We start from the raw sequence: 57671 nt of genomic DNA, 5'->3' as shown, positions 1-57671 counted from the left end.
TGCCGTCGAAGGCGCCATATTCGTTTTTCAGCACATGGAAACTGTGTGGATCGCAGGTGACGATGCGGTTGAAGCTGTATTTGGCCAGGGTCTGGATATTGCGTTTGGCGAGCAACTGGAAGGTCGCTTCATCGCCCAGACGACGGGCCACGTCGCCGCTGTCACGTTCTTCCAGGCCCAACACGGCGAAGTCGATTTTCGCCGCTTTCAGCACTTTGACGAACGCGCGCAAAGTGCGCTGGTTACGCATGTCGAAGGCACCGTCGCCGACCCAGAACAGCACGTCGGTGGATTTCTTTTCACTGAGCAGATTGAGGTTCAGATCCGCTGCCCAGTTCATCCGTCCGCCCGGGGCAAAACCGCCGGGGTTGTCGGTGGCAATGAGGTTCTCGAGGACTTCGGCCCCCTTGTTCGGCGTCGCACCTTTTTCCAGGGTCAGGTGACGGCGCATGTCGACGATGGCATCGACGTGCTCGATCATCATCGGGCACTCCTCGACGCAGGCACGGCAGGTTGTGCACGACCACAGGGTTTCGGCGTCGACCAGACCGTTGACGATCGGTTGATGTGGATTACCGCTGTGTTCGCCCACTGGTTTGCCGGGATACGGACTGCCGGCGAACTTCGCATCGGTGCCGCCAGCGAGGCCGACGACCATGTCCTGAATCAGTTTTTTCGGGTTCAGTGGCTGGCCGGCGGCGAAAGCCGGGCACGCCGCTTCGCATTTGCCGCACTGCACGCAGGCATCGAAACCGAGCAACTGGTTCCAGGTGAAATCCTTGGGTTTCTCAACACCCAACGGCGCTGACGGATCATTGAGATCCAACGGCTTCAAACCCGTGGAACGGCCGCCGCCAAAACGTTCGGCGCGACGGTGCCAGGCCAGGTGCAAGGCACCGGCAAAGGCGTGTTTCATCGGCCCGCCCCAGGTCATGCCGAAGAACAGTTCCGACACGCCCCACAACACGCCGATCCCGAGGATGACCGCGAGTATCCAGCCGCCAAAGTTCTCCGGAAGAATTCCGGCCACTGGCAAGGTCAGCAGAAAGAACGACGCCGAGAACGCCAGCAGGCTTTTCGGCAGGCGCATCCACGGGCCTTTCGACAGCCGCGCGGGCGGGTTGCGCCGACGCAGATAAACGAAGATCGCGCCGACGAACATCACTGCCGTCATCAGCAGCAAGGCGTAACCGAGTATGCGGTTATGCAGGCCGAAACCGTGCACCAGCAGCGCCAGCACAATCGACGCCACCGCACCGCCGGCCGTGGCCACGTGGGTGTTGGCGATGTATTTGTCCCGCGCCACGACATGGTGCAAATCGACCATGTAGCGCTTGGGCATGGCGAACAGGCCGCCGATCAGATCGACCTTCGAGGCCCGGCCCCGACGCCACATCGCTACCCGCCGCAACGCGCCGAGGACACCAAGGCCCAGGGCGGCGAACAACAGGATTGGAAGAAGGGTGTTCAACATAGGTGAAGCTCCCAAAGACCGCAGGGTCTTGCAGGTCGAGTTGCCTTACTCGGTCACTGTGGGAGCGAGCTTGCTCGCGAAGGCGGACTGACATTCAACATCGATGTCGACTGATCCACCGCTTTCGCGAGCAAGCTCGCTCCCACAGGGTTGTGTGCAAGCCTTTAGAAGTCTTTACACAGTCTGAGCGCGTCGTAGATGGCGGCGTGGGTGTTGCGCTGCGCCACACAGTCGCCGATGCGGAACAGCAAGTAGCCGTCGCCCGTCTCGCTCAGCGAAGGTTGCGGCTGGATCGCGAACAACGCTTCGACGTCGATCTGGCCCTTGTTGCGCGAACCCTCTTTGAGCGCGTAGTAGATTTCCTCATCCGGACGCACGCCGTTCTCCACCACCACCTGATCGACCACCCGCTCCTCTTTGGCGCCGGTGTATTCGTTTTCCAGCACCGCGACCAGTTTGTCGCCTTCGCGGTAGACCTTCTCCAGCATCATGTCGCCGGTCATGATCACTTCTTTCGGGTACATGCTGCGGTAGTAGGTCGGGAACGACGTACCGCCGATGGCCACGCCCGGTTTGATGTCGTCGGTGACGATCTCGACCTGGCTGCCCTTGTCGGCGAGGAAGTCGGCAACCGACATCCCGGTGAACTCGCAAATGGTGTCGTAGACCAGCACGTTCTTGCCCGGTGCAACCTTGCCGTCGAGCACGTCCCAACTGCTGACTACCAGACCTTCGGCGGCGCCCCAGTGTTCGTTCTGTTCCAGATACGGATGCCCGCCGACCGCCAGCACCACCACGTCCGGACGCAAGTCCATGATGGTCTCGGCATCAGCCGCCGTGCCCAGACGCAGATCGACTTTCAGCCGTGCCAGTTCCAGCTGGAACCAGCGGGTAATACCGGCGATCTGGTCACGTTGCGGCGCTTTCGATGCGGTAGTGATCTGCCCGCCGATGAATTCCTTCTTCTCGAACAGGGTCACGTCGTGGCCACGTTCGGCAGCAACGCGTGCCGCTTCCATCCCGGCCGGGCCGGCACCGACGATCACAACCTTGCGTTTCGGCCCGGTGGATTTCTCGATGATGTGCGGCACGCCCATGTATTCGCGGGAGGTCGCGGCATTCTGGATGCACAACACGTCGAGGCCTTGATACTGGCGGTCGATGCAGTAGTTGGCGCCGACGCACTGTTTGATCTGATCGATCTGGCCCATCTTGATCTTGGCGATCAGGTGCGGGTCAGCGATGTGCGCACGGGTCATGCCGACCATGTCGACGTAACCGCCCTCAAGAATCCGAGTGGCCTGGTTCGGGTCCTTGATGTTCTGTGCGTGCAGCACCGGCACCTTGACCACTTCCTTGATACCGGCGGCCAGATGCAGGAACGGCTCCGGTGGATAACTCATGTTCGGAATCACGTTGGCCAGGGTGTTGTGGGTGTCACAACCCGAGCCGACGACGCCGATGAAGTCGAGCATGCCGGTGTCGTCGTAATACTTGGCGATCTGCTTCATGTCCTCGTGGGACAAGCCGTCCGGGTGGAACTCGTCACCGCACAGACGCATGCCCACGCAAAAGTCGTCACCGACCTCGGCGCGCACGGCTTTCAGTACTTCCAGACCGAACTTCATCCGGCCTTCGAAGGTGCCGCCCCATTCGTCGGTACGCTTGTTGACGCGCGGGCTCCAGAACTGGTCGATCATGTGCTGGTGCACCGCTGACAGCTCAACGCCGTCGAGACCACCGGCCTTGGCCCGACGCGCCGCCTGGGCATAGTTGCCAATCACCCGCCAGATTTCTTCCGGCTCGATGGTTTTGCAGGTGGCGCGGTGTACCGGTTCACGGATGCCCGAAGGCGACATCAGCGTCGGCCAGTTGAAGCCGTCCCAGCGCGAGCGCCGGCCCATGTGGGTAATCTGAATCATGATCTTGGCGCCATGCTTGTGCATGGCGTCGGCCAGGTTCTGGAAATGCGGAATGATGCGGTCGGTGGACAAATTCACCGAGCTCCACCATTCCTGCGGGCTGTCGATGGCGACCACAGAGGAGCCGCCGCAAATCGCCAGGCCGATGCCGCCCTTGGCTTTCTCTTCGTAGTATTTGACGTAGCGGTCGGTGGTCATGCCGCCGTCCGTTGCGTAGACCTCAGCGTGCGCGGTGCTGAGCACGCGGTTGCGGATGGTCAATTTGCCGATCTGGATCGGCTGGAACATTGCTTCGAAAGCCATGGCGGGTTCCTCGACTTACAACGGCTTGACGGTGAACAGGCCGTCGTCGTGGCCTTCTTCGGAGCCACCGTAGACTTGCTCGGCGACGGTGCGAATCTTGCTGCCGCGAGCCTCAAGAATCTGATCCATGGCCCCGGCAAACCAACCGGTGAACATGTAATCGACTTTGCGCCCGACCTTGCCGTACACGTAGACGAACGCCGAGTGCTCGAGCTTGACGCTGGCAGTGCCTTTGTCGAGGTCGATGTCCTGGATCTTGAACAGGCCCCAGCCGCGCTGCGACAGGCGCTTCATGTAATGCTCGAATACCGCGACGCCTTCCAGGCCGTGGCATTCAGCTTCTTTCTCGCACCAGTGCCAGGCGGACTTGTAGCCGGCCTTGTAGAGGATCTCGGCGTAGGCGTCAGCACCCAGAACTTCTTCGATGCCCATGTGGTTGTTGACGAAGAAGTGGCGCGGTACGTAGAGCATTGGCAGGGCATCGGAGGTCCAGACACCGGTCTCGCTGTCGACTTCGATTGGCAATTGCGGGGCGATCTTGGCCATGGAAACTTAACTCCAGAAAAATAGTGGATTCAGTGGTGACCGCTGCCCTCACCCCAGCCCTCTCCCACAGGAGAGGGGGCAGATCGGCGGCGGTCTTGAGTCAGCGTTACTCGCCCCAGACGTCTTTGAGGACGTTGACCCAGTTCTCGCCCATGATCTTGCGTACCACGCGTTCGGAATGGCCGCGCTTGAGCAGGGTTTCGGTCAGGTTCGGGAACTCGCCGACGGTGCGGATGCCCAGCGGGTTGATGATCTTGCCGAAGCTGGTCAGGCGGCGGGCGTAGCCCTTGTCGTGGGTCAGGTATTCGAAGAAGTCCTGACCGTGACCCTGGGTGAAGTCGGTGCCGATGCCGATTGAATCTTCGCCAACGATGTTCATCACGTATTCGATGGCTTCGGCGTAGTCGTCGATGGTCGAATCGATGCCCTTGGCGAGGAACGGCGCGAACATGGTCACGCCGACGAAACCGCCATGATCCGCGATGAACTTGAGTTCCTCATCGGACTTGTTGCGCGGGTGCTCTTTCAGACCCGACGGCAGGCAGTGGGAATAGCAGACCGGTTTTTTCGATTCAAGGATGACCTCTTCCGAAGTCTTGGAACCGACGTGGGACAGGTCGCACATGACGCCGACGCGGTTCATCTCGGCGACGATCTCGCGACCGAAGCCCGACAGGCCGCCGTCACGCTCATAGCAACCGGTGCCGACCAGGTTCTGGGTGTTGTAGCACATCTGCACGATGCCGACGCCGAGCTGCTTGAACACCTCGACATAGCCGATCTGGTCTTCAAACGCGTGAGCATTCTGGAAGCCAAAGAGGATGCCGGTCTTGCCTTGCTCTTTGGCGCGGCGGATGTCGGCGGTGGTGCGCACCGGCATCACCAGGTCGCTGTTTTCGCGGATCAGCTTCTGGCTGGCAGCAATATTGTTCACGGTCGCCTGAAAGCCTTCCCACACCGACACAGTGCAGTTGGCCGCCGTCAGACCGCCCTTGCGCATGTCTTCAAACAGCTCGCGGTTCCATTTGGCAATGATCAGACCGTCGATAACGATGCTGTCGGCGTGTAATTCGGCTGGGCTCATCAGGCGTCCCCTTATTGGCGATTCATGCGCCGAATCGTCTGCCGGCGCTTTGGGGCCAGCATATGCCTCGGTGCCGGGGCGACCGGGTGCAAAAACGACAGGGGAATTGCCGAAAGCGTCAATCCGCGACAAAGGGTCGCCAGACGCTCCGATCAGCTACCTGTTCAAGCCCGCAAGCTTGAGCCAGAATCTCCGGCATCTTGGAAACACCACTGGATTAGAGCGGCGACAACAATGAAATCGATCTTCCTGGCTTTGGCACTGATGGCGACCGGCGTACACGCCGCCGAAGAGTCCGACAACAACCCGTGCGACGCCGTCGAAAACGACGTCCAGACCCTGGAATGCTCGACCTACAGCCGCACTACCGCTGAAGACCTGCTCAAGGACAACTACGCCAGCCTGACCGAACGCATGCAGACCGCGTACGGCAAGAACGCCACGCAATTGGCGGATATCACCGCCAAACTCAAAACCGCCCAGCAGCAGTGGCTGAAGACACGGGATGCGGATTGCGCGGTGGAGGCGTTTCCGGCGACGGCGGGGAGCAAGGCCTTCACGATTGCGCAGAATGACTGCATCGCGAGGATGAGTGATGAACGGTCGGAGTTTTTGGAGTCGATTGGGCAGGAGTGATCCTGACTACTCGCAACAAGCCGTCAAACCTTGTTGATTGGTTTCGCGAAAAATATAAGCAAAGATTCTGAAATCTTATAAAAGACTTATATTTCTCCGAAAATGAAGTTATCCACAGATATCCAAATCATCAACGACGCCGAGAGCAAACCGGCCTTCGTGGTCATTCCGTACGCGCAGTACGTTGCGCAAAAAATGAAGCCCGACCTGATTCCCCATGAGGTCGTCAGTCGGATGGTCGATGGGGCAACACCGATCCGTGCCTGGCGCGAACACCTCAACCTGACTCAGGAAGAAGTCGCCAAACGCATGGGCATTTCGCAACCGGCGTTTGCCCAGCAGGAAACGGTGTCCAAGCCACGTAAAGCGACACGCGAAAAAATTGCAGCGGCGTTCGGCATTACGGCCAATCAGCTAGAGCTGTAAGCTGCCCTCCTCACTTCAAGGAATTCCCCATGAACATCTGCGGCATCGAAATCAAAGGCAGCGAAGCGATCATCGCCGTGGCCGCGCTCGACGGTTCGACCTTGAGCCACATTCCCCTCGCCACCAAGAAGATCGCCCTCGAAGACGATGACGACGCGGCCAACGTGAAAGTGTTCGCGGCGCAGGTGGCGTCGTTTGTGCGGGAGAATTCGGTTGACCGGATTGCGATCAAGAAGCGCAGCAAGAAGGGTGAGTTTGCCGGTGGGCCGACCACTTTCAAGATTGAGGGGATTTTGCAGCTGCTGGATGGCTGTGAAGTGACGTTGTTGTCGCCGCAGACGATCAATGCGCAGGCGAAGAAGCACAATTTTGAACTGCCGGGGACGTTGAACAAGTATCAGCATGAGGCTTATAAGGCGGCGTGTTCGGCGTTGGTGAAGAAGTAACCAACAGCAAGATCAAATGATCGCAGCCTTCGGCAGCTCCTACATTGGAATGCATTTCCCTGTAGGAGCTGCCGAAGGCTGCGATCTTTTGATTTCAGGCCTGCGCGGTACGGCGGTCTTCGCGGGGACAGCGGGCGAACTTCGCCCGGTAGCTGCGGGTGAAATACGACGGAGATTCAAACCCGCAGGCGATGCTGACTTCGAGCACGCTCATGTCGGTCTGGCGCAGCAACTGCCGGGCCTTTTCCAGGCGCAGACGCAGATAGAAATTGCTCGGCGTGTCGTTCAGGTGCAGCCGAAACAAACGCTCAAGCTGCCGCCGCGTCACTTTGATCGAATCCGCCAATTGCAGCGTGGTCAGCGGCGGCTCGCTGTGTTGTTCCATCTCGCCAATCACCTGCACCAGTTTCTTGTTGTTGATGCCGTAACGCGTGGCGACTTCCATGCGCTGGTGATCTTTGCGCGGACGGATGCGCCCCAGCACAAACTGTTCGCTGACCTGAATCGCCAGTTGCGGGCCATGGGCCTGGGCGATCAGATCGAGCATTAAATCGATGGACGCGGTGCCGCCCGCCGAGGTGATGCGTCGACGATCGATCTCGAACAGTTCCTGGGTGACGCTGAGCTGTGGATAAGATTCCTTGAACGCATCGATTGCTTCCCAGTGAAGGGTCAGCCGATGACCATTGAGCAGCCCCGCTTCAGCAAGGACAAAGCTGCCGGTGTCGATGGCGCCGAGGGTTACGCCTTCGTTATCCAGCCGCCGCAACCAGTGTTCAAGGGTTGGCGTGGCGAACTTCAGCGGTTCAAACCCGGCCACCACCAACAACGTCGCACCTTTCTTCAGCGGCTCCAGCGCCGCATCGGCGTTGACCGACATGCCATTGCTCGCCAGCACCGCCCCGCCGTCGGCGCTGAGCACATGCCAGCGGTACAACTCGCCGCGAAAGCGGTTGGCCACACGCAGCGGTTCGATCGCGGAGATAAAGCCGATGGCGGAGAAGCCCGGCATCAGCAAAAAATAGAAATCCTGGGACATAGGCGCACTCGGTCGGCGGGTAGCGTGGCTCGTTGATACGCCGATTGTCGTCGGCGTTCAAGCGCACAGGTCGCTACAGTGCAAATGCCGGTCGCCGCAGTGCGTTTTCACGGGGGCATAGCTGCGTAACTTGGCATCACCGGCGCATCAGACGCCGGAAACCACAATAAACGACCTGCCGAGGAACCCGACATGAAACGACTGATCAGCAGCTGTGTTCTTGCACTCAGCGGTACCGCTTTCTTGAGCGCCAGCGTCATGGCGGCCGAACCGGCAGCGTGCCAGAACGTGCGCATGGGCGTGGTCAACTGGACCGACGTGATTGCCACCAGTGCCATGACCCAGGTCCTGCTCGACGGCCTCGGCTACAACACCAAACAAACCAGCGCGTCCCAGCAAATCATCTTCGCCGGGATCCGCGATCAGCGCCTGGACCTGTTCCTCGGTTACTGGAACCCGCTGATGACCCAGACCATCACCCCGTTCGTCGACGCCAATCAGGTCAAAGTCCTCGAAGCGCCAAGCCTGAAAGACGCCCGTGCGACCCTCGCCGTGCCGACTTACCTGGCGGACAAGGGCCTGAAAACCTTCGCCGACATTGCCAAATTCGAGAAGGAACTGGGCGGCAAGATCTATGGCATCGAACCGGGTTCGGGCGCCAACACGCAGATCAAGGCAATGATCGCCAAGAACCAGTTCGGCCTCGGCAAATTCCAGTTGGTCGAGTCCAGCGAAGCCGGGATGCTGGCCGCCGTCGACCGCGCGGTGCGCCGCAAAGAGGCCGTGGTCTTCTTTGGCTGGGCTCCGCACCCGATGAACGTCAACGTGCAGATGACGTATCTGACCGGCAGCGACGACGCCCTCGGCCCGAACGAAGGCATGGCCACCGTGTGGACCGTCACTGCGCCGAAATACGCCGAGCAGTGCCCGAACATTGGTCGCCTGCTGACCAACCTGACGTTCACCGCCGAGGACGAGAGCCGGATGATGCAGCCGCTGCTCGACCACAAGGACGCCTTCGAATCGGCCAAGCAATGGCTCAAGGATCACCCCGAAGACAAGCAGCGCTGGCTTGAGGGTGTGACCACGTTCGATGGCAAACCGGCCGCTGAAAATCTCCAGCTGACCAGCAAATAACCCTCTATTGAAAAGCCCCTCTCCCGGATGGGAGAGGCGACTGACCGAAGCTTCGCAGCCCCGAACAGGGCTGCGGACAGACCCATCACGCCTGAAGGAAACCGCACCATGAACCACGACGTCATCATCACCTGCGCACTCACCGGTGCTGGCGACACGACCGCCAAGAGCCCGCACGTGCCGGTCACCCCGAAACAAATCGCTGCCGCCGCCGTTGAAGCAGCCAAGGCCGGCGCCACCGTTGTGCATTGCCATGTGCGCGACCCGCAGACCGGCAAGTTCAGCCGTGACGTGGCGCTGTATCGCGAAGTGATGGAGCGCATCCGCGAGGCCGACGTCGACATCATCGTCAACCTCACCGCCGGCATGGGCGGCGACCTGGAGATCGGCGCCGGCGAGAAGCCGATGGAGTTCGGCCCGAACACCGATCTGGTCGGCCCGCTGACCCGTCTGGCTCACGTTGAAGAATTGCTGCCGGAAATCTGCACCCTCGATTGCGGCACGCTGAACTTCGGCGATGGCGACACCATTTACGTCTCCACCCCGGCGCAACTGCGTGCCGGCGCCAAGCGCATTACCGAGCTGGGCGTGAAGGCCGAGCTGGAGATTTTCGACACCGGTCACCTGTGGTTCGCCAAGCAAATGATCAAGGAGGGTCTGCTCGATAACCCGCTGTTCCAGCTGTGCCTGGGCATCCCGTGGGGCGCACCGGCGGATACCACCACCATGAAAGCCATGGTCGACAACCTGCCCGCCGATGCGGTGTGGGCCGGGTTCGGCATTGGCCGGATGCAGATGCCAATGGCCGCGCAAGCGGTGCTGCTCGGCGGCAACGTGCGGGTCGGGCTGGAGGACAACCTGTGGCTGGACAAAGGCGTGCTGGCGACCAATGGCCAACTGGTCGAACGCGCCACCGAGATCCTCAGCCGCCTCGGCGCCCGCGTACTGACCCCAGCTGAGGGTCGCAAGAAAATGGGCCTGACCCAGCGCGGTTAACCCTCAGCTCAAAAAATGGGGCTCTAACTGCCCCCCAAATTTCACCTGTAGGAGCTGCCGAAGGCTGCGATCTTTTGATTTTGTTTCTCAAGATCAAGATCAAAAGATCGCAGCCTTCGGCAGCTCCTACAGGGACTACCTTACTCGGGAAAAATCCAATGAGCTTTATCACCGAAATCAAAACCTTCGCCGCGCTGGGCAGCGGTGTCATCGGCAGTGGCTGGGTCGCGCGCGCCCTCGCCCACGGCCTCGACGTGGTCGCCTGGGACCCGGCGCCCGGCGCTGAAGCGGCGCTGCGCAAACGCGTGGCCAATGCCTGGGGCGCGCTGGAGAAAAACGGTCTGGCACCGGGTGCTTCGCAGGATCGTCTGCGCTTTGTCGCGACCATCGAAGAATGCGTACGCGATGCCGACTTCATTCAGGAAAGCGCCCCGGAACGCCTGGAACTGAAACTCGATCTGCACAGCAAAATCAGCGCCGCGGCCAAGCCCAATGCGTTGATCGGTTCGAGTACCTCGGGCCTGCTGCCAAGTGAGTTCTACGAGAGTTCAACGCACCCTGAACGCTGCGTGGTCGGCCATCCGTTCAACCCGGTTTATCTGCTGCCATTGGTCGAAGTCGTGGGTGGCAAGAACACCGCGCCCGAGGCCGTTCAGGCCGCAATGAAAGTCTACGAATCGCTCGGCATGCGTCCGCTGCACGTGCGCAAGGAAGTGCCGGGGTTTATCGCCGACCGCTTGCTTGAAGCGCTGTGGCGTGAGGCGCTGCACCTGGTCAACGATGGTGTCGCGACCACTGGCGAGATCGACGATGCGATCCGCTTTGGCGCTGGTCTGCGCTGGTCGTTCATGGGGACTTTCCTGACTTACACGCTGGCCGGTGGTGATGCGGGGATGCGCCACTTCATGTCGCAATTCGGCCCGGCGCTGCAGTTGCCGTGGACCTATCTACCGGCGCCGGAACTGACTGACAAGTTGATTGATGATGTGGTTGATGGCACCAGTGATCAGCTCGGCCGGCACAGCATTTCGGCGCTGGAACGCTATCGTGATGATTGCTTGCTGGCGGTGCTTGAGGCGGTGAAGACCACCAAGGAGAAGCATGGGATGGCGTTCAGCGAGTGATGTTTCTGGCATGACATCGTGGCCCTCACCCTAGCCCTCTCCCAGAGGTAGAGGGGACCGACCGCGGTGTTTATGCGAGCCGCACCGACCTGATCTATCGAGCCGAACTCAAGTTTTGAAAGGCCCCCGATCGGCTCCCTTCCCCCTCGCCCCCTTGGGGGAGAGGGCTGGGGTGAGGGGGTAGCTCTTGATCTTAACGACCCGCCCACTGCCGGAACCCAAATCATGCCTCACCTCACCACCTACCAAACCCGAATCATCCCCGACTGGGTCGACTACAACGGCCACCTGCGCGATGCCTTCTACCTGCTGATTTTCAGCTACGCCACCGACGCCCTGATGGATCGCCTCGGCATGGACAGCAACAACCGCGAAGCCAGCGGCCACTCGCTGTTCACCCTTGAACTGCACCTCAACTATCTGCACGAAGTGAAGCTCGACAGCGAAGTCGAAGTACGCACGCAAATCATCGGCCACGACAGCAAACGCCTGCACCTCTATCACAGCCTGCACAAGGTCGCTGATGCGCAGGAAATGGCCGGCAACGAACAGATGCTGTTGCACGTCGATCTCTCCGGCCCGCGCTCGGCGCTGTTCAGCCCGGACACCTTGAACCGCCTGCAAGACATCGTCGCCGATCAGAAAGACTTGCCTGCTCCCGCTTACATCGGCCGCGTTATCGCGCTGCCACCTGCAAGGTAAATCCATCCATCGCAAGGAGCCGCCATGAACACCGCTGCCGCTGTTGCCGATTTCCGTACTTATCCGTTGATCAGCGCGCTCGGTGGCGTGCAGACCCTGGCGGATCGCGTTGCCATTGAATGGGCTGACGGTCGCATCAGCCCGTTTCACCACGTCTGGTTGCGGGATAACTGCCCGTGCGCGCAGTGCGTCTACAACGTCACCCGCGAGCAGGTGTTCGAGATTGTCGACGCCGCTGAAGACCTCAAGCCTGTCGCCGCGCATATCGATACCGACGGCTGCCTGCGCATTGACTGGCAGGACGGCCACCTCAGCCGCTTCGATCCCGGCTGGCTGCGCGCACATGCCTATGACGATGAATCCCGCGCCGAACGCTTGGCCGGCAAACCTAAGTCTTATCTGTGGCGCAGCGATCTGCAGTTGCCAGTGTTCGAATACGCGGCATTGATGAACGACAACGCCGCCCTCCTGCAATGGCTGCTCGCCTTACGCGACATCGGCCTGACGCAAGTACGCGGCGTGCCCACCGAGTCCGGTTCACTGAAGCTCATCGCGCAGCGCATTTCCTTCATTCGCGAGAGCAACTTCGGTGTGCTGTTCAACGTGCAATCCAAAGCCGATGCTGACAGCAATGCCTACACCGCTTTCAACCTGCCGTTGCACACCGATCTACCGACCCGCGAGCTGCAACCGGGGCTGCAATTTCTGCATTGCCTGGTGAATGACGCCGAGGGTGGCGAGAGTATTTTTGTCGACGGTTTTGCGATTGCCGATGCGTTGCGCAGTGAAGACCCTGCATCGTTTCAGGCACTGTGTGAAATACCGGTGGAGTTTCGCAACAAGGATCGCCATAGCGACTATCGCTGTCTGGCGCCGATCATCGCTTTGGACGCCTTGGGACGCGTGGCGGAAATCCGCATGGCAAACTTTCTGCGCGGAGCGTTCGATACCTCGGTAGAGCAGATGCCTCGGTTGTATCGGGCTTATCGACGCTTTATCGCGATGACCCGCGAGCCACGGTTTCGGCTGATGCAGCGGCTTGATTCCGGTGAGCTGTGGTGCTTCGATAATCGCCGTACGTTGCACGCGCGTAATGCCTTCGATCCGGCGACCGGGGCGCGGCATTTTCAGGGCTGCTACGTCGACCGGGATGAGTTGTTGTCGCGGATTCTGGTGTTGCAGCGGTAGACCGCGTCATCGTTCTTCGCGAGCAAGCTCGCTCCCACATTTAATCGCATTCCTCTGAATGAACGCGGTCACCTGCGGGAGCGAGCCTGCTCGCGAAAGCGTCAGCGGGAACAACAAATCGCTGACTGATTCACAGGCAAAAAAAGCCCCGATGCAAGCCGTGACAGGATCGGGGCAGAGTGTACTGTTGAGGAGCTGCCAAGCGAGGGTGACCAAACCTTCGTGTTGCAAGCTGAGTTCAGTGTGCCCACTCCCTTGAGCGGCGAGTTAGCCGAAAACGACCTGTTCATAGCCGTCGCAGCCACTGCGACAAATCGCCCTTGCCGTGCTCTCGCATGGCTACCAGAATCGAGCCACGACCTCCGTTACCGAAGAAGGATGCGCGTCATGATGTATGCCGATTTGATCGATCAGGAAGATTTGTTAGGCCAGCTCAAGGCGTTGGGTATTCAAGTGCCCAGTGGCACTACTGCCGATAAGGCTTGCGAGTGCGCGGTGCGCGGTCTGGATAATGTTCGCGCGTTTGAACTGCGCAAAATGGTCAAGGACATGTACACCAGCGGCGCCAGTATCCAGCCGGCGGTGCGCCAGGCGATCGACAAACAATTACTGCCGGCATTGGCGGACTATCAGCAAAACCATAGCGCCTGACAGCAGATCAAAAGATCGCAGCCTTCGGCAGCTCCTACATTGGAACGCATATCCCTGTAGGAGCTGCCGCAGGCTGCGATCTTTTGCCTTACAGCCTTACGCTGGCAAACGTCGACTCATTACGCGCCTGACTCAACGCCGACATCGGCCCCGACAGCGGCGACATCACGATGGCCTGCGGCAGCGGCAACATCGCCACTTGTTGAGTGGTGTTGGAACCTACGCGCTCGTCACGCGGCGGAATGCCGAAGTATTCGCGATAGCACTTGGAGAAGTGCGGCGTCGAGACGAAACCACACACGGACGCCACTTCGATGATCGACATCGGCGTTTGCTTGAGCAACTGCCGGGCGCGGATCAGGCGCAGCTTCAAGTAGTAACGCGACGGCGAGCAGTGCAGGTATTTCTGAAACAGGCGCTCCAACTGTCGACGCGACACGGCGACGTACACCGCCAGTTCATCGAGGTCGATCGGCTCTTCGAGGTTGGCTTCCATCAGCGCGACGATTTCCTGCAGCTTCGGCTGATTGGTGCCGAGCATGTGCTTGAGCGGCACGCGCTGGTGATCCTGTTCGTTGCGGATACGTTCGTAGACGAACATCTCCGAGATCGCGGCGGACAGTTCACGACCGTGATCGCGGCTGATCAGGTGCAGCATCATGTCCAGCGGCGCGGTACCGCCGGAGCTGGTGAAACGGTTACGGTCGAGGGTGAACAAACGGGTGCTCATGGCCACGCGCGGGAAAGCTTCCTGCATCGCCGCCAGACATTCCCAGTGCACGCTGCAATCGAAACCGTCGAGCAACCCGGCGCAGGCCAGGGCCCAACTGCCGGTGCACACGGCGCCGAGGCGCTTGGACTGACGCGCCTGGCTTTGCAGCCAGGAAACGTGTTCACGGGTAACGGTGCGTTGAATGCCGATGCCGCCGCAGACAATCACAGTGTCCAGTGGCGGGGCTTTGTGCATGGAGGCGTCTGGCGTGATTTGCAGACCGTCACTGGCCCACACCTGGCCGCCATCGACGGTAAGAGTGCTCCAGCGATACAGCTCGCGACCAGACAATTGGTTGGCCATGCGTAGAGGTTCTACTGCAGAGGCCAGGGAAATCAGCGTGAAATTGTCCAGCAGCAGAAAGCCGATGGATTGAGGCGCACGGTTCTGGGGTTGGGCCCCGGAGTTGAACGACGTCATCGCGGTATCTCCTCACACAAAGCGGGTGATGGCCTCAGGCGGAGGCTCTTGTTATTGCCAGCGTTCTCGCGTGGGAGACGGGCTTTGTTATGACAGAGCAATTGCCATGCCTAAAATTGAATGGCTGTTCAATAACTCCTGAAAACGACGTCGCGACGTGTCTATACGAGCCGTCCGACGAAAGGTGTTTCGAAGTGCCATCAGCGGTGCTGAGCGCCCCGCCCCCAGGGGTGTGAGCAAATCGGTAGCACTTGTGGGAACTGGCCTGCGCGCAGTTTGTGGGGAGTGTCACCGCAGGCACGGGTGACGGACGGTAGGGGGTGCTGAATGCATGTAACAGCTGGGAAAGACTCTTATCTGTTTGCGACGCGCTAAAAGGTGGCGTGATTTATTGTCTGTGTTCACTTGATGAGCAATTTTGACTGGTCTGACGCTATCGCGAGCAGGCTCACTCCTACAATTGGAATGCGTTCCCCTGTAGGAGTGAGCCTGCTTGCGATGGAGGCGACTCGGTCTCAGCACTCAACCGCACTGACCGCCAATCCACCACGCGATGTCTCTTTATATTTGTCATGCATATCAGCGCCGGTATCACGCATGGTGCGGATCACCCGGTCCAGCGAGATAAAGTGCTGACCATCGCCACGCAATGCCATCTGCGCCGCGTTGATCGCCTTGACCGCGGCAATCGCATTACGCTCGATGCACGGCACTTGCACCAGACCACCGACCGGATCGCAGGTCAGCCCGAGGTTGTGTTCAAGACCAATCTCCGCTGCGTTGCACAACTGCTCCGGCGTAGCACCAAGAATCTCCGCCAGCCCCGCCGCCGCCATCGCACACGCCGAACCGACTTCGCCCTGGCAACCCACCTCAGCGCCCGAGATCGAAGCATTCTTCTTGCACAGAATCCCCACCGCCGCTGCACCGAGGAAGTAATCGACCACGTTGGCGTCAGTCACCGCTTCACTGAACTTCATAAAGTAGTGCAACACCGCCGGAATGATCCCCGCCGCGCCATTGGTCGGCGCCGTGACCATGCGCCCGCCCGCCGCGTTTTCTTCATTAACAGCCAAAGCGAACAGGTTGACCCACTCCATCGCGCTCAGCGTCGAGCCGATCACATTGGGCTTGCCCAGTTCCTGCAGGCTGCGATGCAACTTCGCCGCGCGCCGACGCACATTCAGTCCGCCGGGCAGGATGCCTTCGTGTTTCAGGCCCTGCTCGACGCAATCCTGCATCGCCCGCCACAGTTTCATCAGCCCGGCGCGGATCTCTTCTTCACTGCGCCAGACCTTTTCGTTGGCCATCATCAATTCGGCAACGCGCAGGTTGTTTTTCTTGCACAACTCCAACAGCTCAACCGCGCTGGAAAAGTCGTACGGCAACTCAGTGCGATCCAGATCGACCACTCCGCTGGACGCCTGCGCTTGATCCACGACAAAACCGCCGCCCACCGAATAGTAGGTGTCGCGATGCAGTTCGCCGTGATCACCCTCGGCAACGATAGTCATGGCATTGGGGTGGAATGGCAGGTTCTCGTCGATCAGGCGCATGTCCCGCGCCCAGACAAACGGCACCGACAAGCGACCATCCAATAGCAGGGTGTGCGTTTCGCGCAGCGCCTGGATACGTGGGCCGATCTGCGACGGGTCGATTGCGTCCGGCCACTCGCCCATCAAACCCATGATCACCGCGTTGTCGCTGCCGTGGCCAATGCCCGTGGCCGACAGCGATCCGAACAATTGCACTTCTATACGACGCACCTGTTCCAACTGGTGCTTGTCCCGAAGCGACTCGACGAACAACGCCGCGGCGCGCATGGGCCCGACGGTGTGGGAACTGGAAGGGCCGATGCCGATTTTGAACAGGTCGAAAACGCTGATAGCCATTGCTGCAGAGCTCCTGAGGATGCCGGTCCGGGGCGTGAAGCGCCCGCTGGCGGAGCTGCTACGCTCAAGCTGCGATCCGCCGGAATGCCCGCATCATCAGGCTTTTGTCGGAGCGCACGGCGTCTGACACCGACGCACTCATGTCCACCAGCGCCGCGCCATTTTGGCCCCGGTTTTTCGCCGTTTTTATGCGGTTCAGATGGCCATTCGGGGCTGAAAAAAGCTGTAAGCGACGTCACTGACACTGGATGCGACCATCCCTGTACTGGATACGACCCCCCCTGTAGGCGTCAGATTTTCACTGGTACATGATCGTTATGACTCGATTGCAAGGCGCCGTGACAGAGCTGTCTCCAGAACGCCATCCAACCGCAACCTATAAGTGCGGTGGTCCACAGTCGGAACACTGCCAAAAAAAACACCAAGGAGTCCATCCATGAAAGGTTCCCCGTCGTTGTTGTTGGCCGCCATGCTGAGTCTGCCGTTACTGGCGCAAGCTGCAGAACCGGCACAGTGCAGTACCGTTAACTTCTCCGATGTCGGCTGGACCGACATCACCGCTACCACCGCTACCACCTCCGTTGTCCTCAACGCCCTCGGCTACAAGACCAAGACCACCATGATCTCCGTGCCCGTGACCTACAAGTCGCTGGCCGACGGCAAGAACATGGACGTGTTCCTCGGTAACTGGATGCCGACCATGGAAAACGACATCAAGGCCTACCGCGACGCCGGCACCGTAGAAACCGTGCGCACCAACCTCAAGGGCGCCAAGTACACCCTCGCCGTGCCGCAAGCCCTGTATGACAAAGGTCTGCATGACTTCGCCGACATCGCCAAATTCAAGAAAGAACTCGACGGCAAGATCTACGGCATCGAGCCTGGCAACGACGGCAACCGTCTGATCCAGAGCATGATCGACAAAGACGCTTTCGGCCTGAAAACCGCCGGTTTCAAAGTCGTCGAATCGTCGGAAGCGGGCATGCTCTCGCAGGTGGATCGCGCGCAAAAACGCGACACCGCCGTGGTCTTCCTCGGCTGGGCGCCGCACCCGATGAACAAGCGCTTCAAGATTCAATACCTGACCGGTGGCGATGATTTCTTCGGCCCCGATTTCGGTGCTGCGACCGTAGCGACCAACACCCGCAAGGGTTACGCCGAGGAATGCAGCAACGTCGGTCAGTTGCTGAAGAACCTGGAGTTCACCGTCGACATGGAAAGCGAACTGATGGGCAACATCCTCGACGACAAAATGAAGCCTGACGCGGCCGCGAAGGCCTGGCTGAAAAAGAATCCACAAGTGCTCGATACCTGGCTCGCTGGCGTGACCACCATTGACGGTAAACCTGGCCTGGAGGCCGTGAAAGCCAAGCTTCAGTAATCGCTTATGCCGGGTGGGTTCGCCCGCCCGGGCTGTTTATTTCCTTGCATGCGGACGTTCACTACCATGCTGATTGATCAGAAAATACCTTTAGGCCAGTACATCGCGGGCTTCGTTGAATGGTTGACGCAACACGGCGCCAACACCTTCGACGCAATCGCCGTGACCCTGGAAACGATGATCCACGGCGTGACGTTTGCGCTGACCTGGTTCAACCCACTGGTCTTGATTGGCCTGATCGCACTACTCGCTCACTTCATTCAGCGTAAATGGGGCCTGACTGCGTTCGTCATTGCCTCCTTCCTGCTGATCCTCAATCTGGGGTACTGGCAGGAGACCATGGAAACCCTCGCCCAGGTCATGTTCGCGACCCTGGTCTGCGTGGTCATCGGCGTGCCGTTGGGCATCGTCGCCGCGCACAAACCGATGTTCTACACAGTCATGCGTCCGGTACTCGATCTGATGCAGACCGTACCGACCTTCGTTTACCTCATTCCTACCCTGACCCTCTTCGGGCTGGGTGTGGTGCCAGGCCTGATCTCCACAGTGGTATTCGCCATCGCTGCGCCGATCCGCCTGACCTACCTGGGCATCCGCGATGTCCCGCAAGAACTGATGGACGCCGGCAAGGCCTTTGGCTGCTCGCGTCGTCAACTGCTCTCACGGATCGAACTGCCGCACGCCATGCCGAGCATCGCGGCCGGCATCACCCAGTGCATCATGCTGTCGTTGTCGATGGTGGTGATCGCGGCACTGGTAGGCGCCGACGGACTCGGCAAACCGGTGGTCAACGCACTGAACACTGCTGATATCGCCCTGGGCTTCGAAGCGGGCCTGGCGATCGTACTGCTGGCGATCATGCTCGACCGTATCTGCAAACAACCCGACGCTAAAGTAGGGGGTGACGCATGAGCATAATTCGCTTCGAAGACGTCGACGTAATCTTCTCCAAAGACCCGCGCGAGGCGCTCAAGCTGCTGGATCAGGGCATGACCCGCAACGAGATCCTGAAGAAGACCGGACAGATCGTCGGCGTGGAAAAAGCCACGCTGGACATCAATAAAGGCGAGATCTGCGTGCTGATGGGCTTGTCCGGTTCTGGCAAGTCGAGCCTGCTGCGCTGTATCAACGGCCTCAACACCGTGAGTCGCGGCAAGCTGTTCGTCGAGCATGAAAACCGTCAGATCGACATCGCCTCCTGTACCCCCGCCGAACTGAAAATGATGCGCACCAAACGCATCGCCATGGTCTTTCAGAAGTTCGCCCTGATGCCTTGGCTAACGGTGCGCGAGAACATCAGTTTCGGTCTGGAAATGCAGGGTCGCCCGGAGAAGGAACGCAAGAAACTCGTCGACGAGAAACTCGAACTGGTCGGCTTGACCCAGTGGCGCAACAAGAAGCCCGATGAACTCTCCGGCGGCATGCAGCAGCGTGTCGGTCTGGCGCGGGCGCTGGCGATGGATGCCGACATTCTATTGATGGACGAACCGTTTTCGGCCCTCGACCCGCTGATCCGTCAGGGCCTGCAGGATGAATTGCTGGAACTGCAACGCAAGCTGAGCAAGACCATTGTCTTCGTGAGTCACGACCTCGACGAGGCGCTCAAATTGGGTAGCCGCATCGCGATCATGAAAGACGGCCGGATCATCCAGTACAGCGTGCCGGAAGAGATCGTGCTGAACCCGGCGGACGACTATGTGCGCACCTTCGTTGCGCACACCAACCCGCTCAACGTGCTCTGCGGGCGCAGCCTGATGCGCACGCTGGACAAGTGCAAACGCATCAATGGTTCGGTGTGCCTCGATCCGGGCGGCGATTCGTGGCTGGACCTGGCGGAAGGCAACACCATCAAGGGTGCGCGGCAGAATGGTTCGGTGCTGAACCTGCAGAACTGGGCACCGGGGCAAGCGGTGGAAGGCCTGGAGCGCAAGCCGACGCTGGTGGATTCGAACATCGGCATGCGTGACGCCTTGCAGATTCGTTATCAGACCGGCAACAAGCTGGTGCTGCACGATAACAATCATGTGGTGGGGATCTTGGGCGACAGCGAGCTGTATCACGCGTTGCTGGGCAAGAATCTCGGTTAAGGAGGGATAAAAAAAGGGATCGCGGTGAGCGATCCCTTTTTTATTGGGTCAGGGAAAAGCCCCTCACCCTAGCCCTCTCCCGGAGGGAGAGGGGACCGACCGGGGGATGCTGCAGATCTACACCGACCTGATCTTGCTTCACCGAATCCATAATCGACTCGATCTTTCAGGTCGATGTACAACGCCAGACACCTCGGTCAGCTCCCTCTCCCTCCGGGAGAGGGTTGGGGTGAGGGCCAGCTTTTGACTTTAGCTATACACCCGGCCAAGGAGCTGCCGATGGCTTTCAAACTGATCGAGCACATCCCGCGTGATCTGATCCTGCGTGAAGCCCATCAGGTCGTAATCCTGGCTGCCGTTGTGCAGGTACACCTCGGCGCGGTAGTAACGCTGGCGCGCTTCATCGGACTGCGCCGATTCGGTCGGGGTCGCCAGATAGCCGTCCAGGCTGACTTCGTAGACGAAAGGGTTGCCCTCTTCCATCTCGATACGCACACCCATGCAGCGCTTGGATTTACCCAGCAGCGTCTGCACTTCCAGACCCTGTGCACGCATCTGCGCGGCAGCATCTTCCAGCGCCGGGCTGACCTGCTTGTCCATGAAACGCTGCACCACCGATTGGCTCGGTTGCAGATCCAGTTGCGTCAGACGCTCGCTGAAACCACGACGACCGCGCTCCGCCAGTTGCGCCTGCTCCTGTTCGATCTGCACGTCCTGACGCATCGCCTTGTGCAGGCCGAACATGAAGAATACCAGCACCACCGAGAACGGCAGACCGGCCAGCACCACCATGGTTTGCATGGCTTCGAAGTTACCGGCAAACAGCAGACCGATGGTCACCAGGGTGATCACCACCGACCAGAAGATCCGCAGCCAGTGCGGCGCATCTTCGTCGACGTTGCCGCCCTTGCAGGACAGATTCGCCATCATCACCGCGCCGGAGTCGGCCGGGGTCAGGAACAGCACGAAGCCAACGAAGATCGACACACCGATAACGACTTTCGACGCCGGGTAGTGTTCAAGCAACTGATAAATCGCCATCGACGGCTGTTCCAGCGCCGTCTTGCCAAGCTCCACCGCCCCCTGGTTCATCACCAGATCCAGTGCCGAGTTACCGAAGATCGACAGCCAGGCCAAGGTGAAGCCCAGCGGAATCAGCAGTACACCCGCCACCAGCTCACGCACGGTACGACCACGGGAAATACGCGCGATGAACATGCCCACGAATGGCGCCCAGGAAATCCACCACGCCCAGTAGAACAGAGTCCACAGGCCCAACCAGCGGTCGGACTTGGCGCTGTCGCCTTCATAGACATACAGGTCGAAAGTCTTCAGCACCACACCATTGAGGTAGTCGCCGATGTTCTGCACGAAGCCGTTGAGCAGGTGCAGGGTCGGGCCGAACAGCAGGACGAAAATCAGCAGACCGCTGAACAGCACGATGTTCAGGTTGGACAGACGACGAATGCCGTTTTCCACGCCGGACACGGCAGCGATGGTCGCCACGGTGCTCATCACGATGATCACGATCAGCAGGTTGGTGTTGCTGTGTTCCATGCCGAACAGGTTTTCCAGGCCCGAGGACACTTGCAGCGAACCAATCCCCAGGTTGGTCACCAGACCCAGCAGGGTCACGAACATGCCGAAGCCGTCCACCGCGTGACCGGCCGCACCTTTGACCCAACGCTCGCCCACCAGCGGATACAGCGCCGAACGCAGGGCCAGCGGCTGGTTATGACGGTAAGCGAAGTACGCCACGGCCAGACCGACCAGTGCGTAGATCGCCCAGCCATGCAGGCCCCAGTGCAGGAAGGTCAGCTGTACCGCCTGGCGCGCGGCCATGTTGGTAGCCGAGGCGCCTTCCGGCGGGTTGAAGTAGTGATCCAGTGGCTCGGATGCGCCGAAGTACAGCAGCGAAATACCGATACCCGACGAGAACAGCATCCCCGCCCAGGCGCCGTAACTGAAATCCGGGGTGTCGTCCTTGCTGCCCAGTTTGAGTTTGCCGTACGAAGAAAACGCCAGGCCCACCACAAACACCAGGTAGGCGGCGATGACCACCATGTAGTACCAGCCGAAGCTGCGCGACAACCAGGCCTGAGCGATACCCAACAGTCTGCCGGCCTCTTGCGGGGCGATAATCAGAATGGCGGTCAACAACAGAATCAGCGCGGTAGAGGTGTAAAACACCCAACCGTTGACCGTCACCTTCTCGGGCGGGGTCTTTATAAGCGAGGCAGAACTCATGGCACAAATGCTCCAGGCAGTGCGAGAGAAGAACACAAGGCAACACGGAACCCGACCAATCGGTTAGTTGGCAGCCGACCGGCGGGTGATATAAAGACACCCCGAAAAAAGCCCGAACCTGCCGAAATGGCGCTGCGAATCGCTTTCGTGGCCGAAGGTGGACGGACGGTCATCCGAAACCTGGCCCTGAGCGTCTTGCCCTTTCAACACGTCCATCGAATCGCGAACCGCGCCATGCCCCACGCAGGTTTCGAGCTGTTTCGGATGTCGGTTTTATCGCCACTTACACGTAGGAAAAAGCTGTAGGCAGCGACGATTTGTCGCAGATCTTATTCTTTGTTGATTGAACGTTCAATCAAAACAAAATAGACTGGCCGTCAATCCGATAGGCGTAATTCGCCGCTCGGAAGGCCTAAGGAGATGTGCAAGATGCCCAAGGTCGGTATGCAACCCATCCGCCGCCAACAACTGATCGAAGCCACTTTGCAGGCGGTCGATCAGGTCGGAATGGGGGACGCCAGCATTGCGCTGATCGCCCGTTTGGCCGGTGTCTCGAATGGCATCATCAGTCATTACTTTCAGGACAAGAACGGCCTGATCGCCGCCACGATGCGGTATCTGATGACCGCCCTCAGCGAGAGCGTCACCGCGCGCCGGCAGGCGCTGGCAGATGACAGCCCACGGGCACATCTGCAGGTGATCATCGAAGGCAACTTCGACGCCAGCCAGGTCAATGGCCCGGCAATGAAAACCTGGCTGGCCTTCTGGGCCACCAGCATGCACCAGCCGTCTTTGCACAGGTTGCAGCGGATCAACGATCACCGTCTGTATTCCAACCTGTGCTGCGAGTTCCGCCGTGTGTTGCCGCTCGAAGATGCGCGCAGCGCAGCGCGGGGCCTGGCAGCGTTGATTGACGGCTTGTGGTTGCGCGGCGCGCTGTCGGGAGACGCTTTCGACACGGCGCAGGCGCAACAGATCGCTTACGAATACATGGATTTCCAATTGGCCAAGAAGGTGAGCTAGAGCACACAGAAAACGCTCGGCCCCTCACTGCCACCGCAGCCTCACCGCGGTGGTCAACGCCAACCACCAATGCACTTGCGAGGACACTATGGCCCGTTTCGAACTGCAAAAACTTTACATCGATGGCGCGTACTCCGACGCCGGCAGCGATGCCACCTTCGAAGCCATCAACCCGGCTAACGGTGAAGTCCTCGCACTGGTGCAACGTGCGACCAAGGAAGACGTCGAGCGTGCTGTGGTCAGCGCTGAAAAGGGCCAGAAAATCTGGGCCGCGATGACCGCCATGGAGCGTTCGCGCATCCTGCGTCGCGCCGTCGACATCCTGCGCGAGCGCAACGATGAACTGGCCGCGCTGGAAACCCTGGACACCGGTAAATCCTTCTCCGAAACCAAATACGTCGACATCGTTACCGGCGCTGACGTGCTGGAATACTACGCAGGCCTGGTACCGGCCATCGAAGGCGAGCAGATTCCACTGCGTGACACTTCGTTCGTCTACACCCGTCGCGAGCCGCTGGGCGTGGTCGCCGGTATCGGCGCGTGGAACTACCCGATCCAGATCGCGCTGTGGAAATCCGCGCCAGCCCTGGCGGCCGGTAACGCGATGATCTTCAAGCCAAGCGAAGTCACCTCGCTGACCACCCTGAAACTGGCCGAGATCTACACCGAAGCCGGCGTTCCAAACGGTGTGTTCAACGTACTGACCGGCAGCGGCCGTGAAGTCGGCACTTGGCTGACCGAGCACCCGCGCATCGAAAAAATCTCCTTCACCGGCGGCACCGACACTGGCAAGAAAGTCATGGCCAGCGCTTCGGCTTCGTCGCTGAAAGACGTGACCATGGAACTGGGCGGCAAGTCTCCGCTGATCATCTGCGACGATGCCGACCTCGATCGCGCTGCCGACACTGCAATGATGGCCAACTTCTACAGCTCCGGTCAGGTCTGCACCAACGGCACTCGCGTGTTCGTTCCGGCGCACCTGAAAGCCGCTTTCGAAGCCAAGATCGTTGAGCGCGTTGCGCGCATCCGCGTCGGCAATCCGGAAGACGAAAACACCAACTTCGGCCCACTGGTCAGCTTCGCACACATGGAAAGCGTGCTGGGCTACATCGCCAAAGGTAAAGAACAAGGCGCCCGCGTCCTGTGCGGCGGCGACCGTCTGACCGACGGCGAATTCGCCAAAGGCGCATTCGTGGCTCCGACCGTGTTCACCGATTGCACCGACGACATGACCATCGTTCGTGAAGAAATCTTTGGCCCAGTGATGGCGATCCTCTCCTACGAGACCGAAGAAGAAGTGATCCGCCGCGCCAACGACACCGACTTCGGCCTGGCCGCCGGTATCGTCACCAAAGACCTGAACCGCGCCCACCGCGTGATTCATCAACTGGAAGCCGGTATCTGCTGGATCAACGCCTGGGGCGAGTCCGACGCAAAAATGCCGGTCGGCGGTTACAAGCAGTCGGGTGTTGGCCGTGAGAACGGCATCAGCTCGCTGAACAACTTCACCCGCATCAAATCGGTACAGGTCGAGCTGGGCGATTACGTCTCGGTGTTCTAAGACCCGAGTCTTGTATTGCTCGTGAGGCCGTCTTCGCGAGCAGGCTCGCTCCCACATTGGAACAGTGTCTCCTATGGGAGTGAGCCCGCTCGCGGTTCGAGTGCAAAGCACTCGTCAGGCCCGACCTGACCACATCTAAAGAGGGTGCATTCAATGTCCCAAGAATTCGATTACATCATCATCGGTGCCGGCTCGGCCGGTAACACCCTGGCGACCCGTCTGACTGAAGACGAAGGCGTCACCGTTCTGCTGCTTGAAGCAGGCGGCCCGGACTACCGTTTCGACTTCCGCACGCAAATGCCGGCCGCCCTGGCGTTCCCACTGCAAGGTCGTCGCTACAACTGGGCGTACGAAACCGATCCCGAGCCACACATGGACGGTCGCCGGATGGAATGCGGTCGCGGCAAAGGCCTCGGCGGTTCCTCGCTGATCAACGGCATGTGCTACATCCGTGGTAACGCGATGGACTACGACGGCTGGGCAAAACTGCCAGGCCTGGAAAACTGGTCGTACCTCGACTGCCTGCCGTACTTCCGCAAAGCCGAAACCCGCGACATCGGCCCGAACGATTACCACGGTGGCGAAGGCCCGGTCAGCGTGACCACGCCGAAGGCGGGCAACAACCCGCTGTTCCACGCCATGGTTGAAGCCGGCGTGCAGGCCGGTTACCCGCGTACCGAAGACTTGAACGGTTACCAGCAGGAAGGCTTCGGCCCGATGGACCGCACCGTGACGCCGAACGGCCGTCGTGCTTCCACCGCCCGTGGCTACCTCGACACCGCTAAAAAGCGTTCGACCCTGACCATCGTCACCCACGCCCTGACCGACAAGATTCTGTTCGAAGGCAAGCGTGCGGTTGGCGTGCGTTATCTGGTCGGCGACGCCGAAGAGCGCGTTGAAGCCAAAGCCCGTAAAGAAGTCCTGCTGTGCTCCGGCGCCATCGCTTCGCCGCAAATTCTGCAGCGTTCCGGTGTCGGCCCTGCCGAACTGCTGAAGTCGCTCGACATTCCGGTGGTTCACGACCTGCCGGGCGTCGGTGAAAACCTGCAGGATCACCTTGAGCTGTACCTGCAATACGCTTGCACCCAGCCGGTTTCGCTGTACCCGTCGCTGCTCTGGTACAACCAGCCAGCCATCGGTGCCGAGTGGCTGTTCAACGGCACCGGCATCGGCGCCAGCAACCAGTTCGAAGCCGGCGGTTTCATCCGTTCGCGTCCGGAATTCGAATGGCCGAACATCCAGTACCACTTCCTGCCGGTAGCGATTAACTACAACGGCAGCAACGGTGTGAAAGAGCACGGCTTCCAGGCGCACATGGGTTCCATGCGTTCGCCAAGCCGTGGTCGCATCCAGGCCAAGTCGAAAGACCCGCGCCAGCACCCGAGCATCCTGTTCAACTACATGGCCACCGAGCAAGACTGGCAGGAATTCCGCGACGGCATTCGCCTGACCCGCGAAATCATGCAACAGCCTGCGCTGGACGCTTTCCGTGGTCGAGAAATCAGCCCGGGCATCGAAGTGCAAACCGATGAGCAGTTGGACAAGTTCATCCGTGAGCACGCCGAAACCGCGTTCCACCCGTCCTGCTCGTGCAAGATGGGCACCGACGAGATGGCTGTAGTGGATGGCGAAGGTCGCGTGCACGGCATGCAGAGCCTGCGTGTGGTCGATGCCTCGATCATGCCGATCATCACCACCGGCAACCTCAACGCGCCAACGATCATGATCGCCGAGAAAATCGCCGACAAGATCCGTGGCCGCCAGCCACTGCCGCGCAGCACCGCGCCGTACTACGTCGCGGGCGATGCGCCGGTCAAAGGCAAGCCGATGCGTGATATCACGCCTGCTGCTCAGTAATTCAGTTACACCGTATCAAGGCTGATCGCGAGCAGGCTCACTCCTACAAGGATCTCCAGTGAACACACATTATGTGAACACTGGAGATTAACTGTAGGAGTGAGCCTGCTCGCGATGAGGCCCTACCATTCAGCACAAATTCCCCCGCTACACAGTAAATCCCCCTACACCCCCTCTTCACTTGATCCTACCCCCACGCAGGCCTACTCTAGACCTCGCGCAACCGTTTCACCCCCTCCCCGCCGCGGCTCTACCGCTTCCCCCCTGACAAGGAGGTTCCCGAATGTTTGATTTCCACCCCCAGCTCAAGCAGCGCTTTGCTGCCTTGCGCACGGGCGCTGAGTTTTTTTCCCTGCGGTATGTACGCGAGTCCGGGCAATATCTGTCGGTGCGCAAGAATGTCGCCGAGCCGCCGAGCCTGAGACGCGACGAAGGCGCGATGCTCACCGTGCGCGTCAATGGCGTTGAGGCCTACGCGGCGACCAACGACCTGTCGCAACAAGGTCTGCAAGCCGCCCTCGAACGCGCCGAGCAGCAAGCCCGCCGCCTCAAGCCGCACGCCTTGCTCGACCTGCGCGATCAGCCGGTGTCCAGCGATCGCGCTGATTACTTTTCACCCAATCTCGACCAAGCCTCCCCTTCCCTGAGCGAATGTTTTGAGCTGCTCGGCGCGGAATCAGCCTCGGTGCCAAAGGATGAGCGCCTGGTGAATTGGGAAGTGAGCATTGGCATTACCCACGTCGAACAGATCTACCTGAGCAGCGCCGGGGCGCAATTGCGCCAGGCGCAGCGCTTCGTCTACCCGGGCCTCGACGTCACCGCTTACGATGGCAACGACAGCCAGACCCGTAGCCTCGGCCGCGAGAATTTCGGCCAACAGGGCGGCGCTGATGTGATCAGCCGCTGCGGCCTGATCGGCGCCGGCCCGCAAGTCGCCGATCAGGCCCTGCAACTGCTGCTTGCGCCGAACACCCCGCAAGGCCCGCGCGACCTGCTGTTGATGCCTGATCAAATGATGCTGCAAATCCACGAATCCATCGGCCACCCGCTGGAACTCGACCGCATCCTCGGCGACGAGCGCAATTACGCCGGCACCAGTTTCGTCAAAGCCAGCGACTTCGGCAGCCTGCAATACGGTTCCAAATTGCTGAACGTGACCTTCGATCCGGGCATTCCCGAAGAACTCGCCAGCTATGGCCACGATGACGATGGCAGCAAGGCCTGCAAACAATTCCTGATCCGCGATGGCCTGTTGTTGCGCCCGCTGGGCGGTGCGCTGTCGCAGTTCCGCGCCGGTCTCGATGGCGTTGCCAACAGCCGCGCCTGCGGCTGGAACCGCCCGCCGATCGACCGCATGGCCAACCTCAATATCGAACCTGGCGATCAGCCTCTGAACAAACTGATCGAAGGCATCGAGAACGGCATCCTGATGAGCACCAACCGCTCATGGTCGATCGACGATGCGCGCAACAAATTCCAGTTCGGCTGTGAATGGGGCCAGTTGATCGAAAACGGTGAACTGAAAGGTGTGGTGAAAAACCCGAACTACCGGGCGATTTCCGCGCACTTCTGGAAAAGCCTGCGCGCCGTCGGCGACGCCAACACCGTCAAGGTGCTGGGCACGCCGAACTGCGGCAAGGGCGAACCGAACCAGGTGATCCGCGTCGGCCACGCTTCGCCGGCCTGCGTATTCAGCAACGTTGATGTGTTTGGGGGAGACGCCTGATGAGCATTTCGAAGAGTCAGTCCGACGCCTTCAAGGTCATGGTCAATTGGCTGCGCGACAGCGTGCGCGAGCCGGAACAGTTCACCCTCAGCTATGCCGCCGAATCCTCGGCGTTCGTGCGTTTCAATCACGCCAAGGTGCGTCAGGCCGGGCAAGTGCAGCAGGCCAATATCGTCCTGAAACTGATCAACGACGGTCGCCACGCCGACCTCCAGGTCACTTTGTCCGGTGATCAGGAAGGCGATCTGCAACGCCTCGCCGAAGGCCTGCAACAACTGCGCGAAACCCTGCCGCTGCTGCCGCAGGATCCGTACCTGTTGCTCAACCACAACGGCTGGCAGAGCAAAAATGTGCAGGAGCATCCGCTGCCGGACACCGAACAGGTTGTCGATGAAATCTGCGCTGCCGCTGAAGGTCTGGATCTGGTGGGTTTCTATGCCGCCGGCCCGATCAGCCGTGGTTTCGCCAGTTCTTCAGGCGCATTTGGCTGGCATCAGGCCAACAGCTTCAACTTCGACTTCAGCCTGTTCCACGAGAACGGCGAAGCAGTAAAAGCCAGCTACGTCGGGCATGACTGGAGCAGCGAAAGCTTCGCCAAGCGCTTCGGCCAGGCTCGCGAGCAACTGGAGTTTCTCGGCCGCCCACTGCGCACCTTGGCGCCGGGGCAGTACCGCGCGTATCTGGCACCGGCGGCGCTGGAAGAAATCATGGGCATGCTGAGCTGGGGCGGTTTCTCGGCGCAGTCGATCGCCAGCAAGAGCAGCCCGCTGCAGAAGCTGTATGTCGGCGATCAGGCCTTCAGTCCGCTGCTGTCGCTGGATGAGAAAGTCAGCGAATCGCTGAGCCCGGCGTTTTCCGGCGAAGGTTATCCGCGCAGCGATTTGCGCCTGATCGTCGAAGGCAAGGCCGGTGATCAACTGGTTGGCTCGCGCAGTGCAGCGGAATATGGCCTGACCGCCAACGGCGCCGGCGGCGGGGAAATGCCTAGTGCGTTGAACATGGCGGCGGGAGATCTGGCGCAAGCAGAGATCCTCAAACAGTTGGGCACCGGGCTGTACATCAGCAACCTGTGGTACCTGAACTACTCGGATCAACCGGCGGCGCGCATGACCGGCATGACTCGGTTTGCGACCTTCTGGGTCGAAAACGGCGAGATCCAGGCGCCGGTCAGCACCATGCGCTTCGACGACAGCGCCTACAGCCTGCTCGGTTCGCAGCTGGAAGCGTTGACCGCCGAGCGTGAGTTGTTGCTGTCGGCGAGTACGTACAGCCAGCGCAATACCTCATCGGCGTTGCTGCCGGGAGCGCTGGTTAGCCGTTTGACTCTGACCCTGTAACACCGCGACACCTGTGGGAGCGAGCTTGCTCGCGAAGAGGCCATGTCGTTCAACATTGATGACGACTGACCTAGCGCTTTCGCGAGCAAGCTCGCTCCCACACTGACCGCGCTCGACTTTGGATATGCATTAACCCCAACAACAAGAGGTTCCATGCCCAACCGCCCGCCTCTCGACGCCATCACCGCACGCTGGTTGCCGTGGGTCGTCGCCATTGCGTTCTTCATGCAGTCCCTCGACGGGACCATCCTCAACACCGCCCTGCCAGCGATGGCCCGCGACCTGGCCGAAGACCCGTTGCGCATGCAGGGCGTGATCATCGCCTACATGCTCACCGTGGCCTTGCTGATACCAGCCTCAGGCTGGATCGCCGACCGTTTCGGCACCAAGAAAATCTTCTTCGGCGCGATCTTGTTGTTCAGCTTCGGCTCGCTGCTCTGCGCCTTGTCGAGCAGTCTGAGCATGCTGGTCGGCGCCCGGGTGATTCAGGGCCTGGGCGGTGCGCTGATGCTACCGGTCGGGCGACTCGTCGTACTGCGCGCCTATCCGCGATCCGAACTGGTGCGGATCATGGGCTTCATCACCATCCCCGGCCTGCTCGGTCCGCTCATCGGCCCGACCATGGGCGGCTGGATGGTCGAGTACCTGACGTGGCACTGGATCTTCCTCATCAACCTGCCGGTCGGCGTGATCGGTTGCTACGCCGTGTGGAAATTCATTCCCGACCTGCGCGGCACCGAGCGCACGCGTTTCGATAGCCTGGGTTTCCTGCTGTTCGGCGCGGCGATGATCCTGATCACCATCGCCATGGAAGGCCTCGGCGAACTGCACTTGCCGCATCTGCGGGTGATGTTGCTGCTGTTCGCCGGTCTGGCATGTCTGGCGGCGTACTGGTTGCGCGCCGGGCACATCGAAAACCCGCTGTTCGCGCCATCGCTGTTCAAGACCCGCACGTTTGCCGTCGGCATTCTCGGCAACCTCTTCGCCCGCCTGGGCAGCGGCGCATTGCCATTTCTGGTGCCGTTGCTGCTGCAAGTGGCGCTGGGCTATTCACCGTCGCAAGCAGGGATGAGCATGCTGCCACTGGCGGCGGCGGCGATGTTTGCCAAGTGGATGGCACGGCCGCTGATTGAGCGGCTCGGTTATCGCATCGTGCTCACCGGCAACACCCTGGCACTGGGGATCATGCTGGCGAGCATGGGCCTGGTCAGCGAGCAGACGCCGTACTGGTTGCTGCTGTGTCTGCTGGCGATTCTCGGCGCGATCAACTCGCTGCAATTCACCGCGATGAACACGGTGACGCTGATCGATCTCGACGATGCGAGCGCCAGCAGCGGCAACAGTTTGCTCTCGGTGGTTGCGCAGTTGTCATTGAGTCTTGGCGTTGCCTGCGCCGGTGCATTGCTCGGCGGGTTTACCGCAGAGATCGGTAACGATGGCGTGGAAACCGTGCTCGGCGCGTTCCAGCTGACCTTCGTCACCGTCGGGATCATGGCGATGCTGGCCGCGACGATCTTCTCGCAACTGTCGAAAGAAGACGGCCGCCGCGCCAAACGTCCGGAAGAACACATCGAACATTAACCACTGTTCGTCCAGAACTTTCGAAGAAAGTGGCACGGGGCTGCTACACTGCGCGACATTTTGTTTTGCAGGCCAGTCCCGTGACCACCATCGCCACCGCTTTTAATACTCTGCCGCTGTCCGCCGCCATGCTGGCTAACCTCGAATCCCTCGGTTATGCCCAGATGACGCCGATCCAGGCGCAGAGCTTGCCGGTGATCCTCAAGGGGATGGACCTGATCGCTCAGGCCAAGACCGGCAGCGGCAAGACCGCCGCGTTCGGCATCGGCCTGCTCAACCCGATCAACCCGCGCTACTTCGGTTGCCAGGCACTGGTGATCTGCCCGACGCGCGAGCTGGCCGACCAGGTTGCCAAGGAAGTCCGTCGTCTGGCCCGTGCCGAAGACAACATCAAGGTCCTGACCCTGTGTGGCGGCGTGTCGTTCGGCCCGCAGATCGCTTCGCTGGAACACGGCGCGCACATCATCGTCGGCACCCCTGGCCGCATCCAGCAGCACCTGCGCAAGGGTTCGCTGGTCCTTGATGGCTTGAATACTCTGATTCTCGACGAAGCCGACCGCATGCTCGACATGGGTTTCTACGACGCCATCGAAGACATCATCGTCAAGACCCCGGAACGCCGTCAGACCCTGTTGTTCTCTGCGACTTACCCGGTGGGCATCAAGCAACTGGCGTCGAAATTCATGCGTGATCCGCAAACGGTGAAAGCCGAAGCGTTCCACGATGACACGCAGATCGAGCAGCGTTTCTACGAGATTTCCCCGGAAGATCGTATGAGCGTGGTGACCAAAGTCCTGCACCACTTCCGCCCGGCGTCGTGCGTGGCGTTCTGCTTCACCAAGCAGCAGGTTCAGGAAACCGTTGATCACCTGACCGCCAAAGGCATTTCCGCCGTCGGCCTGCACGGCGACCTGGAACAGCGTGACCGCGATCAGGTGCTGGCGATGTTCGCCAACCGCAGTACGTCGGTACTGGTTGCCACCGACGTCGCCGCCCGTGGCCTGGACATCGATGCGCTGGACATGGTGATCAACGTCGAACTGGCGCGCGATTCGGAAATCCACATTCACCGCGTTGGCCGTACCGGTCGCGCTGGCGAGAAAGGCATCGCGATCAGTCTGGTTGCACCGGGCGAAGCGCACCGCGCACAAGCCATCGAGCAGTTGCAGAAGTCGCCGCTGAACTGGGATCAGGTCGATAACCTCAAGTCCCAAGGCCTTGCCCCGCTGCAACCGCCGATGACCACGCTGTGCATCGGTGCCGGGCGCAAAGACAAGGTTCGCCCGGGCGACATTCTTGGCGCTCTGACGGGTGATGCCGGTATTCCGGGTGCGCAGGTTGGCAAGATCGCGATCTTCGACTTCCAGGCTTATGTAGCCGTGGACCGCACCGTGGCCATGCAGGCCTTGCAGCGTTTGAACGACGGCAAGATCAAAGGCCGTTCGCTGCGCGTACGCATTTTGTAAGAACAACGTAACTCCCCTGTAGGAGCTGCCGCAGGCTGCGATCTTTTGATCTTGATCTTAAAAAACAAGATCAAAGGATCGCAGCCTCGTTTCACTCGACAGCTCCTACACAGTTCGTTTTGTGGTGACATTTCAGAGGACACCGTTTTGCGCTCTACCGAAGTCGTGATCATTGGCGCTGGCGCTGCTGGGTTGATGTGTGCACTGACCGCCGCCGGGCGTGGGCGTCAGGTTTTGCTGCTCGACCACGCGAACAAGGCCGGCAAGAAAATCCTGATGTCGGGCGGTGGTCGTTGCAATTTCACCAACATGTACACCGAACCGAGCAATTTCCTCTCGCAGAACCCGCATTTCTGCAAATCGGCACTGGCGCGCTACACCCAGTGGGATTTCATCGGCATGGTCGGCAAACACGCCGTGCCGTACCACGAGAAGAAACTCGGCCAGTTGTTCTGCGATAACAAATCCAGCGACATCCTCGAAATGCTCCTGACCGAGTGCGATCAGGTCGGTGTGGAGCTGCATCTGGACACCTCGATCCAGACCATCGAGAAGGTCGAAAGCGGTTACCTGCTCGACACCACACTGGGCCAGATCCAGTGCCAGTCGCTGGTGATCGCCACCGGCGGTCTGTCGATCCCGACGCTGGGCGCCACCGGTTTCGGTTATCAAGTGGCCAAACAGTTCGGCCATGAACTGCTGCCGACCCGCGCCGGGCTGGTGCCGTTCACCATCACCGATCAGCTCAAGGAACTGTGCACCGAGTTGTCCGGGACGTCGGTGGATTGTCTGGTCAGCTGCAACGATCAGAGCTTTCGCGAGAATATTCTGTTCACTCACCGTGGCCTCAGCGGCCCGGCGATTTTGCAGATTTCATCGTTCTGGGAATCCGGCGACACGGTGGAGATCAACCTGCTGCCGGATCACGACGCGGCGAGCTGGCTGCTGCAGCAAGTGGCCGAGCGTCCGAACAGCGAGCTGAAGACCCTGCTCGGTGAGATCTTCACCAAGAAGATGGCCAATCTGTTGGCGGATAACTGGTTCGTGTCCAAACCGATGAAGCAGTACACCCATGCGGAACTGGCGGAAATCGCCGAGAAGCTGGGCAGCTGGAAAGTGGTGCCGGCGGGCACTGAAGGTTATCGCACGGCCGAGGTAACACTCGGTGGCGTCGATACCCGCGAAGTGTCGTCCAAGACCATGGAATCGCTGAAAAGCCCTGGCCTGTACTTCATCGGCGAAGTGCTCGACGTCACCGGGCATCTGGGCGGTTTCAACTTCCAGTGGGCCTGGGCCTCCGGCTACGCCGCCGCGCAGTACGCCTGACCGAAACAAATTCCCCTGTAGGAGCTGCCGAAGGCTGCGATCTTTTGATCCCGCTTTTTAAGATCAAGATCAAAAGATCGCAGCCTTCGGCAGCTCCTACAGGGGGTAGCGGGCGATCAAGGAACACTTTTTGCTGTCAGATGTGATCGGCGCCATTGCGTCAGCGTCATTACTGGCTCAATTTAGCGGCATCGCCTCGGAAGGCCTTCGCACTTCATGTCCTCGACCTCGTTTCGTCAGTCTTTGCGGCGCCTGTGGGCGCTGGATAAATTCAGCTACAGCGTGCGGGTGTTCATCGCCCTGACCGGCAGCATGGCGCTGTGTTGGTATCAGGATGAAATGGGCCTGCTGATCCCGTTGTTCCTGGGGATTATCGCCAGCGCCCTGGCCGAAACCGACGACAGTTGGCAGGGCCGCCTCAACGCCCTCGCCGTGACACTGGTGTGTTTCAGCATCGCCGCGCTGTCGGTGGAATTGCTCTTCCCCTACCCGATCGTCTTTGCCATTGCCCTCGCGCTGGCCAGTTTCGGCCTGACCATGCTCGGTGCGCTCGGCGAGCGCTATGGCGCGATTGCTTCGGCGACGCTGATTCTGTCCGTATACACGATGATCGGCGTCGATCAGCGCGGCGGTGCGGTCACCGATTTCTGGCACGAACCGATGCTGCTGGTCGCCGGTGCCGCGTGGTACGGCTTGCTCTCGGTGTTGTGGCAGGCGCTGTTTTCCAACCAGCCAGTGCAGCAGAGTCTGGCGCGGCTGTTCCGCGAACTGGGTTTTTACCTGAAGCTGAAATCGTCGCTGTTCGAGCCGATCCGGCAGATGGACGTCGAAGCCCGGCGGCTGGAACTGGCCCAGCAAAACGGTCGCGTGGTGGCGGCGCTGAACAGTGCCAAGGAAATCATCCTGCACCGCGTCGGCAATGGCCGCCCCGGATCGAAAGTCAGCCGTTACCTGAAACTGTACTTCCTCGCTCAGGACATCCACGAACGCGCGAGTTCTTCGCACTATCCGTACAACGCACTGGCCGAAGCGTTCTTCCACAGCGACGTGCTGTTCCGCTGCCAACGCCTGTTGCGCCAGCAAGGCAAGGCCTGCCGCGCTCTGGCCGAATCGATCCAGATGCGCCAGCCATTTATTTATGACGCAAGTTTCGCCGAAGCCCTCAGCGACCTCGACGCCTCCCTTGAACACCTGCGCATCCAGAGCAATCCGGCCTGGCGCGGATTGCTGCGTTCGTTGCGCGCACTGGCAGCCAACCTCGGCACCCTCGACCGTTTGCTCAGCGACGCGAGCAATCCCGATGCCTTGGCCGATGCGACCGACAGCAGCCTGCTCGACCGCTCGCCGCGCAACCTCAAAGACGTCTGGGTGCGCCTGCGCACGCAGCTGACGCCGACGTCTCTGCTGTTCCGGCATGCCCTGCGCCTGCCATTGGCGCTGAGTATCGGTTACGGCATGGTGCATTTGATTCACCCGTCGCAGGGTTACTGGATCATCCTCACCACGCTGTTCGTCTGCCAGCCGAACTACGGCGCGACCCGGCGCAAACTCGGTCAGCGGATTTTCGGTACCGCCATCGGCCTGACCGTGGCGTGGGCGCTGTTCGATCTGTTCCCGAGTCCTTTGGTGCAGTCGTGTTTCGCCATCGCCGCCGGCGTGGTGTTCTTTACCAACCGCACCACGCGCTACACCCTGGCGACAGCGGCGATCACCATCATGGTGCTGTTCTGCTTCAATCAGGTCGGTGACGGTTACGGACTGTTCCTGCCACGGTTGTTCGATACCTTGCTCGGCAGCCTGATTGCCGGCCTGACGGTGTTCCTGTTCCTGCCGGACTGGCAGGGCCGCCGCCTGAACAAAGTGCTGGCCAACACCCTGACCTGCAACAGCATCTACCTGCGCCAGATCATGCAGCAATACGCCGCCGGCAAGAGTGATGACCTCGCCTATCGGCTGGCCCGCCGCAACGCCCACAACGCCGATGCGGCACTGTCGACGACGCTGGCGAACATGCTCATGGAGCCGGGGCATTTCCGGAAGGAAGCGGATGTCGGTTTCCGTTTCCTGGTGCTGTCGCACACCTTGTTGAGTTATCTGTCAGGGCTGGGCGCGCATCGCGAGACCCAGTTGCCGGCGGATGTGCGTGAGCATTTGATTGATGGTGCCGGGGTGAAGCTGGCAACGAGCATCGACGAAATCGCCCAAGGGCTGGCGAACAAGCAGCCGGTGGCGATTCAGAGTGATGAAGAAGAAGCGCTGGCCAATGAGCTGGAACAGATGCCTGATGAAATTGATGAAGGACAGCGGTTGGTGCAGACGCAACTGGCGTTGATTTGCCGGCAGTTGGGGCCGTTGCGGACGTTGGCGGCGCACTTGATCAAGGACACCAATGAGGTCAGCGCTGGCTGACAGGATGCCTTCGCGAGCAAGCTCGCTCCCACATGTGTTCTGTGTCGTTCACAAATCCAATGTGGGAGCGAGCTTGCTCGCGAAGATGCCATCAGCCACATAGAAAATTCTGGATCAGCCCTCACATCCCATGCTGCCTCAACAACTTGTCATAACTCCCATCCGCCTTCATCGCCGCAATCGCCTTATCAAACCCCGCGACAATCTGCTCATGCTGCGGATTCTTCAAGCTCACCAATATATGCAGGCTGTTCTCACTCAACGGCTTGGGTAAAAACTCCACCGAATTGCGCACCTTGGCGGATTCCCGCGCCAGGTAATACTTCGCCACATACTCATCCTCCAGCGTCAGCTTGACCCGATCCGCCGCGAGCATGCGCACGGCCATGGCGAAGTTGTGCACAGGGACTTTCTGCAACGCCGTGTCGGCATCGAACGGCGCCGAATAGGCGTAGCCGCGCACCACCGCAATCGGGTAGGTGTGCAGTTGCTGCAGATTGGAATAGTCGAGTGGCGTGTCTTTGCGCTTGAGAAAACGGATGCGGTTGAGCAGGTATTCCCCGGAAAATTGCCCGAGTCTGGTCCGCTCGTCGTTGTACCAGGCGTTGACCAGCACATCGTAACGGCCCTCACCCACGCCAAGCAGCGCCCGTGCCCACGGCACCTGCTCGTAACCGCTGGCGTAACCGGCTCTGGACAGCGCGGTGCTGACAATGTCGGTGGCCAGGCCGCCGTTGACCAGCGTGTCGTCGGTAAAGGGTGGCCAGATATCAAACACCAGCCGCAGCTTATCCGCTGCAGCGGTCTGAGCCAGCAAGAGCAATCCGATCAAAGCAAAGGCTCGATGCAAACGCGGCATGCTTGAAAATCCTTAGCGGGCAAGTTGCCCAGCATGTTTTCAGCCAAAACCCCAAGGCCCCTTACCGGCAAAACCCAGGCCCTAACATTAGCTCATTGCAGCCAGTGCACAGGGCTCTCCAGCAGATTACACAAAGTCGCCGAGACTGCGAGAAAGGAATGATGGCATTTTGACCTTTGTCACAGACTCTTACGCCATACAGACATCTTTGCCACAGGCGCTTAGTATCGGGCGACACGTTCAAGGAATCGGCAAATGACAATCGAATGGGTCTGCAAACATCACAGTGATCTGGGCAAGGAACAGCTGTACGCGCTGTTGAAGCTGCGCTCTGACGTGTTCGTGGTCGAACAGAAATGCGCCTATCCGGACCTCGACGGCCAGGATCTGGAAGGCGACACCTACCATCTGATGGGGTGGGAGGATGACCAGTTGATGGCGTACCTGCGCCTGCTGGACCCGGAATCCCAAGGGGGTGACGTGGTAATCGGCCGCGTGATTACCGCACCGCAGGGGCGCGGCAAAGGGCTGGGGCACGAAATGATGGAGCAGGCGCTGAAGCAGGCCGAAAAGCATTGGCCGCAAGTGCCGATCTATTTGTCGGCGCAGGCGCATCTGCAGGGGTATTACGGTCGGTACGGGTTTGTTGTGGCGGGTGAGGAGTATCTGGAGGATGACATTCCGCACATTGGGATGCGTCGTGCCTGAACAGCCCCTCACCCTGGCCCTCTCCCGGAGGGAGAGGGGACTGGCCGAGTTGTGCTGCGCTATCCACCGACCTGAAAAACCGAGTCGATTATGGATTCACACCAACACTTTCAGGTCGGCGTACCTCTCCAATATCCCCCAATCGGCCCCCTCTCCCTCTGGGAGAGGGCTGGGGTGAGGGGCTCTTCAGGGATACTCAAGCACTGCCTTGATCTGCCGCAAATTACGCTCGATCCACCCGCGATCAATCGCCCCCCACTCACGAATCCGATAGCGCCCGGCGTGATTACGCGCGCCCTCTTCCTGCTCAAATTCACAGACGATATCCAGATCCGCCAACGCGGCAATCGTGTCCTGCGCCGTGCGCCGGGGCATGCCGGTCACTTCGGTCAGCGTCGGCACGCTCGGCGCCAGACCGCTGTCGATCAGGTACGCCACATACAAGCGGCGGTAGAAACTGCTTTTGGTCTTGCTGACGTCCATCCACACCTTCCTGGTTGCGTACTGTTAAGCCTGCATATCGCGCCACGTCAGGTACACACGCAGATCAAACTCGACCTGGTGATACCCCGGCAGCATGTGCTCGCACAATTTATAGAACGCCTTGTTGTGATCCGACTCCTTGAAGTGCGCCAGTTCATGCACCACGATCATTTTCAGAAAGTCCGGCGCGGCGTCCTTGAACAACGAGGCGATACGAATCTCTTTCTTGGCCTTGAGCTTGCCGCCCTGCACCCGTGAAACCGTGGTGTGCAGACCCAGTGCGCGGTGGGTCAGGTCGAGGCGGTTGTCGAACAGCACCTTGTCGATGGCCGGGGCGTTGCGCAGGTATTCCTGCTTCAGGTCCAGCGCGTAGCTGTACAAAGCCTTGTCGCTCTGCACGTCGTGTCGCCCTGAATAGCGTTGATTCAGGTAATCACCCAGACGCCCTTCGGCAATCAGTTGGCGCACCTGATCCTGTAATTGCGCGGGATAGGCCTGGAGGTACTTCAACACAGTCATGGACGAGCGACACGGTTCGAAAAGGTGCGCCAGTGTAGCGAATTCAACCGGGCAGCGCGCTCCAGTCAAACGGCTCGGCGAAGCTGACCGCGTCCTCGGCCATCAGCGGCCGCGCGACGAGAAAACCCTGCACGTATTCGCAGCCATGGGCTTGCAGCCATTGGTATTGCTCAATGGTTTCCACTCCCTCGGCAATCACCAGCAACCCGTATTGTTTGCACAGACTGATCACCGTACTGACCAGCGAGGCGTCGCGTTTGGAGTCCGGCAACCGCGCAATAAGATGTCGATCAAGCTTGAGGGTATCCAGTTCCAGATCACGCAGATGCGCCAGCGAGCAGGGCCCGGAGCCGAAGTCATCCAGCGCCACTCGCACGCCCAGATTGCGCAGCAAACGCAGTTGTTTGCGGGTTTCGTCAGGATTCTGCATCAGCGCTTCTTCGGTGACCTCGACCTCCAGTTGCCGAGGCTGCAAGGCGTGCCGCTCCATCACCTGACGCAACTCGGTGACCAGATTCGGCAGGCTGAACTGGGTGTTGCTCAAACTCACACCGAGCACCAGATCTTCGGCAAACAGGGTTTCCCAGGCTTTGCGCTGACCGGCACCACGATGATAAATCCAGCTGCCGAGGCGGCTGATCAGCCGCGCCTCCTCCAGCAACGGCAAGAACAACCCCGGCGGGACATCGCCGACACTCGGATGCTGCCAACGCAACAAGGCTTCGAAGCCACGAATCTGGCCCGTGTCGATGGCCACTTGCGGCTGATACACCAAGTTGAAATCGCGATTCTCGATGGCGGCACGCACGCTCTCTTCGAGCATCAACCGCGAGCGCGCCCGGCCATTCATTTCGTGATCGTAGAACCGATATTGCTGACGCCCGGCGCGCTTGGCTTCATACATGGCGATATCGGAGGCACGCAGCAATCCATCAAGGTTCGAGCCGCAGTCCGGGTAAGTGGCGATGCCGATGCTGGCGCCGAGAGCGATGTCCAACCCCTCGATCTGCTGACAGATCGACACCCGCTCGATGAGTTTTTCGGCAATCTTCGCCGCTTGCTCGGGAAACTCCAGATCCAGCAGCGCGGTAAATTCATCACCGCCCATGCGCGCCAGAATGTCGAGCGGCCGCAGACAGGCCTTCAATTGCTCGGAAACCCAGCGCAACACCCGATCGCCGGCGTCGTGGCCTAGCGAATCGTTGACCCGTTTGAAGCCGTCGAGATCCAGATACAGCAACACCCAACTGCTGTCGCTGCGCTCACCGCGCAGAAGCAGATTTTCCACGGTCTGGTAGAAGCCACGACGGTTGAGCAAACCGGTCAACGGATCGGTCACCGCCTGGAATTCGAGTTGCTGGTGCAAGTGACGCACCACCGACATGTCCAGCACGGTCACCACCATCGCGTGTTGTTCGGTGGGCAACGCCGCGCAGGACAGGGCCACCGGCACCTGCTGGCCGGGCGCAGTGCGCAGCAAGGCATCGTGCAGCCTTAGCGTTTCGCCACGCTTGTAGCTGGCATAAAACTCGGAATCGGCCCACAGCGGAATGTGCGGTTTCTGCAGGTAGTCGAGAAATTCCTTACCTTCCAGTTCCTTCACCGGGGCATTCAATAACCGCGAAATCGCCGGGTTGGCGAAACGGATCAAACCATCCTCGCCCACCACCAATATCCCCTCGGCGGCGTTATCCAGTACCGAAGCATTGAAGGCGCGCGCCACTTCCAGGTCATGACTCAGGCGCTGCAACGCGCGGCGATTGCGCTGGTGTTCCAGCAACGCCTGCACCTTGGGCTTGAGAATCTGCGGATCGAACGGCTTGAAAAGGTAATCCACCGCACCACTGGCATAGCCCTTGATCACGGCGTCCTGGGATTGTTCGTTGGCGGTCAGAAAGATGATCGGCGTCAGGCGCGTGCGCTGGCTGCCACGCATCAGGCGCGCGACTTCAAAGCCGTCCATGCCCGGCATCTGCACATCCAGCAGCACCAGATCGACGTCGTGGGAGAGCAGAATATTGAGCGCTTCGAAACCGGAGGCTGCGGTGAGGACGTGCCAATCCTGACGCTGCAGCAACGCGCGCATGCTGATCAGATTTTCAGGGTAATCATCAACGATCAAAAGGACAGAGCTGCCTTCACCTGGCGGGGGTTGCGCGCATTCCATGCTGCTTCTCTTGTCGGGACTTTTGGTCGGCTTCCGGTAAAAACCGTACACATACTGAGCCTTCACTCTAGTACTGGATCCAAGAAAGCAGAAGCTGTCATCAGGCCATCATTTAACCAAAGCGTGAATTTGCCGACTAACGGTCACCGCTGAAGCCCCCGGAAACCGGCAGAGATGGCATTTCGACAGGATGTTGACGTCAATCATCTGCCAAACGGGCGTTAACAAATTTTCCCTCTACGCTTATAAAGGCCGCCCCAAAACGTGCGGGCTAGAGCTTCTGGCACGTACGTGCAGTGAAACTTGAGTGGAAGAACCGACATGATCGATCTCGCAACCTGGAACCTCAGCGTTCCCGTTGGCAGCCCGCCATACACCGTCGAAACCTCAAAACTGGTGAACGGCTTCAAAGATCAGTACTTCCATTCCGACACCGGCACCTTGTTCTTCTGGTCACCGGTTACCGGGTCAAAAACCGAAAACGCCATTTATCCGCGCACCGAACTGCGCGAAACCTACAGCAACGGCACCCTGCGCAACTGGTATTACCCGGATGCCGACAACCTGCTGCGCGCGACCCTCACGGTGAACAAAGTGCCGAGTTCCGGCAAGATCGTCATCGGCCAGATTCATGCTTATGAAAGTCAGAAGCCGATGGTCAAACTTGAATATCAGTACAAAACCAAAACCGAGACCGGCAATCTGGTGATCAAGGTGCGCATGCACCCGGACGAGGATGAGAGTCGCGTCATCACGCTGGCGACCGGGATCAAACTGGATCGCGAATTCAACTACCTCATTCACCTGAGTCCTGGCGGTGCGTTGGGTGTGAGTGCGGCGGGGTATCAGTGGGACTCACAGATTAGTGCGACTTGGCGAAACAAGCCGTTGTACTTCAAGGCTGGGGTTTATGTGCAGGACAACACCGGGTATACGAGTGAGGGTGGGCAGGTGACGTTCAGTAAGTTGGATATTGATCATGACAAGTAGTGGTCACACGAAAAACAATAACTTTTTTTGAAAAAATTAAACAAGTGCAGGTGGCGAAACAGCTTACATCTTCGCCACCTCATTTATTATCTACTCACAATAAAACCATAAACAATAAGAGCCACACCGATTGCCCTGAGCAAAATAACTAGTTCTTTTCCCCTTTGAAGGCAAAGCTCCCTTTAACAACCTCTACTCCTCGGTCAGTCGTAAAAAGAAAGCTCCCCTTTGGATATTCGCCGTTTTCTTTCAAAATCAATTTTCCATGACGGTAATCGACCTGCCCCTGTCCGGGGAAATCCGTGGCAGCGAGAATTTTGTCATGATTGAATATAATGTCGTACTCATCTATAGGCATCATTCGATCAAATCGCAACATCACGTAGTATTGACTGTAATCCTCGTCCCCCTTTGCTTTAAAGTAAAAATAGTCATCAACAACTTGCCTATAAGGTCGGCTTTTATAGCTAATGGGGCCGTCTCCAATTTCCAGCGCAACCTCTACCCATCCAAAATCGTCCATCTTTGGAATTTTATCAAAATCTTCCTTTTTTAACGTGTTCATTATTTATTCACTCCAAAAATCAATTGAAGCACCACAGTAAGAAAACAACCCTCCCTTTCCAACTGTAATTTCTGACAGGTTGTTATAACTTTTAGAAATTAAAAAAATCTCAATAACACATAACATGCAGAAAACAACCAAAAAAGCGATACAAACTAAATATCTATTCCAACCCAATCTAAACAACTATCAATCTTGACAGTGGGCGACTGAAAACCACATAGATAACGTTGACTGACACACAATTATCCAGGAAGCCCCACCTATGTCTGACCCACTTGGAAGTTTCTGCAACGATGACGACAGCTTTTGCATCGATATTACCCATGCAAACGCAGGCAACGGTCAGTTGTGGGGCACGCTGAAAGATAACGCTCAGAGCTACCCGATTGCCGGGTCTTATTACCACCGAGACAGTACCTACACCGACGTTTGGTTCATGACGGACATCGCCGATGCAAAAGACAGCTGGCAAGGAGAAATGGACTGTTTGAGAGGTTACCCGACACTCAGCGCCATCCGCGCTCATGCCACGGGAGGTGGGCGCCATGCCCTGACCGGCTATCACTTGAAAGAGAAGCCTCCTCCCCAGTCAAAACACTGCACTCATTCAAGTGCGGACACATCGCTTTACGGTGGATTATTCGTTCAGTTGAAGCGCTCGATGCTTGGTTGACCTGTTTTTTAAATCCAGCTTTAAACAGCGCCGTTTAGATCTGTCGGCGGTTACTTCCGGATGCCTACAACAGCTTGCGTCGTTGCCTACGGGTACGCCAGAATCCGCCGGCTTGTGCGCCTGGCGGGCCATCGGTAACTTGATTCGCGTCACTGATTTCCAGTGATCGGGTTTAGTAGCCCGAGGTTTCAAGCGTTGTGCACAAGCATCTGTCAGTCAGGTATTCCCATACCTGCGCTTGATGGTAGCTGTGCGCAGGGCACCTTCGGGTGCGCCGGCTTGCTCGAAACCCCGGTCTACTAACCTGCGTACAGTTGCCTCCACTTTGATTTAGTAGCCAAAGCGGGGCACTCCAACCAGGTTTCGAGCAAATGACAAAATCAACGCCACACCCGCCAGAAACAGATCCCGCATCCCCCTACGAATCCCTCGATTCCAAAAAACTCAACGACGCCGCCGAACGCGCCCTCGACCTTTACCTGAAACCGTCCGCCTTCATCATGGCCAGTACGCATAAACCCGAACCCATGTACCTCGCCAACCCGAAGTACAACACCGAATCCCTGCTGGCCAACGCCAGCGAGACCCTGGGTTCAGCCAGCGAAATGCTCAACAACTTCGCCGCCATGCTCGACACCTCCCACCGCAAGACCGCACTGGGCATCGCGCAGGTGGTCATGCTTGGAGAGCTGGCGGTGAATCAGGCGCTGGATCACGTTGAAATGAAGGAATAGTCGTCCTTAAAAAACCCGCCTCACGGCGGGTTCCTGAATATCAATAAGCGCTAAAGCGTAGCTAAACGTTGCTATCTCCCAATACAGGCTTACGCTTCAATCCCGACCCAACCGAATCATTCAAGGCAACTGTACGCCCGGCATCCCATTCGCGTTGCATCCCCACTAACAATTCAGCGTCCACTCGCGACCGATGAGCAGTCAGTGCCTGACTCATTGCCTCAGCTATCCGATCAATGATCAACGCCGGTCTATCCACCGCGCAGTGTTTGCGGCCGAACTCGATCAGTTGCTGGCGATCCGGGTAGTCTTTGGTTTTATTCATTTTGATTGCCAGGGTACGGTCAACCAGTGACCGCCCTGACTTCGGGTTGTAGTTTTCATAGACCGTGGTGGTCGTAACATCGTAAATCGGGGCCAACTGCACGGTTTCTGGAGCCGCAGGCTGCGTGTATATAACGCCGAAGTTCTTCAAATGTGCATCGCCATTGCGCACCATCACCGATAGGCAGACAGACGAAAAGTATCGCTCCAGCTCCCGTATCGGATCGGCATGGCGACATACCTGGCGGATGACAGCCGCGAGGGTTTCATAGCTCTGCGAATACTTGTAATTGTCGTGAGGATCTTTGTTCAGACCCAACAGTACCGCCATGTCTTCGAAGCCGAGCCGGCCGGACGACGTCAGGTCAAACCGCTCCATGACAAACAGCTCACCGCTCTCGGAAAGCCAGAACGGTGGCGTTTCCAAACCTGCCAGCCGTGCCGCTTCCAGACACAAAAACTCGTTCTGGGCCAAGTGCTCATACTCCTCGGCTCCTGATTTGACGATAAGGTCGGAGCTAAGCATGGTTTTTCGGCTACCGGTGAGTTTGTCCAGGTCAGGCACCAGTACTTTGGGCTGCACTCCGGAAATACCCGACTCGAAGTAGGTTTCAACCAGAAAGTTGAATACGCCCTGAGAGGCGTCGGCAGACAGAATGTCTTGTAAACCGACTTGGGCACGCACGGCACTAGGTGGCTCAGTCGGATTTTCATAGGTGAGGCGACCAATCTGATTGCCGCCAATGACCGAAAGCAGCCGCATTTCATCGACCTGCATATGCTTGGCCATCCGACGCTTGATCTGATCGGCCAGAAAACCTTCCGGCACATTCATATCGAAGATCGGGTGCAACACATTGCTCACCGCGGGTGTCGGGTCATAAGGCATGACCAATGAGACTTCCCTGGACGCTTCCGCCGACTGGTAGGTAAACGAGAACTGCGAACCTTTGGACAGCTCACCCGAGCAGCCTTGCGGCGTCATCACGTTGAGTCGTTTGACCTTATTCATCATGCTCTACCAGATCGGCGAGCGACTTGAGATCGATTCGGTTGTCGACGATTTCAAGCGCCATGCCCAACGCGGCAATCACCCGGAACACGGTATAAAAAGCGACGTTTTCACCGGCCTCAAGATCGATGATGGTCTTGCGACTGCATTTGGCCTTATGCGCCAGCATTAGCTGACTGAAGCCCTTGGCTTTTCGCAGCTGACGAATGCGTTCGGCGAAAATCGCAGGATTGCTCAGGATCAAAATGTCACCCATATAGGACTTTAAGCTGATAAAAACCATTAAAGTTCACTATATGTGACATTTCAAGTGCGGATTTCCGAGTATCACTTCCAAACATTTCACCCACAAAAAAACCCGCCTCACGGCGGGTTTCTTTTAAAGCAGTTCAACGCTCAGGCTTAGTTAACCTTGGCGTTCAACTCACCCTTCAGATAACGCTGATACATCGCTTCCAGCGAGATCGGCTTGATCTTCGAAGCATTACCGGCAGTACCGAACGCTTCATAACGAGCGATACACACATCACGCATCGCCGTCACAGTCGCGCCGAAGAATTTACGTGGGTCGAATTCGCTCGGGTTGGTGGCCATCAGGCGACGCATTGCGCCGGTGGACGCCAGACGCAGGTCGGTGTCGATGTTGACCTTGCGCACGCCGTGCTTGATGCCTTCGACGATTTCTTCAACCGGTACGCCATAGGTTTCTTTGATGTCGCCGCCGTACTGGTTGATGATCGCCAGCCACTCTTGTGGCACCGACGAGGAACCGTGCATCACCAGGTGGGTGTTCGGGATGCGCTTGTGGATTTCCTTGATGCGGTCGATCGCCAACACGTCACCGGTAGGTGGCTTGGTGAACTTGTAGGCGCCGTGGCTGGTGCCGATGGCGATGGCCAGGGCATCAACCTGAGTGCGTTTAACGAAGTCAGCGGCTTCTTCCGGGTCGGTCAGCATTTGGCTGTGATCCAGAACGCCTTCGGCGCCGATGCCGTCTTCTTCACCGGCCATGCCGGTTTCCAGCGAACCCAGGCAGCCCAGCTCGCCTTCTACCGAAACGCCGCAGGCGTGCGCCATGGCCACGGTTTGTTGGGTAACGCGGACGTTGTAGTCGTAGTCGGTCGGGGTCTTGCCGTCTTCGCCGAGGGAGCCGTCCATCATCACCGAGCTGAAGCCCAGTTGGATCGAGCGCTGGCAGACGTCAGGGCTGGTGCCGTGGTCCTGGTGCATGCACACCGGGATGTGCGGGAACTCTTCGATCGCGGCGAGGATCAGGTGACGCAGGAATGGCGCGCCGGCGTATTTGCGAGCGCCGGCCGAAGCCTGAACGATCACCGGGGAGTCAGTCTTGTCAGCGGCTTCCATGATGGCGCGCATCTGCTCAAGGTTGTTGACGTTGAAGGCTGGAACGCCGTAGCCGAATTCGGCTGCGTGGTCCAACATCTGGCGCATGCTGATAAGTGCCATTGTGTGTGTCTCTCCCGGTTGAGGGTCGTTAATCGTGCCAGCCTGCCGGAGCGGCGGCGGCTATTCAAGTGATTGCAGATCGGGGGTTGAGGCCCGGTCTGGTGATTCGATAAAGCCAATTCTCAAGAAACGCGCAGAACCGTGTGGGAGCGAGCTTGCTCGCGAATGCATTTCAACAGTCAACGTTGATGCAAGCTGATCCACCGCTTTCGCGAGCAAGCTCGCTCCCACAGTTGGATCGATTTCCACATTGGGCCTGCGGTGTTGCAATTATTCAGCCTTGCAGCCGCGGCCGATCAGGTCATTGGTGGCGACCCAGTACACCAGGCCTTCCTCTCCCTTGACGTGAAACGCCAGCATGCCGTCGCTGTACAGCGTGCCCGAGGCGCCCGGCTCTTCTTTCAGGCGATAGACCTGATCACCGCCACCCAGTCGAACGTCGACTTCCTTCTGGCCGGCGTCGGCGTAGCGCCACAGCACTTTGGCCTGGCTGTCGCAGGTCCAGGTGGTCCAGTTGTCTGCCGGGGCAGAAGACTGAAACAGGTTCAACTGCGCGCAACCGCCCAACAATGCCAACGCCGCAATGGCGATCAAGCCTTTCATCCGTGTTCCTCGACTGACGGCACACGCCGCCAGCCCTGAGTTAAAGAGTCAGACCCGTCAAGGACAACCATGTTCCTTGGCCGGGGTTTGCGTCTCGTATTTGTCCAGACCGTCCGGCCCCGAGCGCTTGTTCAGCACCGGGTTGGTTTCGGCCTGCCAGTCGGCCTGATAACAGCCCTTCTGCGACTCGCTCGGCGCCGGCGTGGCTTCGGCCTTCGGGTTACTCCCGCAGGCCGCCAGCGTACCGGTCAGCAGCAACAGCGCTAACGACTTGACCATGAAAACACTCCTTTGCCTGGCCAAACGGGCGGCCTCAGGCCTTGGCCCGGCTTTCCAGGACTTCAACGGCTGGCAGCACCTTGCCCTCGACGAATTCGAGGAACGCGCCGCCACCGGTGGAAATGTAGGAGATTTGTTCAGCCACGCCATATTTATCAATGGCGGCCAGGGTGTCGCCACCGCCAGCGATGGAGAACGCCGAGCTTTCAGCGATCGCCTGGGCCAGCACTTTGGTGCCGTTGCCGAACTGGTCGAATTCAAACACGCCGACCGGACCGTTCCACAGAATGGTTTTCGACGATTTCAGCAGTTCGGCGAAGTTGGCTGCGGTTTGCGGGCCGATGTCCAGAATCATGTCGTCAGCCGCGACGTCAGCGATCAGCTTGACGGTGGCTTCTGCGGTTTCGGCGAATTCCTTGGCAACCACTACGTCAACCGGCAGTGGCACGCTGACTTTGGCAGCGATGGCGCGTGCGGTGTCGAGCAGATCCGGTTCGTACAGCGACTTGCCAACCGGGTGACCGGCCGCCGCGAGGAAGGTGTTGGCGATGCCGCCGCCGACGATCAGTTGATCGCAGATCTGGCTCAGGCTGTTCAGCACGTCGAGTTTGGTCGACACCTTGGAGCCGGCAACAATGGCAGCCATTGGCTGAGCCGGTGCGCCCAGCGCTTTGCCCAGTGCATCCAGTTCAGCAGCCAGCAGTGGACCTGCGGCAGCGACTTTAGCGAACTTGGCCACGCCGTGGGTCGAACCTTCGGCGCGGTGAGCGGTGCCGAAAGCGTCCATCACAAACACGTCGCACAGGGCGGCGTATTGCTGAGCCAGTTCGTCAGCGTTCTTTTTCTCGCCTTTGTTGAAGCGCACGTTTTCGAACAGCACGATGTCGCCGGCCTTGACGTCAACGCCGCCCAGGTAATCGGCCACCAGCGGCACTTCACGGCCCAGGGCCTTGCTCAGGTAGTCAGCGACAGGCTTGAGGCTGTTCTCGGCGGAGAACTCGCCTTCGGTCGGACGGCCAAGGTGCGAGCAGACCATCACGGCCGCGCCTTTTTCCAGGGCCAGCTTGATGGTCGGCAGCGAAGCCAGGATTCGCGCATCGCTGGTGACAACACCGTCCTTGACTGGGACGTTGAGGTCTTCGCGGATCAATACGCGCTTACCTTGCAGATCGAGGTCGGACATCTTCAACACGGTCATGGGTCGCACTTCCTACGGTTTTTTTGAAGTTGCTGTTTGCAGATAGTGTTCTGCAACGTCCAGCATTCGGTTGGCAAAACCCCATTCGTTGTCGAACCAGGCCAGGATGTTCACCAGCCTTGGGCCGGAAACACGGGTCTGACTGGCATCGACGATGGCCGAATGTGGGTCATGGTTGAAATCACAACTGGCGTGCGGCAACTCGGTATAGGCGAGCAGGCCTTTGAGCGGGCCACTGGTGGCGGCTTCGCGCAGGATCCGGTTGACCTCATTGGCGTCGGTCGCGGTGGCGGTCTGCATCGTGATGTCGAGGCAGGACACGTTGACCGTCGGCACGCGTACGGCTTTGGCCTGAATTCGCCCGGCAAGTTCCGGCAGCAGGCGCTCGATGCCACGCGCCAGACCGGTGGACACCGGGATCACAGACTGGAATGCCGAACGGGTGCGGCGCAGGTCTTCGTGGTGATAGGCGTCGATCACCGGCTGGTCGTTCATTGCCGAGTGAATCGTGGTGATCGACACGTAATCGAGGCCAATGGCCTTGTCGAGCAAGCGCAACAGTGGCACGCCGCAGTTGGTGGTGCAGGAGGCGTTGGACACCAGCAGTTCGTCGCCGGTCAGGCAATCCTGATTGACGCCATAGACGATGGTGGCGTCGACATCCGCCTCGCTGGCCATCGGCTGCGAGAACAACACGCGCGGCGCGCCAGCGTCGAGAAAACGCTGGCCGTCTTCACGAGTGTTGTAGGCACCGGAACATTCGAGCACCAGATCGACGCCCAGCGACGCCCAATCGATGCCTTCGGGGGTGGCACTGCGCAGGACTTTCACGCAGTCGCCATTAATATGCAGACAATCGCCTTCTACTCGCACCTCGCCCGGAAAACGGCCGTGGGTGGAGTCAAAGCGTGTCAGGTATTCGATGCTGGCCATGTCCGCCAGATCGTTGATCGCGACAATTTCAAACCCGGCTTTCTCGCCTCGCTCAAACAACGCACGCAAGACGCAACGACCAATGCGGCCGTAGCCGTTGAGTGCAACTTTGAAGGGACGCGGTTGAGGCATGGGGTTCTCGATTACCGTGGTGAATCAGAAAGCTCTTTATTGTCTGAACCGACGCTATCGCGAGCAGGCTCACTCCTACATGGGCAACGTAAAACCCTGTAGGAGTGAGCCTGCTCGCGATGGCGTCAGCCCAGACAACACAACTGTCGGACTTAGTCTTCCAGCAGCTCTTCAGCCTGACCCAGGATGTTTTCCAGGGTGAAGCCGAACTCTTCGAACAGTGCCGAAGCCGGAGCCGATTCGCCGTAAGTAGTCATGCCAATCACGCGACCTTCCAGACCCACGTACTTGAACCAGAAGTCGGCGTGTGCCGCTTCGATTGCAATACGTGCGCTGACCTGCAACGGCAGCACGGCTTGCTTGTAGCCGGCGTCCTGAGCATCGAACACGCTGGTGCAAGGCATCGAAACCACACGCACCTTGCGACCTTGTTCGGTCAGCTTGTCGAACGCCTGAACAGCCAGACCGACTTCCGAACCGGTGGCGATCAGGATCAGCTCAGGCTCGCCTGCGCAGTCCTTCAGCACGTAACCGCCACGGCTGATGTCGGCAATCTGGCCGGCATCGCGTTCCTGGTGTTGCAGGTTCTGACGCGAGAAGATCAGCGCCGATGGGCCGTCCTTGCGCTCCAAAGCGTTTTTCCAGGCCACGGCCGATTCAACGGCATCGGCTGGACGCCAGGTGTCGAGGTTCGGTGTGGTACGCAGGCTGGTCAATTGTTCGATCGGCTGGTGCGTCGGGCCGTCTTCGCCCAGACCGATGGAGTCGTGGGTGTAGACGTGGATGACTTGTTTCTTCATCAGCGCCGACATGCGCACGGCGTTGCGGGCGTATTCCATGAACATCAGGAAGGTCGCGCCGTAAGGCACCAGACCGCCGTGCAGGGTCACGCCGTTCATGATTGCGGTCATGCCGAATTCGCGCACGCCGTAGTACATGTAGTTACCGCTGGCATCTTCAGCGCTGACGCCTTTGCAACCTTTCCACAGGGTCAGGTTGGAACCGGCCAGGTCAGCCGAACCGCCGAGCAGTTCCGGCAGCAATGGGCCGAACGCGTTCAGGGTGTTCTGGCTGGCTTTACGGCTGGCGATGGTTTCGCCTTTGGCCGCAACTTCAGCGATGTAAGCCGAAGCCTTTTCCGAGAAGTCAGCTGGCAGCTCGCCGCTCAGGCGACGTACCAACTCGTTGGCTTCGGTCGGGAACGCTGCAGAGTAGGCAGCGAAACGCTGATCCCACTCGGCTTCGGCCGCGCGACCTTTTTCCTTGGCATCCCACTCGGCATAGATGTCGGCCGGGATTTCGAACGGGCCGTGGTTCCAGTTCAGCGCCTGACGGGTCAGCGCGATTTCCGCATCACCCAGTGGAGCGCCGTGGCAGTCTTCTTTGCCTTGCTTGTTCGGCGAGCCGAAACCGATGGTGGTCTTGCAGCAGATCAGGGTCGGCAGCGGGCTCTTGCGCGCGGTCTCGATGGCGGTCTTGATCTCTTCCGGATCGTGGCCGTCAACGTTACGGATCACTTGCCAGTTGTAGGCTTCGAAACGCTTCGGCGTGTCATCGGTGAACCAGCCTTCGACTTCGCCGTCGATGGAGATGCCGTTGTCATCGTAGAAAGCGATCAGCTTGCCCAGACCCAGCGTACCGGCCAGGGAAGCGACTTCGTGGGAAATGCCTTCCATCATGCAGCCATCACCCAGGAACACGTAGGTGTGGTGATCAACGATGTTGTGGTTTGGGCGGTTGAACTGCGCTGCCAGGACTTTTTCTGCCAGAGCGAAACCGACGGCGTTGGCCAGACCCTGACCCAATGGGCCGGTGGTGGTTTCAACGCCCGGGGTGTAGCCGAATTCCGGGTGGCCCGGGGTGCGGCTGTGCAGCTGACGGAACTGCTTGAGGTCTTCGATCGACAGGTCGTAACCGGTCAGGTGCAGCAGCGAGTAGATCAACATCGAGCCATGGCCGTTGGACAGCACGAAGCGGTCACGGTCGGCGAACGATGGATTGCTCGGGTTGTGCTTGAGGTAGTCGCGCCAAAGCACTTCGGCGATATCTGCCATACCCATAGGGGCACCGGGATGGCCGCTGTTGGCTTTTTGCACGGCATCCATGCTGAGGGCACGAATGGCGTTGGCACGCTCACGACGGCTAGGCATCGCTGATCTCCTGGGTGTGAATAGATTGAAACGGAAAAAAGGAGGGCATTTTCCCTCACCGGAGCGCCTCGGGGCAATGACAGATAGTCATCCGGAGGCGTTTTTCCAATGGATAGCAGTGGTTTCGGTAGGTGAAACCTTTCCGCTGTTCGTTTGTAGAGTTAACCGTTTCGGGAGAAGTGCCATTTATCGAGCAATATCAAAACTTTTTGATATTGACCTTGCGATGATTTGCCCCCCTCTCTAGACTGCCAGCCCTATGAACTTACCCATGCCTTCCATTCGCCCTGACGATTGCGACGAGCTGGCGGCCCTGTGCAAGGCCGGCGGCGATCCGTTGCGGCTGAATGTATTGCGCGCGCTGGCCAACGATTCGTTCGGTGTTCTGGAGCTGGCGCAGATTTTCGGCATTGGCCAGTCGGGCATGAGCCACCACCTCAAGGTACTGGCCCACGCTGGTCTGGTGGCGACGCGCCGCGAAGGCAACGCGATCTTTTATCGCCGCGCCCTGCCCCACACCGAATTGCTCGGCGGCAAGCTGCACGCTGCATTGTTAGAAGAAGTCGACAACCTGGCACTGCCTGACGACGTGCAAGCACGCATCGAACAGGTTCACGGCCAACGTGCCGCCGCCAGCCAGGACTTTTTCGCCCGGGTTGCAGAGAAATTCCGTGCCCAGCAAGACTTGATCGCAGGCCTGCCGCAGTACCGTGACAGCGTGCTGGCCCTGCTCGACAAACTGAACTTCAATGGTGCAGCCACGGCCATTGAAGTCGGCCCCGGCGATGGTGCTTTTTTGCCGGAACTGGCGCGTCGCTTCAGCACCGTAACCGCGCTGGACAACAGCCCGGCGATGCTCGAACTGGCGCGCCAGGTATGTGAACGTGAAAAGCTGGCTAACGTCAGCCTGCAATTGGCCGATGCATTGAATGGCACAAGCCTTACGGCCGATTGCGTGGTGTTGAACATGGTGTTGCACCATTTCGCCGCGCCGGCCGATGCGCTCAAGCATATGGCCAAGCTGCTGCAACCGGGCGGCAGCTTGCTCGTGACAGAGTTATGTAGCCACAACCAGAGTTGGGCCAGGGAGGCCTGCGGTGATCTGTGGTTGGGGTTTGAACAGGACGATTTGGCCCGTTGGGCCACCGCTGCGGGACTCGTTCCCGGGGACAGCCTCTATGTAGGCTTACGTAATGGTTTCCAGATCCAGGTCCGCCATTTTCAGCGACCGGCTGGCGACACTCACCATCGGTAAATTCAGGAAAACATCGAGATGAGCGAATACTCCCTCTTCACCTCCGAGTCCGTGTCCGAAGGACATCCGGACAAAATCGCCGACCAGATTTCCGATGCGGTGCTGGACGCCATTATTGCCCAGGACAAACACGCACGCGTTGCCGTGGAAACCCTGGTCAAGACCGGCGTGGCCATCGTTGCCGGTGAAGTGACCACCAGCGCCTGGGTCGACCTGGAGCAGATCGTTCGTGACGTCATCTGCGACATCGGCTACACCAGTTCCGAAGTCGGCTTCGACGGCGCGACGTGCGGCGTGATGAACATCATCGGCAAGCAATCCCCAGACATCAACCAGGGTGTTGACCGCGCCAAGCCTGAAGATCAGGGCGCCGGCGACCAGGGCCTGATGTTCGGCTACGCCAGCAACGAAACCGACGTGCTGATGCCAGCGCCGATCACCTTCTCGCACCAGTTGGTGCAGCGCCAGGCCGAAGCCCGTAAATCGGGTCTGCTGCCTTGGCTGCGCCCGGACGCCAAGTCGCAAGTGACTTGCCGTTACGAAGGCGGCAAGGTTGTCGGTATCGACGCGGTTGTTCTGTCGACCCAGCACAATCCTGAAGTGTCGTACAAAGACCTGCGCGAAGGCGTGATGGAGCTGATCGTCAAGCACGTGCTGCCTGCCGAACTGCTGAGCAAAGACACCCAGTTCCACATCAACCCGACCGGCCAGTTCATCATTGGCGGCCCGGTAGGTGACTGCGGTCTGACCGGTCGCAAGATCATCGTCGACAGCTACGGCGGCATGGCCCGTCACGGCGGCGGCGCGTTCTCCGGTAAAGATCCATCGAAGGTTGACCGTTCGGCGGCCTACGCTGGCCGTTACGTGGCCAAGAACATCGTCGCGGCCGGCCTGGCCGAGCGTTGCGAGATTCAGGTTTCCTACGCGATCGGTGTGGCTCAGCCTACCTCGATCTCGCTGAACACCTTCGGCACCGGCAAGATCAGCGATGACAAGATCGTCAAACTGGTCCGCGAAGTGTTCGACCTGCGTCCATACGCAATCACCACCATGCTCGACCTGTTGCACCCGATGTACCAGGAAACTGCAGCGTACGGCCACTTCGGTCGCGCACCAGAGACCAAGACCGTTGGCGAAGACACCTTCACCACGTTCACCTGGGAAAAAACCGACCGCGCCGACGCCCTGCGTTCTGCTGCTGGTCTGTAAGACTCCCTGGCGGTACAAAAAAGCCCCGCACGGTTCGCGCCGTGCGGGGCTTTTTCATGCATCGAAAAGAGCAAAAGATCGCAGCCTTCGGCAGCTCCTACAAGTGAAACGCACGCCTCCTGTAGGAGCTGCCGAAGGCTGCGATCTTTTGATCTTCATAACTGAAACACGATGCAAAACACCCACCCGCTGCTGCTCTGAATCCTGACTAATCTTCAAGCATTCCCCTGAGCAAGGACGCTCAACATGCTTGCCACGCTGCGCCTTTTTTCAATTCTTCTGCTGAGCTTCACCCACCTGATCGCTTACGCCGCTTGCCCTGACTGGCCTGTCCCCACCGCGCAAAACGAAATCACCGCCCTGCAAAAACAAATCAACCAATGGGACGACGCCTATCACCGCGAAGGCCGCTCGCTGATTGCCGACGAACTCTACGACCAATCCCTTGCGAAACTGAACGAGTGGCGAGCGTGTTTCAAAGCGCCCTCGCCACCCGATGCTTTGCGCACAGCCTCAGGCTCAAACGCGCACCCCATCGCCCATACCGGCCTGGATAAAATCCACAAAGATGAGGCCGTGGGGGCCTGGCTACGTGATCGCAAGGACGTCTGGATACAACCCAAAGTCGACGGCGTCGCAGTGACGCTGATTTACCGTGCCGGCGTTTTGCATCAGGCCATCAGTCGCGGTGACGGGGTTCGCGGGCAAGACTGGACGCCATCAGCGCAGAAGATCGGCGCTATTCCTCAACGCCTGTCCCAACCATTGGATCTGCTGGTGCAGGGTGAACTCTACTGGCGCGTGAACGAGCACGTGCAAGCTCGATCCGGCAGCGTTAACGCTCGCGCCACCGTGGCCGGATTGATGAGCCGCAAATCCCTGAGCGCAGAACAGGCCACCGGCATCGGGCTGTTCGTTTGGGACTGGCCACAAGGACCTTTGGACTTGCCCGAGCGCATATCCGGATTGGCAACGCTGGGGTTCGTCACAATTGAACCGTACAGCCAACCCGTTGCCGACTTGGCAGAGGCGCAGAAATGGCGCGATCACTGGTATCGCTCACCTTTGCCGTTTGCCACTGACGGCGTGGTTTTGCGCCAGAGTCTGCGACCTCCCGCAGAGCGCTGGCAGGCGCGCTCACCCTACTGGGCAGTCGCCTGGAAATACCCGTTTGCTCAGGCATTGGCCGAAGTCCGCAAGGTCAACTTCAAGATCGGGCGCACCGGGCGCATCACACCGGTGATCGAGCTGATCCCCGTCATGCTTGACGACCGAGAGATCAAACGCGTCAGCGCCAGTTCGTTGAAGCACTGGCAGGCGCTGGATATTCGCCCGGGCGATCAGATCGCGATCAGCCTCGCCGGTCTGACCATTCCACGGCTCGACAGTGTTGTGCTGCGCGCTACCGAGCGGGCAGACATCAATATCCCCAACGCCGACGACTTCCACAGTCTGAGCTGCTGGCAACCCACCACCGGCTGCGAAAGCCAGTTTCTCGCCCGCTTGACCTGGCTCAGTGGCAAACAGGGACTGGCGATGCAGCATGTCGGGCGCGGCACCTGGGAGAAACTTTTCGAAACAGGCCGCGTGAATAACCTGCTGGATTGGTTGACCCTCGATGGGCCGGAGCTTGCTAACATTGCCGGCTTTGGCGAACGCAGCAGCGCCCGCCTGATGCACAGTTTTCACAGCGCCCGCCAGCGACCCTTCGCGCAATGGCTCAAGGCCTTGGGCTTGCCGCCAACCGGTCAGGCCCAACTGCCTGATTCGTGGCAGGCGCTGGCGCAGCGTGACACCGAACAATGGCAGGCCGAAGCCGGTATCGGCCCGGGACGCGCAGCGCAATTAAGCGCATTCTTTCGCGATCCGCAGGTACTGGCCTTGAGCGAAACCCTACATGCCGCCGGAATCGACGGTTTCTGACTACGCAATCCCGGCGCGCCGGGAACCCAAAGGCCGCCGCGGCGCTCCAACAGCGCAGTGCCGCCCTCACCCGATTGCCTTTGCACATGGAGCTTTTATGAAATTTCTCGCACCGCTCGCCATGCTGACCCTTTGCGGCGTAATGGCCACCCCTGTCATGGCCGACGAAGACGCCCCGGGTCTGACCGGTTGCGCCGCCAAAAAGCAGGGCATCATGAATCAGATCGAACAGGCCAAGTCGCGCGGCAACGCCGATCAGCAGGCAGGCCTGGAAACGGCCTTGCGTGAAGTGACCGAGCACTGCACCGACGCCGGCCTGAAGAAAGAACGCGAAAACAAGGTGCTCGAAGCCAAACACGAAGTGAGCAAGCGTCAGGCTGATCTCGACAAAGCCATGAAAAAAGGCGATCCGGAGAAGATCAACAAGCGCAAAGACAAACTGGCCGAGTCGCGCAAAGAACTGCAGGATGCGCTGGACGAAATCGATAAGTAAAAATCAAAAGATCGCAGCCTGCGGCAGCTCCTACCCTGATCAATGCAGGAGCTGCCGCAGGCTGCGATCTTTTAAATATCAATGATCGCGAAACTGTTTATGACAAGCGCTGCAGGCATCTTCAACTTTCTGCACCGCAGGCCCGAGATTGCTGGCCTTGTACGGCTGCACCTGGCTGGCAATCACCAATTCACCGGTGGCGGCTTCAAGGTTGCGGGCCATTTCCTGAAAAC

51 protein-coding genes (2 of these 51 running past the window's edge) are annotated in these 57671 nt (G+C 59.2%); 29 read left to right on the top strand and 22 right to left on the bottom strand.

All coding sequences use genetic code 11. The features are described from left to right. From dgcB to H8F23_RS17600, 4 genes are all read right to left on the bottom strand, one after another. Window positions 1–1474, bottom strand: the 5' portion of a protein-coding gene (gene dgcB / locus H8F23_RS17615; protein WP_194935231.1) for a dimethylglycine demethylation protein DgcB. It extends 476 nt beyond the left edge of the window; only the first 1474 of its 1950 coding nucleotides appear in the window; the start codon lies at window positions 1472–1474; the stop codon falls past the left edge of the window. Window positions 1475–1638: 164 nt separating this feature from the next. Continuing rightward, on the bottom strand, window positions 1639–3699 hold the full coding sequence (gene dgcA / locus H8F23_RS17610; RefSeq protein ID WP_194935230.1) for a dimethylglycine demethylation protein DgcA: 2061 nt from the start codon (window positions 3697–3699) through the stop codon (window positions 1639–1641). 15 nt (window positions 3700–3714) lie between these two features. After that, window positions 3715–4245, bottom strand: coding sequence for a DUF5943 domain-containing protein (locus H8F23_RS17605; protein ID WP_005792152.1), 531 nt, complete (start codon window positions 4243–4245; stop codon window positions 3715–3717). A gap of 106 nt (window positions 4246–4351) precedes the next feature. Then, the gene (locus H8F23_RS17600; protein ID WP_194935229.1) at window positions 4352–5329 is read right to left on the bottom strand and encodes a dipeptidase; all 978 of its coding nucleotides are present in this window, start codon (window positions 5327–5329) and stop codon (window positions 4352–4354) included. 234 nt (window positions 5330–5563) lie between these two features. Between H8F23_RS17600 and H8F23_RS17595 the strand changes: the two genes are divergently transcribed. The 3 genes from H8F23_RS17595 (at window position 5564) to H8F23_RS17585 (ending at window position 6837) form a co-directional block, all read left to right on the top strand. Beyond that, complete coding sequence (locus tag H8F23_RS17595) at window positions 5564–5965, top strand: lysozyme inhibitor LprI family protein (protein ID WP_194935228.1); 402 nt, start codon at window positions 5564–5566, stop codon at window positions 5963–5965. A 102-nt stretch (window positions 5966–6067) separates the two neighbouring features. Next, complete coding sequence (locus H8F23_RS17590) at window positions 6068–6391, top strand: helix-turn-helix domain-containing protein (RefSeq protein ID WP_194935227.1); 324 nt, start codon at window positions 6068–6070, stop codon at window positions 6389–6391. Between the two features lie 29 nt (window positions 6392–6420). Then, complete coding sequence (locus tag H8F23_RS17585) at window positions 6421–6837, top strand: DUF3010 family protein (protein ID WP_038363145.1); 417 nt, start codon at window positions 6421–6423, stop codon at window positions 6835–6837. 94 nt (window positions 6838–6931) lie between these two features. On the opposite strand, the gene H8F23_RS17580 is transcribed toward H8F23_RS17585, so the two are convergent. After that, a complete protein-coding gene (locus H8F23_RS17580) occupies window positions 6932–7876 on the bottom strand; it encodes a GlxA family transcriptional regulator (RefSeq protein WP_194935226.1) in 945 nt (314 codons plus the stop codon). Between the two features lie 192 nt (window positions 7877–8068). Here H8F23_RS17580 and H8F23_RS17575 point away from each other — a divergent pair, with 192 nt between their 5' ends. From H8F23_RS17575 to H8F23_RS17550, 6 genes are all read left to right on the top strand, one after another. Next, window positions 8069–9013 carry a choline ABC transporter substrate-binding protein gene (locus H8F23_RS17575; RefSeq protein WP_194935225.1) on the top strand — a complete coding sequence of 315 codons (945 nt, stop codon included), beginning with the start codon at window positions 8069–8071 and terminating at the stop codon, window positions 9011–9013. 108 nt (window positions 9014–9121) lie between these two features. Beyond that, window positions 9122–10009, top strand: coding sequence for a BKACE family enzyme (locus H8F23_RS17570; RefSeq protein WP_194935224.1), 888 nt, complete (start codon window positions 9122–9124; stop codon window positions 10007–10009). Window positions 10010–10167: 158 nt separating this feature from the next. Then, window positions 10168–11133: an L-carnitine dehydrogenase gene (locus H8F23_RS17565; RefSeq protein WP_102900073.1), complete on the top strand. Its 966-nt coding sequence runs from the start codon at window positions 10168–10170 to the stop codon at window positions 11131–11133. Window positions 11134–11358: 225 nt separating this feature from the next. After that, window positions 11359–11835 (top strand): thioesterase family protein, encoded by a 477-nt coding sequence (locus tag H8F23_RS17560; protein ID WP_194935223.1) that lies wholly within the window; start codon window positions 11359–11361, stop codon window positions 11833–11835. Window positions 11836–11859: 24 nt separating this feature from the next. Then, on the top strand, window positions 11860–13023 hold the full coding sequence (locus H8F23_RS17555; protein WP_194935222.1) for a gamma-butyrobetaine dioxygenase: 1164 nt from the start codon (window positions 11860–11862) through the stop codon (window positions 13021–13023). A 387-nt stretch (window positions 13024–13410) separates the two neighbouring features. Next, window positions 13411–13674, top strand: coding sequence for a hypothetical protein (locus H8F23_RS17550; RefSeq protein WP_194935221.1), 264 nt, complete (start codon window positions 13411–13413; stop codon window positions 13672–13674). An 88-nt stretch (window positions 13675–13762) separates the two neighbouring features. Here the strand turns inward: H8F23_RS17550 and gbdR are convergent, their stop codons facing one another. Both gbdR and H8F23_RS17540 read right to left on the bottom strand, forming a co-directional pair. Next, the gene (gene gbdR, locus H8F23_RS17545) at window positions 13763–14866 is read right to left on the bottom strand and encodes a choline metabolism transcriptional regulator GbdR (protein ID WP_007949927.1); all 1104 of its coding nucleotides are present in this window, start codon (window positions 14864–14866) and stop codon (window positions 13763–13765) included. Between the two features lie 515 nt (window positions 14867–15381). Then, a complete protein-coding gene (locus tag H8F23_RS17540) occupies window positions 15382–16758 on the bottom strand; it encodes an L-serine ammonia-lyase (protein ID WP_034153599.1) in 1377 nt (458 codons plus the stop codon). A 436-nt stretch (window positions 16759–17194) separates the two neighbouring features. On the opposite strand from H8F23_RS17540, the gene H8F23_RS17535 reads away from it, so the two are divergent. The 3 genes from H8F23_RS17535 to choV all read left to right on the top strand — a co-directional run bounded on the left by H8F23_RS17535 (window position 17195) and on the right by choV (window position 20226). Further along, the gene (locus tag H8F23_RS17535) at window positions 17195–18139 is read left to right on the top strand and encodes a choline ABC transporter substrate-binding protein (RefSeq protein ID WP_007918300.1); all 945 of its coding nucleotides are present in this window, start codon (window positions 17195–17197) and stop codon (window positions 18137–18139) included. Between the two features lie 66 nt (window positions 18140–18205). Beyond that, entirely contained in the window at window positions 18206–19051 is an 846-nt protein-coding gene (choW, locus tag H8F23_RS17530) for a choline ABC transporter permease subunit (RefSeq protein WP_007918299.1), read from the top strand. Then, on the top strand, window positions 19048–20226 hold the full coding sequence (choV, locus tag H8F23_RS17525; RefSeq protein ID WP_016772804.1) for a choline ABC transporter ATP-binding protein: 1179 nt from the start codon (window positions 19048–19050) through the stop codon (window positions 20224–20226). The genes choW and choV overlap by 4 nt, the downstream gene beginning before the upstream one ends. A 249-nt stretch (window positions 20227–20475) precedes the next feature. Here choV and betT read toward each other — a convergent pair whose 3' ends face one another. Then, entirely contained in the window at window positions 20476–22473 is a 1998-nt protein-coding gene (gene betT / locus H8F23_RS17520; protein WP_194935220.1) for a choline BCCT transporter BetT, read from the bottom strand. A gap of 429 nt (window positions 22474–22902) precedes the next feature. Here betT and betI point away from each other — a divergent pair, with 429 nt between their 5' ends. The 9 genes from betI to yccS all read left to right on the top strand — a co-directional run bounded on the left by betI (window position 22903) and on the right by yccS (window position 36759). Beyond that, window positions 22903–23496 carry a transcriptional regulator BetI gene (gene betI / locus H8F23_RS17515; RefSeq protein WP_038363121.1) on the top strand — a complete coding sequence of 198 codons (594 nt, stop codon included), beginning with the start codon at window positions 22903–22905 and terminating at the stop codon, window positions 23494–23496. Between the two features lie 88 nt (window positions 23497–23584). Continuing rightward, window positions 23585–25057, top strand: coding sequence for a betaine-aldehyde dehydrogenase (betB, locus tag H8F23_RS17510; RefSeq protein WP_077574839.1), 1473 nt, complete (start codon window positions 23585–23587; stop codon window positions 25055–25057). 153 nt (window positions 25058–25210) lie between these two features. Next, the gene (gene betA / locus H8F23_RS17505) at window positions 25211–26914 is read left to right on the top strand and encodes a choline dehydrogenase (RefSeq protein WP_116254343.1); all 1704 of its coding nucleotides are present in this window, start codon (window positions 25211–25213) and stop codon (window positions 26912–26914) included. A gap of 283 nt (window positions 26915–27197) precedes the next feature. Further along, entirely contained in the window at window positions 27198–28640 is a 1443-nt protein-coding gene (locus H8F23_RS17500; RefSeq protein ID WP_194935219.1) for a TldD/PmbA family protein, read from the top strand. Next, window positions 28640–29977, top strand: coding sequence for a TldD/PmbA family protein (locus tag H8F23_RS17495; RefSeq protein WP_194935218.1), 1338 nt, complete (start codon window positions 28640–28642; stop codon window positions 29975–29977). The genes H8F23_RS17500 and H8F23_RS17495 overlap by 1 nt, the downstream gene beginning before the upstream one ends. Window positions 29978–30130: 153 nt before the next feature. Then, window positions 30131–31558, top strand: coding sequence for a multidrug transporter subunit MdtD (mdtD, locus tag H8F23_RS17490; protein ID WP_093429880.1), 1428 nt, complete (start codon window positions 30131–30133; stop codon window positions 31556–31558). Window positions 31559–31638: 80 nt separating this feature from the next. After that, window positions 31639–33024, top strand: coding sequence for an ATP-dependent RNA helicase DbpA (gene dbpA, locus H8F23_RS17485; RefSeq protein ID WP_093429879.1), 1386 nt, complete (start codon window positions 31639–31641; stop codon window positions 33022–33024). Between the two features lie 147 nt (window positions 33025–33171). Beyond that, complete coding sequence (locus tag H8F23_RS17480) at window positions 33172–34350, top strand: BaiN/RdsA family NAD(P)/FAD-dependent oxidoreductase (protein WP_194935217.1); 1179 nt, start codon at window positions 33172–33174, stop codon at window positions 34348–34350. Between the two features lie 216 nt (window positions 34351–34566). Then, entirely contained in the window at window positions 34567–36759 is a 2193-nt protein-coding gene (gene yccS / locus H8F23_RS17475) for a YccS family putative transporter (RefSeq protein ID WP_194935216.1), read from the top strand. A gap of 121 nt (window positions 36760–36880) precedes the next feature. Here yccS and H8F23_RS17470 read toward each other — a convergent pair whose 3' ends face one another. Next, complete coding sequence (locus tag H8F23_RS17470) at window positions 36881–37618, bottom strand: substrate-binding periplasmic protein (protein WP_093429876.1); 738 nt, start codon at window positions 37616–37618, stop codon at window positions 36881–36883. A gap of 255 nt (window positions 37619–37873) precedes the next feature. On the opposite strand from H8F23_RS17470, the gene H8F23_RS17465 reads away from it, so the two are divergent. Next, entirely contained in the window at window positions 37874–38326 is a 453-nt protein-coding gene (locus tag H8F23_RS17465; RefSeq protein ID WP_034153611.1) for a GNAT family N-acetyltransferase, read from the top strand. Window positions 38327–38512: 186 nt separating this feature from the next. Here the strand turns inward: H8F23_RS17465 and H8F23_RS17460 are convergent, their stop codons facing one another. From H8F23_RS17460 to H8F23_RS17450, 3 genes are read right to left on the bottom strand one after another with little or no spacing between them, the layout of a single operon-like run. Continuing rightward, on the bottom strand, window positions 38513–38809 hold the full coding sequence (locus H8F23_RS17460) for a winged helix-turn-helix domain-containing protein (protein WP_007913779.1): 297 nt from the start codon (window positions 38807–38809) through the stop codon (window positions 38513–38515). A gap of 24 nt (window positions 38810–38833) precedes the next feature. Next, window positions 38834–39328: a M48 metallopeptidase family protein gene (locus H8F23_RS17455; RefSeq protein WP_099757394.1), complete on the bottom strand. Its 495-nt coding sequence runs from the start codon at window positions 39326–39328 to the stop codon at window positions 38834–38836. Window positions 39329–39371: 43 nt separating this feature from the next. Next, window positions 39372–41495 carry a putative bifunctional diguanylate cyclase/phosphodiesterase gene (locus tag H8F23_RS17450; RefSeq protein ID WP_194935215.1) on the bottom strand — a complete coding sequence of 708 codons (2124 nt, stop codon included), beginning with the start codon at window positions 41493–41495 and terminating at the stop codon, window positions 39372–39374. A 321-nt stretch (window positions 41496–41816) separates the two neighbouring features. Here H8F23_RS17450 and H8F23_RS17445 point away from each other — a divergent pair, with 321 nt between their 5' ends. Further along, complete coding sequence (locus tag H8F23_RS17445) at window positions 41817–42485, top strand: polysaccharide lyase family 7 protein (RefSeq protein WP_194935214.1); 669 nt, start codon at window positions 41817–41819, stop codon at window positions 42483–42485. Between the two features lie 148 nt (window positions 42486–42633). On the opposite strand, the gene H8F23_RS17440 is transcribed toward H8F23_RS17445, so the two are convergent. Beyond that, window positions 42634–43050, bottom strand: coding sequence for a hypothetical protein (locus tag H8F23_RS17440; protein WP_194935213.1), 417 nt, complete (start codon window positions 43048–43050; stop codon window positions 42634–42636). A 265-nt stretch (window positions 43051–43315) separates the two neighbouring features. Between H8F23_RS17440 and H8F23_RS17435 the strand changes: the two genes are divergently transcribed. Beyond that, window positions 43316–43726 carry a hypothetical protein gene (locus H8F23_RS17435; RefSeq protein ID WP_194935212.1) on the top strand — a complete coding sequence of 137 codons (411 nt, stop codon included), beginning with the start codon at window positions 43316–43318 and terminating at the stop codon, window positions 43724–43726. 371 nt (window positions 43727–44097) lie between these two features. Beyond that, window positions 44098–44460, top strand: a complete 363-nt coding sequence (locus tag H8F23_RS17430; RefSeq protein WP_194935211.1) for a DUF6124 family protein — start codon at window positions 44098–44100, stop codon at window positions 44458–44460. Window positions 44461–44521: 61 nt separating this feature from the next. Here H8F23_RS17430 and H8F23_RS17425 read toward each other — a convergent pair whose 3' ends face one another. The 8 genes from H8F23_RS17425 to tkt form a co-directional block, all read right to left on the bottom strand. Then, window positions 44522–45796 (bottom strand): type II toxin-antitoxin system HipA family toxin, encoded by a 1275-nt coding sequence (locus tag H8F23_RS17425; RefSeq protein WP_194935210.1) that lies wholly within the window; start codon window positions 45794–45796, stop codon window positions 44522–44524. Continuing rightward, window positions 45789–46052: a helix-turn-helix transcriptional regulator gene (locus H8F23_RS17420; RefSeq protein ID WP_228759280.1), complete on the bottom strand. Its 264-nt coding sequence runs from the start codon at window positions 46050–46052 to the stop codon at window positions 45789–45791. Before H8F23_RS17420 ends, H8F23_RS17425 begins: the two co-directional genes overlap by 8 nt. A 146-nt stretch (window positions 46053–46198) precedes the next feature. Beyond that, window positions 46199–47263, bottom strand: a complete 1065-nt coding sequence (fba, locus tag H8F23_RS17415) for a class II fructose-bisphosphate aldolase (RefSeq protein WP_008081027.1) — start codon at window positions 47261–47263, stop codon at window positions 46199–46201. A gap of 270 nt (window positions 47264–47533) precedes the next feature. Beyond that, the gene (locus H8F23_RS17410; protein ID WP_008081029.1) at window positions 47534–47866 is read right to left on the bottom strand and encodes an MliC family protein; all 333 of its coding nucleotides are present in this window, start codon (window positions 47864–47866) and stop codon (window positions 47534–47536) included. 57 nt (window positions 47867–47923) lie between these two features. Further along, window positions 47924–48145: a hypothetical protein gene (locus H8F23_RS17405; RefSeq protein ID WP_007913756.1), complete on the bottom strand. Its 222-nt coding sequence runs from the start codon at window positions 48143–48145 to the stop codon at window positions 47924–47926. Window positions 48146–48179: 34 nt separating this feature from the next. Beyond that, window positions 48180–49343, bottom strand: coding sequence for a phosphoglycerate kinase (locus H8F23_RS17400; RefSeq protein WP_007913753.1), 1164 nt, complete (start codon window positions 49341–49343; stop codon window positions 48180–48182). A gap of 12 nt (window positions 49344–49355) precedes the next feature. After that, on the bottom strand, window positions 49356–50408 hold the full coding sequence (gene epd, locus H8F23_RS17395; protein WP_194935209.1) for an erythrose-4-phosphate dehydrogenase: 1053 nt from the start codon (window positions 50406–50408) through the stop codon (window positions 49356–49358). Between the two features lie 152 nt (window positions 50409–50560). Further along, the gene (tkt, locus tag H8F23_RS17390) at window positions 50561–52558 is read right to left on the bottom strand and encodes a transketolase (protein ID WP_093429867.1); all 1998 of its coding nucleotides are present in this window, start codon (window positions 52556–52558) and stop codon (window positions 50561–50563) included. A gap of 259 nt (window positions 52559–52817) precedes the next feature. Between tkt and H8F23_RS17385 the strand changes: the two genes are divergently transcribed. The 4 genes from H8F23_RS17385 (at window position 52818) to H8F23_RS17370 (ending at window position 57438) form a co-directional block, all read left to right on the top strand. Further along, on the top strand, window positions 52818–53813 hold the full coding sequence (locus tag H8F23_RS17385) for an ArsR/SmtB family transcription factor (RefSeq protein ID WP_194935208.1): 996 nt from the start codon (window positions 52818–52820) through the stop codon (window positions 53811–53813). A gap of 18 nt (window positions 53814–53831) precedes the next feature. After that, the gene (gene metK, locus H8F23_RS17380; RefSeq protein WP_194935207.1) at window positions 53832–55022 is read left to right on the top strand and encodes a methionine adenosyltransferase; all 1191 of its coding nucleotides are present in this window, start codon (window positions 53832–53834) and stop codon (window positions 55020–55022) included. A 246-nt stretch (window positions 55023–55268) separates the two neighbouring features. Beyond that, window positions 55269–56945, top strand: coding sequence for an NAD-dependent DNA ligase LigB (ligB, locus tag H8F23_RS17375; protein ID WP_194935206.1), 1677 nt, complete (start codon window positions 55269–55271; stop codon window positions 56943–56945). A gap of 97 nt (window positions 56946–57042) precedes the next feature. Beyond that, on the top strand, window positions 57043–57438 hold the full coding sequence (locus H8F23_RS17370) for a DUF1090 domain-containing protein (RefSeq protein WP_194935205.1): 396 nt from the start codon (window positions 57043–57045) through the stop codon (window positions 57436–57438). A 78-nt stretch (window positions 57439–57516) separates the two neighbouring features. On the opposite strand, the gene H8F23_RS17365 is transcribed toward H8F23_RS17370, so the two are convergent. After that, window positions 57517–57671, bottom strand: partial view of a c-type cytochrome gene (locus H8F23_RS17365; RefSeq protein WP_194935204.1) — the 3' end only. It continues 295 nt past the right edge of the window; 155 of the gene's 450 nt are visible here — the last part of the coding sequence; the start codon falls outside the window, past its right edge; the stop codon is at window positions 57517–57519.

The organism is Pseudomonas neuropathica (assembly GCF_015461835.1).
Classification (GTDB): domain Bacteria; phylum Pseudomonadota; class Gammaproteobacteria; order Pseudomonadales; family Pseudomonadaceae; genus Aquipseudomonas; species Aquipseudomonas neuropathica.
The sequence above is the reverse complement of the archived record's forward strand: the minus strand, read 5'-3'. Positions and strand labels throughout refer to the sequence as shown.

Excerpts from the sequence above, each read along its gene's own strand:
- dgcA (WP_194935230.1), bottom strand. The coding sequence starts at position 3,699 with ATGGCTTTCGAAGCAATGTTCCAGCCGATCCAGATCGGCAAATTGACC.
- H8F23_RS17605 (WP_005792152.1), bottom strand. The coding sequence starts at position 4,245 with ATGGCCAAGATCGCCCCGCAATTGCCAATCGAAGTCGACAGCGAGACC.
- H8F23_RS17600 (WP_194935229.1), bottom strand. The coding sequence starts at position 5,329 with ATGAGCCCAGCCGAATTACACGCCGACAGCATCGTTATCGACGGTCTG.
- H8F23_RS17595 (WP_194935228.1), top strand. The coding sequence starts at position 5,564 with ATGAAATCGATCTTCCTGGCTTTGGCACTGATGGCGACCGGCGTACAC.
- H8F23_RS17590 (WP_194935227.1), top strand. The coding sequence starts at position 6,068 with ATGAAGTTATCCACAGATATCCAAATCATCAACGACGCCGAGAGCAAA.
- H8F23_RS17585 (WP_038363145.1), top strand. The coding sequence starts at position 6,421 with ATGAACATCTGCGGCATCGAAATCAAAGGCAGCGAAGCGATCATCGCC.
- H8F23_RS17580 (WP_194935226.1), bottom strand. The coding sequence starts at position 7,876 with ATGTCCCAGGATTTCTATTTTTTGCTGATGCCGGGCTTCTCCGCCATC.
- H8F23_RS17575 (WP_194935225.1), top strand. The coding sequence starts at position 8,069 with ATGAAACGACTGATCAGCAGCTGTGTTCTTGCACTCAGCGGTACCGCT.
- H8F23_RS17570 (WP_194935224.1), top strand. The coding sequence starts at position 9,122 with ATGAACCACGACGTCATCATCACCTGCGCACTCACCGGTGCTGGCGAC.
- H8F23_RS17565 (WP_102900073.1), top strand. The coding sequence starts at position 10,168 with ATGAGCTTTATCACCGAAATCAAAACCTTCGCCGCGCTGGGCAGCGGT.
- H8F23_RS17560 (WP_194935223.1), top strand. The coding sequence starts at position 11,359 with ATGCCTCACCTCACCACCTACCAAACCCGAATCATCCCCGACTGGGTC.
- H8F23_RS17555 (WP_194935222.1), top strand. The coding sequence starts at position 11,860 with ATGAACACCGCTGCCGCTGTTGCCGATTTCCGTACTTATCCGTTGATC.
- H8F23_RS17550 (WP_194935221.1), top strand. The coding sequence starts at position 13,411 with ATGATGTATGCCGATTTGATCGATCAGGAAGATTTGTTAGGCCAGCTC.
- gbdR (WP_007949927.1), bottom strand. The coding sequence starts at position 14,866 with ATGACGTCGTTCAACTCCGGGGCCCAACCCCAGAACCGTGCGCCTCAA.
- H8F23_RS17540 (WP_034153599.1), bottom strand. The coding sequence starts at position 16,758 with ATGGCTATCAGCGTTTTCGACCTGTTCAAAATCGGCATCGGCCCTTCC.
- H8F23_RS17535 (WP_007918300.1), top strand. The coding sequence starts at position 17,195 with ATGAAAGGTTCCCCGTCGTTGTTGTTGGCCGCCATGCTGAGTCTGCCG.
- choW (WP_007918299.1), top strand. The coding sequence starts at position 18,206 with ATGCTGATTGATCAGAAAATACCTTTAGGCCAGTACATCGCGGGCTTC.
- choV (WP_016772804.1), top strand. The coding sequence starts at position 19,048 with ATGAGCATAATTCGCTTCGAAGACGTCGACGTAATCTTCTCCAAAGAC.
- betT (WP_194935220.1), bottom strand. The coding sequence starts at position 22,473 with ATGAGTTCTGCCTCGCTTATAAAGACCCCGCCCGAGAAGGTGACGGTC.
- betI (WP_038363121.1), top strand. The coding sequence starts at position 22,903 with ATGCCCAAGGTCGGTATGCAACCCATCCGCCGCCAACAACTGATCGAA.
- betB (WP_077574839.1), top strand. The coding sequence starts at position 23,585 with ATGGCCCGTTTCGAACTGCAAAAACTTTACATCGATGGCGCGTACTCC.
- betA (WP_116254343.1), top strand. The coding sequence starts at position 25,211 with ATGTCCCAAGAATTCGATTACATCATCATCGGTGCCGGCTCGGCCGGT.
- H8F23_RS17500 (WP_194935219.1), top strand. The coding sequence starts at position 27,198 with ATGTTTGATTTCCACCCCCAGCTCAAGCAGCGCTTTGCTGCCTTGCGC.
- H8F23_RS17495 (WP_194935218.1), top strand. The coding sequence starts at position 28,640 with ATGAGCATTTCGAAGAGTCAGTCCGACGCCTTCAAGGTCATGGTCAAT.
- mdtD (WP_093429880.1), top strand. The coding sequence starts at position 30,131 with ATGCCCAACCGCCCGCCTCTCGACGCCATCACCGCACGCTGGTTGCCG.
- yccS (WP_194935216.1), top strand. The coding sequence starts at position 34,567 with ATGTCCTCGACCTCGTTTCGTCAGTCTTTGCGGCGCCTGTGGGCGCTG.
- H8F23_RS17470 (WP_093429876.1), bottom strand. The coding sequence starts at position 37,618 with ATGCCGCGTTTGCATCGAGCCTTTGCTTTGATCGGATTGCTCTTGCTG.
- H8F23_RS17465 (WP_034153611.1), top strand. The coding sequence starts at position 37,874 with ATGACAATCGAATGGGTCTGCAAACATCACAGTGATCTGGGCAAGGAA.
- H8F23_RS17460 (WP_007913779.1), bottom strand. The coding sequence starts at position 38,809 with ATGGACGTCAGCAAGACCAAAAGCAGTTTCTACCGCCGCTTGTATGTG.
- H8F23_RS17455 (WP_099757394.1), bottom strand. The coding sequence starts at position 39,328 with ATGACTGTGTTGAAGTACCTCCAGGCCTATCCCGCGCAATTACAGGAT.
- H8F23_RS17450 (WP_194935215.1), bottom strand. The coding sequence starts at position 41,495 with ATGGAATGCGCGCAACCCCCGCCAGGTGAAGGCAGCTCTGTCCTTTTG.
- H8F23_RS17445 (WP_194935214.1), top strand. The coding sequence starts at position 41,817 with ATGATCGATCTCGCAACCTGGAACCTCAGCGTTCCCGTTGGCAGCCCG.
- H8F23_RS17440 (WP_194935213.1), bottom strand. The coding sequence starts at position 43,050 with ATGAACACGTTAAAAAAGGAAGATTTTGATAAAATTCCAAAGATGGAC.
- H8F23_RS17435 (WP_194935212.1), top strand. The coding sequence starts at position 43,316 with ATGTCTGACCCACTTGGAAGTTTCTGCAACGATGACGACAGCTTTTGC.
- H8F23_RS17430 (WP_194935211.1), top strand. The coding sequence starts at position 44,098 with ATGACAAAATCAACGCCACACCCGCCAGAAACAGATCCCGCATCCCCC.
- H8F23_RS17425 (WP_194935210.1), bottom strand. The coding sequence starts at position 45,796 with ATGAATAAGGTCAAACGACTCAACGTGATGACGCCGCAAGGCTGCTCG.
- H8F23_RS17420 (WP_228759280.1), bottom strand. The coding sequence starts at position 46,052 with ATGGGTGACATTTTGATCCTGAGCAATCCTGCGATTTTCGCCGAACGC.
- fba (WP_008081027.1), bottom strand. The coding sequence starts at position 47,263 with ATGGCACTTATCAGCATGCGCCAGATGTTGGACCACGCAGCCGAATTC.
- H8F23_RS17410 (WP_008081029.1), bottom strand. The coding sequence starts at position 47,866 with ATGAAAGGCTTGATCGCCATTGCGGCGTTGGCATTGTTGGGCGGTTGC.
- H8F23_RS17405 (WP_007913756.1), bottom strand. The coding sequence starts at position 48,145 with ATGGTCAAGTCGTTAGCGCTGTTGCTGCTGACCGGTACGCTGGCGGCC.
- H8F23_RS17400 (WP_007913753.1), bottom strand. The coding sequence starts at position 49,343 with ATGACCGTGTTGAAGATGTCCGACCTCGATCTGCAAGGTAAGCGCGTA.
- epd (WP_194935209.1), bottom strand. The coding sequence starts at position 50,408 with ATGCCTCAACCGCGTCCCTTCAAAGTTGCACTCAACGGCTACGGCCGC.
- tkt (WP_093429867.1), bottom strand. The coding sequence starts at position 52,558 with ATGCCTAGCCGTCGTGAGCGTGCCAACGCCATTCGTGCCCTCAGCATG.
- H8F23_RS17385 (WP_194935208.1), top strand. The coding sequence starts at position 52,818 with ATGAACTTACCCATGCCTTCCATTCGCCCTGACGATTGCGACGAGCTG.
- metK (WP_194935207.1), top strand. The coding sequence starts at position 53,832 with ATGAGCGAATACTCCCTCTTCACCTCCGAGTCCGTGTCCGAAGGACAT.
- ligB (WP_194935206.1), top strand. The coding sequence starts at position 55,269 with ATGCTTGCCACGCTGCGCCTTTTTTCAATTCTTCTGCTGAGCTTCACC.
- H8F23_RS17370 (WP_194935205.1), top strand. The coding sequence starts at position 57,043 with ATGAAATTTCTCGCACCGCTCGCCATGCTGACCCTTTGCGGCGTAATG.